The 54813-nt window shown below is 58.2% G+C and carries 49 protein-coding genes; 41 read left to right on the forward strand and 8 right to left on the reverse strand.

The genetic code is table 11. The annotated features are described in order from the left end of the window. Positions 1 to 172 precede the first annotated feature (172 nt). The 4 genes from VGL70_15870 to VGL70_15885 are packed head-to-tail and all read right to left on the reverse strand — an operon-like array spanning position 173 to position 3213. Positions 173 to 1087 carry an amidohydrolase family protein gene (locus tag VGL70_15870; GenBank protein HEY3305002.1) on the reverse strand — a complete coding sequence of 305 codons (915 nt, stop codon included), beginning with the start codon at positions 1085 to 1087 and terminating at the stop codon, positions 173 to 175. 23 nt (positions 1088 to 1110) lie between these two features. Beyond that, a complete protein-coding gene (locus tag VGL70_15875) occupies positions 1111 to 2103 on the reverse strand; it encodes an ABC transporter substrate-binding protein (GenBank protein HEY3305003.1) in 993 nt (330 codons plus the stop codon). Between the two features lies 1 nt (position 2104). Then, complete coding sequence (locus VGL70_15880) at positions 2105 to 2707, reverse strand: thiamine pyrophosphate-dependent enzyme (protein HEY3305004.1); 603 nt, start codon at positions 2705 to 2707, stop codon at positions 2105 to 2107. Then, positions 2683 to 3213, reverse strand: a complete 531-nt coding sequence (locus VGL70_15885; GenBank protein ID HEY3305005.1) for a hypothetical protein — start codon at positions 3211 to 3213, stop codon at positions 2683 to 2685. Before VGL70_15885 ends, VGL70_15880 begins: the two co-directional genes overlap by 25 nt. A 173-nt stretch (positions 3214 to 3386) precedes the next feature. On the opposite strand from VGL70_15885, the gene VGL70_15890 reads away from it, so the two are divergent. The 41 genes from VGL70_15890 (at position 3387) to VGL70_16090 (ending at position 50815) form a co-directional block, all read left to right on the forward strand. Next, a complete protein-coding gene (locus VGL70_15890; GenBank protein ID HEY3305006.1) occupies positions 3387 to 4094 on the forward strand; it encodes a GntR family transcriptional regulator in 708 nt (235 codons plus the stop codon). Further along, positions 4091 to 5077, forward strand: coding sequence for a hypothetical protein (locus tag VGL70_15895; protein HEY3305007.1), 987 nt, complete (start codon positions 4091 to 4093; stop codon positions 5075 to 5077). The genes VGL70_15890 and VGL70_15895 overlap by 4 nt, the downstream gene beginning before the upstream one ends. Further along, entirely contained in the window at positions 5074 to 5466 is a 393-nt protein-coding gene (locus VGL70_15900) for a VOC family protein (GenBank protein HEY3305008.1), read from the forward strand. The genes VGL70_15895 and VGL70_15900 overlap by 4 nt, the downstream gene beginning before the upstream one ends. Further along, complete coding sequence (locus tag VGL70_15905; GenBank protein HEY3305009.1) at positions 5467 to 6468, forward strand: hypothetical protein; 1002 nt, start codon at positions 5467 to 5469, stop codon at positions 6466 to 6468. It begins immediately after the preceding gene. A 31-nt stretch (positions 6469 to 6499) separates the two neighbouring features. Then, the gene (locus tag VGL70_15910) at positions 6500 to 7675 is read left to right on the forward strand and encodes an LLM class flavin-dependent oxidoreductase (GenBank protein HEY3305010.1); all 1176 of its coding nucleotides are present in this window, start codon (positions 6500 to 6502) and stop codon (positions 7673 to 7675) included. A 216-nt stretch (positions 7676 to 7891) separates the two neighbouring features. Further along, positions 7892 to 8968 (forward strand): cupin domain-containing protein, encoded by a 1077-nt coding sequence (locus tag VGL70_15915; protein HEY3305011.1) that lies wholly within the window; start codon positions 7892 to 7894, stop codon positions 8966 to 8968. Then, on the forward strand, positions 8965 to 9933 hold the full coding sequence (locus VGL70_15920; GenBank protein HEY3305012.1) for an ABC transporter substrate-binding protein: 969 nt from the start codon (positions 8965 to 8967) through the stop codon (positions 9931 to 9933). Before VGL70_15915 ends, VGL70_15920 begins: the two co-directional genes overlap by 4 nt. A 10-nt stretch (positions 9934 to 9943) precedes the next feature. Beyond that, positions 9944 to 10939, forward strand: a complete 996-nt coding sequence (locus VGL70_15925) for an ABC transporter substrate-binding protein (protein ID HEY3305013.1) — start codon at positions 9944 to 9946, stop codon at positions 10937 to 10939. A 144-nt stretch (positions 10940 to 11083) separates the two neighbouring features. Next, the gene (locus VGL70_15930) at positions 11084 to 12058 is read left to right on the forward strand and encodes an ABC transporter substrate-binding protein (GenBank protein HEY3305014.1); all 975 of its coding nucleotides are present in this window, start codon (positions 11084 to 11086) and stop codon (positions 12056 to 12058) included. Positions 12059 to 12192: 134 nt separating this feature from the next. Continuing rightward, positions 12193 to 13692, forward strand: coding sequence for a UbiD family decarboxylase (locus VGL70_15935; protein ID HEY3305015.1), 1500 nt, complete (start codon positions 12193 to 12195; stop codon positions 13690 to 13692). A gap of 304 nt (positions 13693 to 13996) precedes the next feature. Next, the gene (locus tag VGL70_15940; GenBank protein HEY3305016.1) at positions 13997 to 16252 is read left to right on the forward strand and encodes a xanthine dehydrogenase family protein molybdopterin-binding subunit; all 2256 of its coding nucleotides are present in this window, start codon (positions 13997 to 13999) and stop codon (positions 16250 to 16252) included. A 57-nt stretch (positions 16253 to 16309) separates the two neighbouring features. Continuing rightward, entirely contained in the window at positions 16310 to 17869 is a 1560-nt protein-coding gene (locus VGL70_15945; protein ID HEY3305017.1) for an ABC transporter substrate-binding protein, read from the forward strand. Between the two features lie 158 nt (positions 17870 to 18027). Then, positions 18028 to 18771 carry an iron-containing redox enzyme family protein gene (locus VGL70_15950; GenBank protein HEY3305018.1) on the forward strand — a complete coding sequence of 248 codons (744 nt, stop codon included), beginning with the start codon at positions 18028 to 18030 and terminating at the stop codon, positions 18769 to 18771. Positions 18772 to 19048: 277 nt separating this feature from the next. Then, entirely contained in the window at positions 19049 to 20482 is a 1434-nt protein-coding gene (locus tag VGL70_15955) for a UbiD family decarboxylase (GenBank protein HEY3305019.1), read from the forward strand. Between the two features lie 23 nt (positions 20483 to 20505). Then, positions 20506 to 21510, forward strand: a complete 1005-nt coding sequence (locus VGL70_15960) for an ABC transporter substrate-binding protein (protein ID HEY3305020.1) — start codon at positions 20506 to 20508, stop codon at positions 21508 to 21510. 16 nt (positions 21511 to 21526) lie between these two features. Beyond that, on the forward strand, positions 21527 to 22504 hold the full coding sequence (locus tag VGL70_15965) for a molybdopterin cofactor-binding domain-containing protein (protein HEY3305021.1): 978 nt from the start codon (positions 21527 to 21529) through the stop codon (positions 22502 to 22504). Positions 22505 to 22506: 2 nt separating this feature from the next. Continuing rightward, entirely contained in the window at positions 22507 to 23553 is a 1047-nt protein-coding gene (locus tag VGL70_15970) for a cupin domain-containing protein (protein ID HEY3305022.1), read from the forward strand. A gap of 114 nt (positions 23554 to 23667) precedes the next feature. Then, on the forward strand, positions 23668 to 24663 hold the full coding sequence (locus VGL70_15975; protein ID HEY3305023.1) for an ABC transporter substrate-binding protein: 996 nt from the start codon (positions 23668 to 23670) through the stop codon (positions 24661 to 24663). After that, on the forward strand, positions 24653 to 25666 hold the full coding sequence (locus VGL70_15980) for an ABC transporter substrate-binding protein (GenBank protein HEY3305024.1): 1014 nt from the start codon (positions 24653 to 24655) through the stop codon (positions 25664 to 25666). Before VGL70_15975 ends, VGL70_15980 begins: the two co-directional genes overlap by 11 nt. After that, positions 25663 to 26655, forward strand: a complete 993-nt coding sequence (locus VGL70_15985) for an ABC transporter substrate-binding protein (GenBank protein ID HEY3305025.1) — start codon at positions 25663 to 25665, stop codon at positions 26653 to 26655. Before VGL70_15980 ends, VGL70_15985 begins: the two co-directional genes overlap by 4 nt. An 88-nt stretch (positions 26656 to 26743) precedes the next feature. Then, positions 26744 to 28174: a UbiD family decarboxylase gene (locus VGL70_15990; GenBank protein ID HEY3305026.1), complete on the forward strand. Its 1431-nt coding sequence runs from the start codon at positions 26744 to 26746 to the stop codon at positions 28172 to 28174. A gap of 170 nt (positions 28175 to 28344) precedes the next feature. Next, the gene (locus VGL70_15995) at positions 28345 to 29901 is read left to right on the forward strand and encodes an ABC transporter substrate-binding protein (GenBank protein HEY3305027.1); all 1557 of its coding nucleotides are present in this window, start codon (positions 28345 to 28347) and stop codon (positions 29899 to 29901) included. 280 nt (positions 29902 to 30181) lie between these two features. Next, the gene (gene tnpA, locus VGL70_16000; protein HEY3305028.1) at positions 30182 to 30619 is read left to right on the forward strand and encodes an IS200/IS605 family transposase; all 438 of its coding nucleotides are present in this window, start codon (positions 30182 to 30184) and stop codon (positions 30617 to 30619) included. A 175-nt stretch (positions 30620 to 30794) separates the two neighbouring features. Then, positions 30795 to 31856: an asparagine synthase-related protein gene (locus VGL70_16005; GenBank protein HEY3305029.1), complete on the forward strand. Its 1062-nt coding sequence runs from the start codon at positions 30795 to 30797 to the stop codon at positions 31854 to 31856. A gap of 101 nt (positions 31857 to 31957) precedes the next feature. Then, complete coding sequence (locus tag VGL70_16010; GenBank protein ID HEY3305030.1) at positions 31958 to 33109, forward strand: glycosyltransferase family 4 protein; 1152 nt, start codon at positions 31958 to 31960, stop codon at positions 33107 to 33109. Further along, a complete protein-coding gene (locus VGL70_16015; protein HEY3305031.1) occupies positions 33106 to 34263 on the forward strand; it encodes a glycosyltransferase family 4 protein in 1158 nt (385 codons plus the stop codon). The genes VGL70_16010 and VGL70_16015 overlap by 4 nt, the downstream gene beginning before the upstream one ends. Before the next feature lie 52 nt (positions 34264 to 34315). Then, a complete protein-coding gene (locus VGL70_16020) occupies positions 34316 to 35005 on the forward strand; it encodes a glycosyltransferase family A protein (protein HEY3305032.1) in 690 nt (229 codons plus the stop codon). Between the two features lie 109 nt (positions 35006 to 35114). Further along, positions 35115 to 36002, forward strand: coding sequence for a radical SAM/SPASM domain-containing protein (locus VGL70_16025; GenBank protein HEY3305033.1), 888 nt, complete (start codon positions 35115 to 35117; stop codon positions 36000 to 36002). A 51-nt stretch (positions 36003 to 36053) separates the two neighbouring features. Further along, positions 36054 to 36548 (forward strand): glycosyltransferase family 4 protein, encoded by a 495-nt coding sequence (locus VGL70_16030; GenBank protein HEY3305034.1) that lies wholly within the window; start codon positions 36054 to 36056, stop codon positions 36546 to 36548. 77 nt (positions 36549 to 36625) lie between these two features. Continuing rightward, the gene (locus VGL70_16035; GenBank protein HEY3305035.1) at positions 36626 to 37753 is read left to right on the forward strand and encodes a glycosyltransferase family 4 protein; all 1128 of its coding nucleotides are present in this window, start codon (positions 36626 to 36628) and stop codon (positions 37751 to 37753) included. A gap of 34 nt (positions 37754 to 37787) precedes the next feature. Continuing rightward, positions 37788 to 38912 (forward strand): glycosyltransferase family 4 protein, encoded by a 1125-nt coding sequence (locus VGL70_16040; GenBank protein ID HEY3305036.1) that lies wholly within the window; start codon positions 37788 to 37790, stop codon positions 38910 to 38912. Between the two features lie 30 nt (positions 38913 to 38942). Further along, positions 38943 to 39632: a glycosyltransferase family A protein gene (locus tag VGL70_16045; GenBank protein ID HEY3305037.1), complete on the forward strand. Its 690-nt coding sequence runs from the start codon at positions 38943 to 38945 to the stop codon at positions 39630 to 39632. 125 nt (positions 39633 to 39757) lie between these two features. Further along, on the forward strand, positions 39758 to 40780 hold the full coding sequence (locus VGL70_16050; protein ID HEY3305038.1) for a hypothetical protein: 1023 nt from the start codon (positions 39758 to 39760) through the stop codon (positions 40778 to 40780). A 168-nt stretch (positions 40781 to 40948) separates the two neighbouring features. Next, the gene (locus VGL70_16055) at positions 40949 to 42205 is read left to right on the forward strand and encodes a hypothetical protein (protein HEY3305039.1); all 1257 of its coding nucleotides are present in this window, start codon (positions 40949 to 40951) and stop codon (positions 42203 to 42205) included. Positions 42206 to 42227: 22 nt separating this feature from the next. After that, positions 42228 to 43070, forward strand: coding sequence for a hypothetical protein (locus VGL70_16060; GenBank protein HEY3305040.1), 843 nt, complete (start codon positions 42228 to 42230; stop codon positions 43068 to 43070). Between the two features lie 930 nt (positions 43071 to 44000). After that, positions 44001 to 44819, forward strand: coding sequence for an SMP-30/gluconolactonase/LRE family protein (locus VGL70_16065; protein HEY3305041.1), 819 nt, complete (start codon positions 44001 to 44003; stop codon positions 44817 to 44819). A gap of 19 nt (positions 44820 to 44838) precedes the next feature. Continuing rightward, entirely contained in the window at positions 44839 to 46053 is a 1215-nt protein-coding gene (locus VGL70_16070; GenBank protein HEY3305042.1) for a nucleotidyltransferase family protein, read from the forward strand. Positions 46054 to 46070: 17 nt separating this feature from the next. After that, the gene (locus VGL70_16075; GenBank protein ID HEY3305043.1) at positions 46071 to 46457 is read left to right on the forward strand and encodes a hypothetical protein; all 387 of its coding nucleotides are present in this window, start codon (positions 46071 to 46073) and stop codon (positions 46455 to 46457) included. Continuing rightward, a complete protein-coding gene (locus tag VGL70_16080; GenBank protein HEY3305044.1) occupies positions 46454 to 47806 on the forward strand; it encodes a nucleotide sugar dehydrogenase in 1353 nt (450 codons plus the stop codon). Before VGL70_16075 ends, VGL70_16080 begins: the two co-directional genes overlap by 4 nt. Positions 47807 to 48120: 314 nt before the next feature. Next, entirely contained in the window at positions 48121 to 49206 is a 1086-nt protein-coding gene (locus VGL70_16085) for a PAS domain-containing protein (protein HEY3305045.1), read from the forward strand. Positions 49207 to 49249: 43 nt separating this feature from the next. Further along, a complete protein-coding gene (locus VGL70_16090) occupies positions 49250 to 50815 on the forward strand; it encodes a sigma-54 dependent transcriptional regulator (protein HEY3305046.1) in 1566 nt (521 codons plus the stop codon). 53 nt (positions 50816 to 50868) lie between these two features. Here VGL70_16090 and VGL70_16095 read toward each other — a convergent pair whose 3' ends face one another. From VGL70_16095 to VGL70_16110, 4 genes are all read right to left on the reverse strand, one after another. Continuing rightward, positions 50869 to 51855, reverse strand: coding sequence for an ABC transporter substrate-binding protein (locus tag VGL70_16095; GenBank protein HEY3305047.1), 987 nt, complete (start codon positions 51853 to 51855; stop codon positions 50869 to 50871). A 58-nt stretch (positions 51856 to 51913) separates the two neighbouring features. Further along, positions 51914 to 52969, reverse strand: coding sequence for a hypothetical protein (locus VGL70_16100; protein ID HEY3305048.1), 1056 nt, complete (start codon positions 52967 to 52969; stop codon positions 51914 to 51916). Positions 52970 to 53167: 198 nt separating this feature from the next. Then, complete coding sequence (locus VGL70_16105; GenBank protein ID HEY3305049.1) at positions 53168 to 53893, reverse strand: class II aldolase/adducin family protein; 726 nt, start codon at positions 53891 to 53893, stop codon at positions 53168 to 53170. Between the two features lie 17 nt (positions 53894 to 53910). After that, positions 53911 to 54813 (reverse strand): ABC transporter substrate-binding protein (locus VGL70_16110; GenBank protein ID HEY3305050.1); only part of this gene is annotated, 903 nt, incomplete at its 5' end.

The following is a 54813-nucleotide window of genomic DNA, read 5'->3' on the forward strand; positions in this document are numbered from 1 at the left end:
TCCCCCTCTTTCCCCCTTTGTCAAAGGGGGATGAAGGGGGATTCCTCGATTTCTTTGCGTTCTTGGCGTCTTGGCGCGAGCAAATCCCCGCCCTTTAACAGCTCTGGGCGACAGGTAAATTTGCGCAAACCGCGAAAACTATTAAGCATAGTATTACGAAGCACACGAAGTTTTACAATCTCAGAAGTCTTTTCGCGTTGCCGCTGTAGATCAACTCTTTCTGTGTTTGAGACAGCGCCGCCTCTTCCACTCCCGCCAGCGCGCGTTCGAGATAATCTCCTTCTTGTCCCCAGGGAAGATCGGTGCCGAATAAAATGCGCTCGGCGCCCACGGTATGGACCGCGCCGACGATGGCGCCGGAGTGTGAGGGGCCGGCGGTGTCGTAATAAAACGACTTGAGATATTCGGCCGGGCGCTTCAGCGCCGCGCCGTCGCGGTTGGCGCGGTCGATTCGCGCCATCAGCGTGTGAATCGGTCCGCCCATGTGGGAGACCATCAGTTTCAAATCTTTGAAGCGGTCGAGCATGCCGCTGCAAATCATCTTGCAGACGGAGACCGCGCTGTCCACCGGCCAGCCGATGTAGTGATCCAGACGGTAGTGCCGCCAAGCTTCGGGAAAGTCGTCGCGGTCGACGGGATGGATGAAAACCGGCAGTTTCAGGTCGTTTATTTTGGCGAATATTTCCTGGAATTCCATTCCATCCAAAGTGCGTCCGCCGACGTTCGACGGCACGGATACGCCGCGTAGATCGAGTCCGTTGACCGCGCGCTCCAGCTCGGCGATCGCTTCGTCCGGGCGATTCAAGGGAACGGTCGAGAAGGCTACAAACCGGTCGGGATTTTTTCGGCAGATGTTCGCCAGCCCGTCGTTGACGGCGCGCGCGCTGGCGGATGTCAGTTCCGGATTGGCGTAGAACTGTTTGCCGGAGGAGTAGGTCAGGAGCTGCTTGTCGATCTTTCCCCTGTCCATCGCTTCCAGCCGCGCTTTTTCATTCCACAGGCCTTGCTTGATAGCCTTGATGCCCGCGCTCGCGAGAACGTCGGCCGCTTCCGAAGGAATGGCGTGCGCGTGGCAGTCGATGATCACGTGGGCCAAGGAGCTTGCTCCCTTTACCTGTCGGAACGATACAGACCGTCGATGAAACCGCTGTCGTCGATCGCGCGCACGTAATGCGTGTCCCAAGTTTCCAACGGCGCCACGGAGTTCGCGTTGGGATCGTGCGCCACGTCGAGATCGTAAAGATTCCACACGGCCATCGGGTCGGGGTATGGCTTGGCCGAGAGCAGCCGGCTCCACTGCTCGTGCAGGTACTCGATTTCATCCTCCCCGTCGAGGCCGATCAATGGCGCGTATTCCCGCGCGAGAATCGCACAGCTCTTCTGTTTTTCGCTTTTAAAAAAATGGACCGCCTCGATCAGCGCCTTCAAGAACGCCAAGACCGCTTCCTCGTTGTCGCGGACGAAGTCCGTGCTGGCGCAGATCGTCGTGTTGTGAATCACCGGCAGCGAAGGGAGTTCGAGGGCGCCGAGGCCGCGCTTTTTCGCCTGGAGGTCGAACGGGATATCGACGTTGGCGGCGTCGACCTCGCCGCGGCGCACGCGCTCGATGCTGGAGGCGCCGACCGCGAGGCGCGAATCCGCGCCCTCGCCTTCCCGCGAGGAGAAAACGAACTCGACTTTGGCGACGTCCACGCCGGCGCGTTGCAAGGCATGGCGCAGGTTGCCGTAGACGCACGATGCGGGGCCGGTGAGGATTCTTTTTCCTTCGATCTGCCTGGGCTCGTGAATGTCCGGCCGCACGATGAGGCGGTCGTCCCAGTCGTTTTGCGTCTGCGCCAGGAAGACGAGCCGCTTGTCGCCGCGCGCGCGGTAGAGATAGGGCTCGTGGTGGAGGCCGCTGAGAAACTGGTATTCGCCCGAGAGGAGCAGCGCCGCGCGCTCGCGGATCGACCGGGTCTTTTTCCCGAGCTGCGGAACTTTCGCGATATCGACGTCGAGCTCGAAGCCGTGCTTCGCGGCGACGCCGGAGTCGCGAAACACGAAATGCAGCGGCATGTGGGAGATGGAGCTGCTGAGGAGCTTGATCTTCTCGCCGCGAGGCATGTCAATCCTTGGCCGGCGTGAAGCCGCCGCGGTAATCCGGATGAGCGCGGACCGCAGTGACGAAATTTTCCAGCATGGGGCGGCCGTGGATGAAACGGGAATCGACCTTCACCCGCTCCCGTCCCGGCGCGACTTTGACGACGAAGAAGGCCAGTTCCCGGGCGTCGAAAGCTTTTTTCACGATGCTTGCAAAGTCTTCCAGCGTCGTGATCGTCCCGGTTTTTTTGATGCCCGCGCCCTCGGCCATTTTTTCCAGATCGGCGGTTCGCGCGGTGGCGGTCGCTCCCATGTTGGCGTACGCCTGATTGTCGAAAACCAGCACGAGCAAGTTGGACGGATTCACGTCGGCCACGGTGACCAGAGTGCTCGTGTCGAGCAGCAAGCTGCCGTCGGAGTCGATGGCGATGACCTTACGGCGCGGAAAGGCGAGGCTCACTCCCAGAGCGAAGCCGAGGCAGGTGCCCAGGTTGAGGCTGTGAAAGTTCGCCCCGCCCGGCCGCAAGTGCGCCCATTCGCGCGCGTTGCCGCCGCGGCTCGTGATGGCGAGCATGTGCTCGTCCGTCCACGAGGCCAGAAGTTTCAAGCAGTCGAATCGTTTGACCATAGAACGTCTCCCGTCAAGAGCAGCACCAGCGGCGTGCCGAATCCCTGGCAGGCCGTGTGCCCGTCGACGATCCGCCGCTCCAGATCGCTTTTGTTCTCGATGATACGGTAGGGAATGCGCAGCGCGTTGAGCAGCGGCTCGCCGAGCTGCTGGAACATGAAGAGCTGCGCGCCCGATATGCCGCTCCGGTCGGCGATGTCGCCGCGATAAGACGCCAGAATCAAAACTGGTATGCCGTACAGCACGCCCATCTGCGCCAGCGACCAGGTGCCCACCATCAATCCGGCGATCCCCGTCACGAAGACGCAGCGCCTTCCTGATAGAGACGCGCCGGCACAGAGAGAAATCCCGTGCCCTTCGCCGACGACCGTGATGCTCGTGAAGTAAGGGTCTTGCCGTATCGCCTCGGTGAGCGGCGAGGTCGGCTCCTCGGGAAGCGTCACGACGAGATCGATCTTTTCTGTTTTGAGCGTCTTGATGATGATGTCGATTGCGTCTTGTTCCATCGGGTACTCCGCGAAACTATATATTCCCCTGCAAAATCTATTGTCAACGACCCTTCTAGTCTAGTTCAACCTTGATCGTCGGGCGCCGCCCGGTCGGTAAAAATTTATTGACAAGCTGAAAACTGTATAATACGTTGTCGACAGCATTGTAGACAATTAACGAACAAAGGCAAATGAAAAAAAACGGTCCGGCGGCGCGTCAAAAATTGAGCCTGGTGGAAAAGGTCGTGGAGCATCTCACGCGCGAGATCCTCTCGGACAGGCTGCGTCCGAACCAGCGCATCAGCGAGCCGGTGATTTCAAAACGGCTCGGGGTCAGCCGTTCGCCGGTGCGGGAGGCTCTGCGCATCCTCGAGCGCGACGGCCTCGTCAAGCAAAGCGACAACCGCGGCATGGTCGTCGCGGACGTGACGCCGGAAGAGGCCGATGAGCTCTATCTTATTCACGGCCATCTGATCGGCCTGGCGGTGCGGCTCGCCTGCCAGAGGATGAAGGGCGAGGCTCTGACCGGTATGCGCGACATGGTTCGAAAGCTGAGGCAGGCTGCGGACAAAGACGACCGTAGCGCGTTTCTCGACGCCAGGACGCAACTGGAGAGATTCGTCGGTGAGAGAAGTTTCTCGCCCCGGCTGGCGCACCTATTAGAGGTGATGGCCTATCCGAGCGCCCGTTATCGGGCGTTCCATGTGTCCGTGCCCGGATACATGGACGAAATAACCAGGTGCTACGAAGGAATCTACGAAGCATTTTCCAAGCGTGACGACACGGCAGCCGAGCAGTTAAGGCTCAAGATCATGGATCTGGGGCGCGAGCTTCTGCGGCGATATTTCATCGAGCCGTACGCGGGACTCAAAGGACAAGAGCGGAACGCGCGACTATGAGCCAGGCTGAAAAACCCATCCGAATCGCCATCGGCGACAATCTGTGGACGCGCGCGCTCGTCGACGGGAGCGTTCGCGTCGAGAAATTTCCGGTGGAATTTCACGCCAAGGTGACTCTTCCGGACCGGCTCCATGGCGTGCGCGAAGGTAAATGGGACGGCTCGGACGGCACCCTGACCGACTATTTACTGGAGAAAGATCAAGAAACGGGCGTCCCTAAAGTCGCTTTGCCGATTTTTATGCTCGGCGGTTTCCGCCATAGAACCCTATTGACGCGCCGCGACGGGATATCCGTTAAAGAACTGCGCGGCCGGAAAGTGCTGCTGCCGCGAGTCCTCACTCCCGGCGGCGTTTATGTGCGCGGATTTTTGGCCGACGAGTTCGGCATTCAGCGGGAAAATATCGACTGGCACACGATTCACGGGGCCGAAGAAGACGCCGAGTGGAAGTGGCTCAAGGGAAGATTGGGCAAGCCGGAAGGCTTCGAAGCGGTGGTCGCCGCCGCCGAAATGCTGGACCGCGGCGAGTTCGCCGCCCTGATTCATCCCGGCGGCCACGGCTTTTACTCCCTGTTCGGCGGCGACGGGATGATCGGCGGCACCTTGAAGCGCTTTCCGAATCTACACGAGCCGTTGGGCGACGCCAACGCGATCGCCGCCTGGTTCAAGAAAGCGCGCATCTATCCTGTCGTCCACGCGCTGCAGCTCAGGCGCGATTGTCTGGAAAAAAATCCCGGACTGGCCGGGGCACTCATCGATGCGTTCACGCGCGCCTGGACGGCGAGCGAGTCGCGCCTGGAGCCGAAGGAGCGAGCATTGATAGTTCGGGAACGGTCGCTGCTGGGATTCGATCCTTATCGCTATGAGCTGGGCGAGGTGCAGCGGCGGACGATCGAAAAGCTGATGGATTATCTCCAGGCCGACGGCCTGCTCGGCCGGCGCTTTACCGTAGTGGAACTTTTTCCGTTCTCGGGTAAATCATGACGGCAAAAACGGCGCCGCTTCTCTTCAACGCCCGGCGCCTGCTGGTGTATGTCGAGGATCTCGACCGGGCGATTGCTTATTACCGCGACGTGCTCGGCTTCAAGCCGCTCGGCGGCGTGGAGGGAACGAATTTCGAGTTCGCCACCTCCGGCCCGCCGCTGGTTCTGCACCGCGACGGCCAGGTCTCGGAAGCGCAGCGCGGCCGGGTCGGCTTCGTTCCGAGCTTTCAAGTCGCGGATGGAATTCACGAACTGATCGAGACCTACAGACGCCGCGGCGTGCGTATCGTCAACGATGTTCTCGAAGTCCCGCACGGCTGGATCGCGTTCGTCAGCGATCTCGAAGGCAATGTCTTGCAAATTTACCAGGCCAAAGGAGCGGCGAAGTAGATGGCGGGGCTGTGCATCCAGGTTCCCGAGTGCATTTGGTCCAAAGCTTTGTTCGACCGGACCGTCAAAGTCGACGGTTTCGAGGTCTCGTTCGAGAGCTCGCCTTTCGATCAGCGGACTTCGAGAAGGCTCCGCGGCGAAGTCGAAGAAAAATACGCCGGCGCCGAGCAAGTCCTCACGGATTACATCGTCCGCCTCGCGCGCGGCGTCGAGAAGGAATGGATCGCGCTTCCCATCTTCGTCACGCGCGGCATGGTGCACAGAAAATTCGTCATGCGCCGCGGGGCGGTGACGCCGAAAGATTTAAAGGGACGGACGATCGGCATGGGGCGAGTGTTGGGCGCGACCAGCGTCTACCTGCGCGGGCTTCTGGAAGACGAGTACGGCATCGGCCGCGGCGACGCGCGCTGGCTCGCCGCCGAGTCGATCACGAGCGACGGCGCGATGGGGCGGGAGTGGAAACATTTGCACGAGCGCGGCGGGATCAAGGCATCCGAAATGATCTCGAAACTCGGCGCGGGCGAGCTCGACGCGGTCATCTATCCCGGAGGAGCGGGCGGCCATTGGTTCAACTGGCTGGTCGAGAGCGGCGCGCGCCGGACTCCCGATCCTTACGGCGACCTGGAGCAGATGGTGGCGGCCCATTCCAATCTCTGTTTTCCCATCGGAGCGCCGGCGGCGCAGGTTCAGTGGTTTAAAAAAACGAAAATTTATCCCACGTACCACTGCCTCGCGATCAGAAAAAGTCTCGGCGAGCAGGGCCGCGGCCTGGGCGCCGCTCTGGTTCAGGCGTTCGATCGCGCCGCGAAAGCAGCGCCGCGCTATATGAATCCGGATGAGCGCAAGCTCTACGAGCGCGAACAAGAACTTTTGAATGTCGATCCCAACGCCTGCGGCCTCAACGACCTCAACAGTAGAACGGTTGATAAATGCATCGATATTCTTGAAGCGGACGGTTTGCTGCCGCGCCGCGTGACGACGCGGAAGATATTTCCAATATAGACAGCGTGACGATCAAGGGGAGGGAGAATCTATGAAGGTTTGGCTTTTCATGCGCGTGGGCTATCCCAAGCGCATCGCCGGTTCCTATCTGCTTGCGGGCAAGGACTACGACCGGCTTCTGGGCAAGGAGATTTACGACGAGGTGGTCGAGTTTCTGCGCGGCGTCGAGGACTACGGCTTCGACGGTATTTTTTTCCCGGAGCATCACAGCCGCGCGGCCAACGGCCTTTCGCCTTCGCCGAATATCTTCGTCGCCATGACGGCGGTTTTGACCAAAAAGATGAAGATCGGCCTCATGGGAAATTGTTTGCCGCTGCACCACCCGGTGCGCCTCGGCGAGGAGCTGGCGTTGCTCGACAACCTGACCAACGGCAGGCTCGTCATCGGCATGACGCGCGGTGGAGATTTCTGGGCGTTCCAGATTCCTTCCGCCGAATCGCGCGAGCGCTTCGAGGAAGGATGGGACATCATCCAGAGAGGCTGGCAGGCCGAGGAGCCGTTCGAACACCACGGCAAGTACTGGAACCTCGACTACGTCGCGTTTCTGCCGCGGCCCTTGCAGCAGCCGATTCCCGAAACCTGGATACCGTCGATCAGCGCGGAGAGCATCGAATGGGCGGCGAAAAACCGCATTTGCCTCGCGGCTTCGTGGTCGCCGACGAATCAAATCCGGGAGAGCTTCGAGTACTATCGCAAGTACGCGAAGGATAACTGCGGCTGGACGCCCGGACCGGAGCATTGCATCGTGTCGCGCGACGTTTACGTCGGCACGACCAACGCCAAGGCGCGCGAGGAGGCGGAGAAAGATCTTCTGGTCGGACCGGCCGAAGAATTCGGCGGCGCGCCGGCGAAATACAGCCGCAACGTGGCCGATAAATATTTTTCCGAGCGCGCCACGGAATACAAGAAAACCGAGCACGTCGGCGTGATGGAAATCAAAAACTGGCCGTACGAAAAATTGCAGGAAGAGGGAATTGCGCTCGTCGGCGATCCCGACTACGTGACGGAGCAGATTCTTTATCAGTGCAGGACGCTCGGCACCGACAAAATCATGATGCGGCCGGTTTTCGGCCGGCTGCGGCTCAGTCAGGTGAAGAAGAGTCTGGAGCTTATGTCGAGAGAAGTGCTGCCCAACCTGAAAAAGAAGTCGATCGAGTTTGCGACTCAGCCTTCGTCGTCGGCAGTCGTTGGAGGAGCCGCGAAGTGAAAGCACGCGAGTCCTCGCGGCGCGAAGACTCGCGCCGTGAAAGCCTCGCCTCCGGCGAAACGACTATGTTTCTGACCGGGGCGGCCGGCACCTGCTCTCCAAGCCCGCGCGATGGGTCAGTGCTTATTCCAACCGGAAGTGTCGGACGCGCGGGCTTTCCGAACAGGCACCGGCCGCCCCGGTCAGCACGAACCTCGCGCACAGAAGGTAATTATTATGAGTAAGACCGCGCCGGTTGTAAAAGCCACCGTCGACCCGACCGCCTTTTACGAAGAGGTGAAGAAGATGCACTTGCGGCCGCTGTGGCTGCAACAGGCCCACGGGCCGCACAAGCTTGCCGTGCCGCACCTGTGGAAATGGCCCGAGGTGCGCGCGCAGATGATGCACGCCGCCGAAGTCGTGAGCACGGAGAATGTCGAGCGGCGTGTGCTCGGCCTGATGAACCCGGGCCTGGAAAACAGCGGCCGCTTCGCGACGACGCCGAATCTGGTCGCGGCGATACAAATGATCCTGCCGGGCGAGACCGCGCTCGCGCACCATCATACGCCGGCGGCGCTCCGCATCATCATCGAAGGCGAAAGCTCCTACACCTGCACCGACGGCGAGCGCCTCTGGATGGAGCCGGGCGATCTCATTCTCACGCCCGCATGGAGCTATCACGATCACAAGAACGAAGGGAAGGGTCCGATGATCTGGCTCGACGGCCTCGACGTGCCGCTCGTCCAGGCGATGGACACTTTTTTCTTCGAGCTCTATCCGGGGAAAAGAACCCAGCCGGTCACGCAGGCCGACGAGGCGTCGATGAGCCGATTCGCCGCGCCCGGCATGCGGCCGGCGGCTTTCACCTGGCAAAAAAATTACTCGCCGCTGACGAAGTACCCGTGGAAGAAGATGGTCCAGGCGCTCGACGCGATGAAGGAGGCGGACGCGAGTCCGCACGACGATCTCCGCCTCGAGTATTTCAACCCGCACACCGGCGGGCCGGTGATGCCGACGATCGGCTGCTTCGCGCAGAAGCTCAGCGCCGGCGCGCACACCAAGCAACATCGTCACAGTTCGTCAGCGATCTATTATGTCTTTCGCGGCGCCGGCTATTCCGTTATCGAAGGCAAACGATTCGACTGGTCAGAGCGCGACATCTTCGTCGTTCCCGGCTGGCACTGGCACGAGCATGTGAACCTTTCCGTCCGCGAGCAGGCCATGCTTATCTCTTACACCGACGAACCGCTTTTAAAGACCCTCGGCATCCACCGCGAAGAATCTACGAACACGCCTGACGAGGAAAAAAGATGAGTCAAAAAAAGATTTTTCGGCAGACTCTATGGGCCGCTCTTTGTATTCTCGCACTCGCGATCGCTGCCAACGCGCAATTGACGCCGCTGAATTTTGTCTATACCGGCTCGGGCTCGCAGAGCGACGCGCTCAAGTTCGCCTACGAAGCGGGGTTCTTTAAAAAGCACGGTCTCAACATGACGATGCTCTACGTCACGAGCGGCGTGATCACGTCGCAGACGATGGCGTCGGGCAGCGCCCACGCGGCGACGACGACGGCGACGGACGCTCTACGGGCGATTGCCGCCGGCGCGCCGATGAAGATCATCATGGTCAACATCGATCAGTTCCAGCATCTTTTCGTCGCCCGGCCGGGAATCAACGGCCCCAAGGACATGAAGGGCAAGAAGATCGCGGTGAGCCGCTATGGCGCGTTTTCCGATATTCAGACCCGTTTCGTCGTGCGCCAGTGGGGCATGGATCCGGATAAGGATGTCCAGGTTTTGCAGATCGGCAACTCCGCGGCCAGGGCCGCGGCGCTGGCGAGCGGCGGCGTCGACGGCGCGATCGTCACGCCGGCTTTCGTGCCGTTCGCCAAGCAGGCCGGCTTGCAGGTGATCTTCGATCTCTCGACGATCAAGACGAAATTCGCGAGCCAGATCATGGTCGCGCACGACAGTTTGGTGAAAGAGCGTCCCGCGGTTTTGAAGAACGTCGTCAAGGGATTTCTCGACGCCATCCGGCAATTCAAGTCGAACCCGGCGATCGCGAAGCCTTACCTGAGAAAATACTACAAAGTTTCCGAAGCCGACATCGAGAGCATTTACGCCGAGACCAACCGGTTCCTCCGTTCCGACCCGACGCCCGACCTAGAAGGGCTGCAAAACGCCTGGGAGAGCATCCCGGAGCACAAAGGAAAAAGCGTCGATCTCAAAAAATTCATTGACCCTCGGTTTGTCGCCGAAGCTATCGGCGAAATGAAATGAAGGTGTCGCGATGTTGAAGAAGTTCCAAGTTAGAACTCTCGTTTTCAGTATCTTCATCACGCTCGGTGCCTCCGCTGCGAGCGCCGCCGAGCGTCCGCTGCGCGTGGCATACCCTGCGCCCGCCGGCGCCTTTCTGCCGCTGTGGACGGCGCAAGACGCCGGCATCTTCAAAAAGCACGGCTTGCCCGTGGAGCTCATCGCCGTCGGCTCGTCGACGCGGGGGGTGGCGGCGATGGTGTCCGGAGATATCGATGTCTTGGCCGGAGGCGGTTCGAGCGGGATCACGGCCCAGTTGCAGGGATACACGGACATGGCGCTGTTCGGCAACGTCATTCAGACTTTCCTGTTTTCCGTCATGACGCAGCCTTCGATCACCAACGTATCGCAGCTCCGCGGCAAGAAAATGGGCGTGACCCGCTTCGGCGGCACGCTTGATTTCGCCGCGCGTTATTATCTCAAGCGCAACGGCCTGGACCCCGGCAAGGATGTCTCGTTCGTCCAGATCGGCGCAATGCCGGACATCGCGGTCGCGGTGGCGACCGGCGCGATCGAATCGGGGGTGATCGGAGTCCCGCAGAATCTCCAGGCCAAGAAACTGGGCCTGCGCGAGCTGGCCGATCTTTCCGACAGCGGGGCGCGATACGCGCTGGCCGCTTTCCTGGCGAAGCGGAGCTTTCTTTCCGAAAAGCACGAGTTGATGGTGCGTTTCATGAAAACGCTCGTCGAGTCGATTCATTATCTGAAAACCCGCCCCAAGGAAGGCATGGAAATTTTGAAACGTTACACGCGGGTAGACGCTCCGGAGGTTCTCAAGCCGGCCTACGACATCCACATCAAGCTCTTCCCCAGAGTTCCGGAGATTTTTCCCGAAGACCTGAAATTGGTGTTGGAAGAAGTTGCCTTGACCAATCCCAAAGCCGCAGGCGCGAATCCGGCGAGTTTCATCGACGACCGCGCAGCCAAAGAAGTGGTCAAGTCGGGGTTCGCGGAACAGCTATACAAGTAAGAGATCACGATGCCTCGAAGTGGAAAATCCGCGTTCATGGTTCGACAAAGCTCACCACGAACGGGGTTGTGCCGGTTGAATCGCAGCTCCTCGACCGTTCGCCCTGAGCTTTTTCGAAGGGCGGACATCCGGCGTTTTCGCTTAGTGGTTTGGCTCGCCTGCGCGCTGATGGTTTTGTCCTGGAGCGCCTCCGTCTCCGCGGCGGAGACGACCCGCGTCGCGTACCCATCGGCGGCGGTCAACTTCGTTCCGCTTTGGGTTGCCAAGGAGGCAGGTTTTCTAAAAAAAGAAAATCTTCCAATCGAGCTCGTGTCGATCCGCTCCTCGCCGATCGCGATGACAGCGCTTTTGTCCGGCGAGCTCGACATGGTGGTCGGCGGAGCCAATCCGGCGATTGCGATGCAGTTGCAGGGATACAAGGACATCACGCTTTTCGGCGGGCTCATCAATACGTTTCTCTTTTCGATTTGCGCCCAGCCGGCGATCGGAGACGTTTCCCAGTTGAAGGGCAAGCGGCTGGGCGTGACGCGCTTCGGCGGCTCCAACGATTTCGCCGGTCGATATTATCTGCGCCAGCGCGGTCTCGATCCCAACAAAGACGTGACCTTGATTCAGGTCGGCTCGCAGGAGGACATCCTCCGCGCGCTGCTGTCGAAGAACCTCGATGCCGCCGTGTTGGGTTATCCGGCCGTCTTCATCGCGAAGAAGAACGGGCTGCGCGAGCTGGCGGACTTGACGCGCAGCGGACTTCGCTATCAGTTGAACGGTTTCGTCGCGAAGAAAAGCTTTCTCGCGGAACAGCACTCGCTCGTGACGCGCTTCTTCAAAGTGCTGGCCGAGTCGATCCATTTTCTCAAGACCCGGCCGAAGGAAGGGATGGAGATCATGCGGCGCTACGCGCGCATCGACGATCCGGAGATTCTCAAGGCGGCGTACGATCTTCACGTCGGCTTGTTTCCCAGGATGCCGGAGCTGCATCCGGAGGATCTCAAGCTGGTCATCGAAGAGATTGCGTTAACGAATCCCAAGGCGAAGGGCGCCGATCCGGCGGCGTTCATGGACGATCGGGTGGTGCGGGAGCTGGCGAAGTCGGGGTATGTCGAGCAATTGTATAAATGATAATTCGAGCGCGTCGCCGCCCTCAGGGCAAGCCTTTCCGGGCGACGGCGATAGTTTTCTGCCTTGAGGGCGCCTTCAAACGGCACAGAGGCTGGAAGCGGCAGGGTTCGGCCGTATTGTGAAAGGAGCAGGACATGGCCTTCGATTCACTACGTGAATTTTTGAGTTCACTGGAAAATTTGGACGAGCTGAAGCGCATCAAGGCCGAGGTCGATCCGGTGCACGAGCTGGGTGCGATCGCCTATCATTCGCTGCTTAGAAAAGGTCCGGCGCTGCTCTTTGAAAACATCAAAGGCCACCGCACGCCGCTCGTGACGAACGTGCTCTCGACGGATAAGAAAATGGCGGTCGCCTTCGGCATCGAAGGCGACCCCTCGACTCGGGCCGGGGCGCCCTCGCTCGGGACTTCGCCGGAGTGTCGAGGGGTCGTCCTGAGCGAGCGAAGCGAGTCGAAGGAGACGGGCGTCTCGAATTTGGACGAAAAGCTTCGCATGAAATCGATGTTCGAAAAATTTCTCTCAGGCTTCAAGAATCCGACCCAGCCGGTCGAGGTCAAGGGTGGCCCGTGCAAGGAAGAGATCCAAAAAGGCGACGCCGTCGATCTTTACAAATTTCCCACGCCGGTCTGGCACGAAAAGGACGTGGGGCCTTACCTCGGCACCTTTCACGGCTGCATCACCAAAGACCGCGCGACGGGCGATCAGAATATGGGCATGTATCGCCTGGTGATCCAGGACAAGAATACACTCTACATGTCCATGCACCGCGACGGGTTGGCGCACTACCGCCAGTACGAAGCGCACAACGAGCCGATGCCGATGGCGGTGGCGATCGGCATGGAGCCGCTGCTCTCGATCGCGTCGATGAACCCGATCAGCTCCGGGCTGGCGCGCCACGCCGAGCTGGCCTTCGTCGGCGGGCTGAGGGGAAAGGGCGTCGAGGTGACGAAGTGCGAGACGCTGGAACTGCTCGTGCCCGCGCAGTCGGAGATCATCCTCGAAGGCGAGGTGTTGCCGAAGACGCGCGTGACCGAAGGGCCGCACGGCGAATCGCACGGCTTCTACGGCGACGAAAAGCACGGCCTCGTTTTCAAAATCAAATGCGTCACGCACCGGAAGAATCCGATCCACCAGGGCCTCATCTGCAACTATATGGAAGACGGCGGCAAGCGCATTACGCGCTCGGCGGTCCTGTGGGGCAAGTTGAAAAGTCTCGGCACGCCGGGCGTCGTCGACGTGCGCTTCCCGGACCCGGGCTGCGGGCGCGAGATCTGCGTCGTCGCTGCCGACATCACGGAGCCCGGGCAGGTGATGCAGATCGTCGAGACGGTCTGGGGCGTCAACGCCATGGGCCCGAACTGGCTGATCGTCGTCGACGCCGACGCCGACCTCGACGACTGGAACAATATATGGTGGCGGATTTATTCCAGGAGCGAGCCGCACCGCGACGTATGGATCACGCCGCCGCGCCAGCACGGCGGCCACCAGCCGCTGGTGAAGCACGGCTTCACGTCGCGCATCGCGATCGACGCGACTTCGAAGTTCAAAGGCGTGGAGTTTCCCGAAGTGAACGACGTGAGCAAAGAGCTGACGCAGAAAGTGCTGCGGCGGTGGTCGGAGTTGGGATTGGAGTAGATCAAAAAGTATGGCTTTGTCGCATGTTCAAGCCGCCACCCGTTCTCCGAGCCCGCGCGATGGGGCGCTGCTTATTCCAACCGGCAGTGTCGGACGCGCGGGCTCTCCGAGCAGGCCACGGTCGCCACTGCGAGCCCGAGGGCGCGAGTCTTCGGCCGCGGCCGATGGGGTAGTGCCATGAGCCGAACCATTCTAGTCGGACGTCCGCGGCCTCTCCCTCGCGCCCCTCGCCCTCGCTTTCGGAGGGATGAGATGGCACTAGGCGAATGCGGCGAAGTGAAGCATAAATGCAGGAGTTGGAAAGTTGAAGGCATCCAAGGTCATCGGTAAATCCTTTCCCCGCGTCGAGGGGGCGGCGAAAGTCGGCGGCGGACTCTGCTACGCGGCGGACATTCTTCGGCCTGGATCTCTCTGGGGCAAGGTGTTGCGCAGCCCGCTGCCGCACGCGCGCATCCTTATTATAGACACGAGCCGTGCGCTGAGCCTCCCCGGCGTCAAGGCGGTCGTCACCGCCGCGGACATGAAGACGACGCTCGTCGGCGCGACCTTGAGAGACATGCCGGTGATGGCGCGCGACCGCGTGCGCTTCGTCGGCGAGGAGATCGCGGCGGTGGCGGCGGTCGACGCCGATACGGCCGAAGAGGCGGTGCAATTGATCGACGTCGAGTACGAAGAACTGCCCGCGGTGTTCGATCCGCTCGAGGCGATGAAGCCCGAGGCGCCCATCCTGCATCCCGATTACCCGACGTATAAGGGGCCGAAGACCATGGCGCTGGAGCTGAAGAACGTCCAGACGCTGGTGCGCGGCAGAAAAGGGGACATCGAGAAAGGCTTTGCCGAGTCGGATTATGTCTTCGAGAAAAGTTATCGCACGCAGCTCGTGCACCAGGGCTACCTCGAACCTTACGCCTGCACGGTCGAAGTCGATGGAGAAGGGCGTGTCGCCATTTGGGTCGCGAACCAAGCGTTCTTCAAATTGCGGCGCGTGCTGTCGGAATATTTGGAGCTTCCGCCGGAGGACATCACGATTTACCCCAGCAACATGGGCGGCTCGTTCGGCGCCAAGGATTTTCTTTTCTTGAATCCGGCGGCTTACTACCTCTCGAAAAAAACCGGCCGGCCGGTGCGCTTCGTGAAAAACTACAGCGAGGAGCTGGGAGCCACGACGCCGCGCCACTCGGCCGTGGTTTCTCTCCGCGTCGGCGTCAAGAATGACGGCCGGCTGTGGGCGTGGGAGGGGAAGACCTTCTACAACGGCGGCGCCTACGGCGCTTTCAAGCCCAATCCCGAAGGCTCGATGAGCGGCGCGTATATGGTCGCCGGCTCTTACAACATTCCCAACACGCGCCTCGAAGGTTATTGCGTTTACACTAATCAAGTCCCGTGCGGCTACTTCCGCGCGCCCGGAGAAACCCAGACTCTGTTCGCCGTCGAAAGCCATATGGATTTGATGGCGCAGTCGCTGGGAATGGACCCGATCGATTTTCGCCGCAAGAACGCGCTGAAAGAAGGCGATACGCGCGCGACCGGAGAGGCGCTGGAAGATCCGCACTGCCTCGAAGTGATCGATCGCGTGGCGAAGGTTTCCGGCTGGCGCAAAAAGCGATCCAAATTCGCGGCGGAAACCAAACTCGTCGGCCGCGGCATGGCGCTCGGCGACCGCCACGTGGGCCACGGCGAGTCGAGCTTCGAATTGCTTCTGGAGCGCGAGGGAACGCTCCGGCTCTTGAGCGGCGTCGGCGATCAGGGCGTCGGCGCCTATACGATGCATCGCCAGGTCGCGGCCGAGCTGCTCGGCGTCGATCCGGATGCGATCGCCATCGAAGTCAGGGACACCTCCAACGCGCCTTACGACCAGGGAATCAAAGGCGCGCGCGGAACCCACGTCGAAGGCCAGGCGGTCGCGCGCGCAACGAATTCCCTGATCGACAATCTGCGCGCTCTCGCGGCTTCTCACTGGGGCGCGCCGGCGGAAAAGATTTCCTGGGCCGGCGGCGCGGCGGTCGTGAAGGACAACGGGAAAAAGAAACGGCTGGGCTTGAAAGAATTGGCCGGTCTTTCGAAGCTTCCGCTCAAGGGGTTCGGCGAGTTCAAAGGACACAAGCCGCACGTCTATTCTTTTCAGGCGATCGTCGTCGACATCGAGGTGGACCGCGAAACCGGCGCGGTGGACTTGAAGCAACTTTATTTCGTCTACGACGTGGGCACGATCATCAACCCGCTGATTCATCAAGGACAGATCGACGGCGGCGTCGTTCAAGGCCTGGGCTACGCCCTGACCGAAGAGTTAAAGGTCGATGACGGCCGCGTGACGACGGTGACGCTCGGCGACTACAAGCTTCCCAACATCGCCGACAACGTGCCGCTCACGACCTCGCTCGTTCAAGCGAAGGTCGGTCCCGGCCCGTTCGGCGCGAAGGCGGTGGCGGAGGCGGGTGTCAGCATCGTCGCGCCGGCGGTGGCGAACGCGGTCTACAACGCGACCGGCGTGCGGATCACGGAGCTTCCAATCACCGCGGAAAAAATTCTCGACGGTTTAAGAGGTCATGCGAAAGTTTGAGAGAGTTGGTGCCGGAGTTTTGGCTGCGCGATTATGAAACGCAGCTCAGGGGGCTTTATGAACTGCTTGCGCATTGCGGCGTCGTTTTTGAGCGTCGTTCTTTCCGCCGGATTGTTGGAGGCGGCGGAATCCCCGAGATACGGGGGGCGTCTGGTTTTCGGCCTGACTCGCGACATCAGCGGCTTGAATCCTTTTGTTCGCACCCGCTCGACCAACAAATACGTGCGGCAGATCGCCTATGAAACGCTTCTCGACTACGACGCGAAGGGCCAGCTTGTCCCGGCCCTCGCCGACTCCTGGACGATCTCTCCCGACAGCAAGGTTTACACGATCAGGCTCAGGCGGGGGGTCAAATTCCACAACGGCGAGGATCTCACCGCGGAAGACGTGAAGTGGAGCGCCGACTACGCCAAGGATCCCAAGAACGCGGCGACCGGCGTCAACTTCCTGGAGAGAGTGCAGACGGTGAGCGTCAAGGACAAGTTCACCGTGGAGTTTCTCCTGAGGGAGCCGCAGGCGATCTTTCTTAACCTGTTGGCGTCGATGGAGGCTTCCTTCCCCGTTCTCCCCAAGGGGTCGGTGCCGGCGGCTCAGAGCAATCTGCCCGGTCCCCCTCCCGGGACCGGACCTTTTGAATTCAAAGAATACAAAACCGCAAGAGAAATAGTTTTTGTGCGCAACAAGAACTACTGGCAGAAAGGCGTTCCCTACCTGGACGAGCTGGTGCTCAAACCGGTGGAGGACGAGCAGGTTCGTTTTGCCTCGCTGCGCGCCGGCGACCTCGATATGATCGAGAGGACTCCCTACGCCTTTGTGAAGAAAATATTGAACCGAGAATTCCCGGAGATCAGGTTTACGGAAGCCAAATATGCCGGCTTTCGCCGCCTGATATTCAACGTTGTGAATCCTCCCTTTAACGATCTCAAGCTGCGCCTGGCCGTGCTTTACGCGCTGGACAAAAAAAATTATCTCGAAGGGGCCTTCTGGGGTCTTGGGGAACCGGCGAACCACGCGATTCCGACGGAGAACCCCTGGTACGTGAAGCTGCCGGAGGCCAAGCGGGATTTGGCGAAGGTCAAGACTCTTCTCAAGGAAGCAAAAGTCGGCGCCGACTTTGAAGTGGAAATTTTGGGACGCATCGGCGAAGAGTCGGAGACCCAAATCCTTCGCGAGCAACTGACCAGCGCGGGGATCAAAACCAGGGTTGCGCTTCTGGAGAGCGCGGCGCGCGAGAAGCGGACCCGCGCGGGTGATTTTATGGCGGTGCTAAGCGGGATGGACGTGCCCAACGATCCGGGGGACGATTATTCGGTGGAGTATGGCTGTAATCCCGAGGAAGTGGCGGCCAAACGACGCGGCCAGAACCAGGCGGGGTATTGCAATAAAGACTTTGACCGGCTGATGGCGGAGGCTTCGAAGATCCAGGATGCGAAAAAGCGTTACGAGCTTTACGCCAAAGCGCTCGGGATTCTCCATCAAGAAATTCCGGCCATCTCGCTCGCCTTCGTGCCGCGCTATTTCACCTATCGACAGAAGGTGCGGGGCTTCAATAGCGACGGAGGCGATCGCTTCAACACGGTCGCTGCCGGTTTTTCCCGGGTTTGGATAGAGCCTTGAGTCTATTGAAGGACGTACCGTTCACCCTTCGACGATGCTCAGGGCGAACGGAGCAGGAGTTGCCTTGTTGAAGATTTTCCGTTCGTGCTGAGCCTGTCGAAGCACGAGAAGCTCTTATAGCAGCTTTCTAGGAGGCTGCTGAACAAGGAGGGATCAAGATGCCCAAGCCGCCCGACGAATTCGTCGCAGAGCTTTTACGCGCGAGGCGACCGCGTCGCGAGGAACGGCCGACGCGAGCGCTGATCGTCCAGGGAAAGCTCGGCAAAGATCAAGTCAAGCTGTGGGTCAAGCAGATCCATTATTATCGCGTCAACGTGCCGCGCAAGGAGCTCTACATTTTGGCCAATTGCCCGATCAGAGAGATTCGAATGGAGCGCGTGAAGAAGTATCTCGAAGAGGAGGACGATCGCGTGATGGGCGGGAAAGTCGGGCCGCACGCCGAGCTGTGGGCGCAACTGGGCGAAGGCTTGGGAATCAGCCGCGCGGAGATGGAAGACTTCCGCGATCTCTCTCCGGAGTACCGGCTTCTGGTCGATTCCTGGGTGAATTACGCGCGCGACCATAGCTGGCTCGAAGGCTCGGCGATGAGCTTCGATGAAGACGGCGGCACGGGCCCCTCGGGCGAGGGCATGAACATGGCGCGGGCCCTGTCCAAATTCTACGGTGTCCCAGATTCGGCATTGGGTCATTTCACGCTCCATTCCGAGCTCGACATCGAGCACGGCGCGTCGACCCACGACCTGATCCGAAAATACGCCGTGACGGATGAGCAGCAGGAGGGCGTGCGCGCCGCGGTCCGCTTCAAAAGAGCCTTCCACACGATGGAAGACCTCTGCATGCGCATCGCTTGCCGGATCGATCCGCAGCTATACGCCGAGCTGGATGCTACGGCGAGAACTTAAAGCCTTCGTGGCCTTCGTTAATAATATGGGTTTGATCGCGCCAAGATGCCAAGAACGCAAAGAAATCGAGAAATCCCCCTTTCATCCCCCTTTGACAAAGGGGGAAAGAGGGGGATTTGAAGAACCTTGGCGTCCTTTGCGCCTTTGCGCGAGTCACTCCGATTTGGTTGCGGCGTAGCCGCGCTGGCCTCTTCGTGGTGATTAAATTTTTGACCACGAAGGACACGAAGCACACGAAGGAAGAGACGCAAAGCAAGAGGATCTCGGGAGCTTCAGCATGCCGTTCCAAAACCTGAGAGATTATCTCGAAAAAGTCGAAGAGTACGGCGATCTTCTGAAGATCGACGGAGCGGACCGCGACGAGGAGATCGGCGCTCTGGCGGAAATCGTCGCCGGCACGGCCAAGCACCCGATGGTGCTGTTCGACAACATCAAAGGATTCCCCGCCGGCTACCGCGTCTCGGCCAGCACGATGGGCGGCGTCGGCAGAATGGCGCTCGGACTCGGATTGGATCCGGCGCTCGGCAACGTCGATCTGGTCAAGGCGTGGAAAGAGAAGCTCAAGACGTTCAAGCGGGTCGAGCCGCGCGAAGTCGCCGATGGTCCGGTCAGGGAAAATGTTTTCTCCGGCGAAAAAATAGATCTCCTCAAGTTCCCCGCGCCGAAATGGCACGAGAAGGACGGCGGCTACTACATCGGCACCGGCTGCTGCGTGATCACGCGGGATCCGGACGACGGCTGGGTCAACATGGGCGTCTATCGCGTCGAGGTGCACGATAAAAAAACTCTCGGAATCTTTATCAACCACATCCAGCACGGGCGGCTCATCGTCGAGAAATATTGGGCGCGCGGCAAGAGCTGTCCGGTGGTTGTCTCTTTCGGACAAGACCCGGCGCTATACCTGGCCGCGGCGCAGCGCGAGCCCTGGGGCGTCGGCGAACTCGGCGTTGCCGGATGGCTTCGCGGCGAGCCGGTTGAAGTTCTGAAGGGCGAGAAAACGGGGCTGCCGATTCCGGCGCACGCGGAGATCGTCGTCGAAGGAGAAATCCTTCCGATCGAAAAAGAAGCCCGCCCCGAAGGACCCTTCGGCGAGCGCACCGGCTATTACGCGACGGGCACCAGAAATGAACCTGTCGTTCGTGCGTTAACGCTCATGCACCGAAACGATCCGATCATCCAGGGCGATCCGCCGTTGAAGCCGGTGCCCGGGATGGATCATTTCGGCATCCCGCTGCCCGCGGCGGGCGTGTGGTCGGTGTTGGAAGCGGCCGGCATCCAGGACGTGCGCGGCGTCTGGCTCCACGGCCCGTTCGCGACGGTGATCTCGCTAAAGCAGCGCTACGAAGGCCACGCGCGCCAGGCGGCGGCGATCGCGCTCGGCGCGCGCGCCACGGTTCACTTAGGAAGATTCGTCATTCTCGTCGATGACGACATCGATCCGTCGGATCTCGGCGACGTCTTCTGGGCGATCACGACGCGCTGCGATCCGGCGGAGCAGACGGAAGTCCTGAAAGGATTCCCGACGAGCGGCATCAATCCGCGCGTCGCGCCGACGGACCGCGAAGAGGGCCACTTCGTCTCTTCCAAGATGGTCATCGACGCGTGCCGGCCTTTTCGTTGGATCAAGGATTTTCCGGCAACCAATGTGATGAGCGCGGAGCTGAAAAAGAAAGTGGCGGAGAAGTGGAAGCGTCTGCTGGAGCGGATCTGAGGTGAAGTAACGGGGGCAAGACGATGCGGAAATTATTTTTGATCCTTCTCTCGGCGTTCGCGTTTGCGGCCGCGCCGAAAATTCTTCCGGCGGCCGAACGGAGCTTGCGCGTCTCTTTCTCGGCGCCCGCGACCGTCTACCTTCCACTCTGGGCGGCCGCCGACGCCGGCTTTTTTAAAAAACAGGGGCTCGACGTGGAGATCGTCCACGTCGGCTCGTCGCCCATCGCCGTGTCCGCGCTCATCACCACCGACGAGACTCAGGTCCTGTCCGGGGGCGGCACCGTGGCGCCGACCGCCTATCTCCAGGGAGAGCGGGGGCTGCAGATCTTCGCGCGCATGAACAACCGGTTTGTCTTCTCGCTCTTCTCCCATCCGTCGATTACGACCTTGGAGGGGCTCAAGGGAAAAAAACTCGGCATCACGAGATTCGGCGGCAGCCTCGATTTTGCGACGCGCTATTTTCTCAGACAACAGGGAATCGACGCCCGCAAGGACCTGAATCTGATCCAGCTCGGCCGCGTGCCGGATATCGCCACCGCGCTGGTCGCCGGCTCCGTCGAGGCCGGCACGGTCTCGTTCCCGCATCACCTGATTCTAAAAAAGCTCGGCTACCGCGAGCTTGCCGATTTGAGCCAGATGGACACGCCGTACGCCACGACCGCCTTCGTCGGCCGGCGGCGTTTTCTGGCGGAAAACGAACCCCAGATGGAGCGGTTCGTCAAAGCGCTGATCGAGTCGATTCATTATTTGAGGTCGCACCGGACCGAGGCGCTCAAGATTATTTCGCGCTACACGCGCCTCTCCGACATGGAGCTTCTCGGCCAGGATTTCGATTTCCACATGCAAAAGATCTGGCCCAGGGTGCCGCAGATCCAGCCGGAGGATCTGAAGCTGGCCCTGGAGGAGCTCGGCGAAAGAAATCCGAAGGCGCGCGAGATAAGCCCGGCCGATTTGATCTACGGCCAGATCGTGAAAAACGTCATCGCATCCGGCTTTGCGGACAAACTTTACAAACAAAGCCCGTAAGGACGATTCCAGGCTGATGAATTCTTCGACGGTCGGACGGCCGGTCGCGCGCGTCGACGGCCCCGCCAAGGTGAGCGGCGCGTGCGTTTACGCGGCCGACGTTCCGGGCGCGGGAACGCTGTGGGGAAAATTTTATCGCAGCCCGCTGCCGCACGCGCGCATCCTGAACGTCGATACGGCAAAGGCCAAGAAAGTTCCCGGCGTCAAAGCGGTGATCGCGGCGGGCGACGTGTCGCCGCGGCGCGAAGGCTACACCTTGCAGGACAAGCCGATCTTCGCGCGGGAAAAAGTTTTATATTGCGGCGAAAAGGTCGCGGGCGTCGCGGCCGTCGATAAAGAAGCGGCGGAAGAAGATTTTATCGCGTGTCTCAAAGCACAGGCCGCGGCGTACTGGAGAGTCGCCGCCGGCCAAGTCGAGTGGCAAGCGGGTAAGGCGTGGTTGGTGAACGGCCGAAAAGCCAAAAATCTCGGCCTCGACGATCTGGCCCGCATGATCGAGGCGCCGCTCAAAGGCTACGGCCATTACAAGGCCGAGAAAAAACCTTCGGTCTATTCCTTTCAGGCGATCGCCGCAGACGTCGAAGTCGACCTCGAAACCGGCGCCGTCCGCGTCGCGAAGCTCTATTTTACTTACGACGTGACCAAAGTCATCAATCCGGTCATTCACCAGAGACAGATCGACGGCGCGATCGTCCAGGGAGTGGGCTATTCGTTGATGGAGGAAATGGCCGTGGACGAAGGGCGGGTGCTCACTCTGAGCCTAGGCGATTACAAGATACCCAACATCAAAGACGTTCCGCCGCTGCTTACCTCGTTGGTGCGCGCCAAAGAAGGCCCCGGACTTTACGGCGTGAAAGCGGTGGCGGAAGCGGGAATCAGCATCGTCGCGCCGGCAATCGCGAATGCGATTTACAACGCGACGGGCGTGAGAATCATGGACCTGCCGGTCACGGCGGAAAAAATCCTCGCCGGTCTGGCGCACCCTTCGAGGTAAATATGGCGGTCCTTAAACCCGAAGAGCACGAGCGGATGGTGATGGAGTCGGTCCGCTTCGCCAAGGAAGAGGCGAAGCGGCGGCAACAGACGCCGGTGCAGATCAAAGCCGAGGAAATCCGCACGCAGTTTGAAACGAATTCCCATCTCTATCTCGTCGATCCGCGCCTGGGCTTCAATCACCGGACGTTTCGCTTCTGGATCAACCGCATTCCCGCGGGCGAGGAAGAGGGCATGGGGTGGAAGACGCTGGGGCATCGCCATACGGTCGAGGCGGTGCTCCACGTGCTGCGGGGCAACGGCCACAGCATCGTCGACGGCGCGCGCTACGACTGGGAGCCGGGGGATTTCATCAGCGTGCCGATGTTCTCCTGGCACCGGCACGTCAACACCGGCGACAAGGACTTTATATATCTGGCGGCGACCACCGGCCCGCTGTCTTTGTCTCTCGGCCTCGCGGTGTACGAGGACGAGCGCTATCCGGACTACTGGGTTTTCGGCCACAAAAGCGAGAGCGCGATGAAGTCGCTGATCCCCGGCGCGGACGACAGCACGCGCGTCCGGCTCGCCGAGGAGTCGGCGCGCGAGCCGCTGAGCTCGACGGACGCCCATTACCGGCAGCATTTGTTGTTTTCCGGCGGCGAGGAAAAACGCCGCCGCCAGAGCCGCGTGTTGGTGAAAGGCGCCGGGATCGATTTTGAAAAGACGGCGATGGGCCGTCTTCGCTATGTCATCGACCCGCGCACCGGCTTTCTCATGCGAGTCCTTGGCACCCTCGTGGCTGAGATTTCGCCCGGCAAACGCTCGGGCGCGCACCGGCATATGTACGAAGAGGTGAATTATATTTTGTCCGGGCGCGGCTACAGCATGATCGAAGACCGGAGATACGATTGGGCTGAAGGCGACGTTCTCTGCATTCCGGTCTTCGCGTGGCACCAGCACTTCAACATGGGCGAGGATCCGGCGCGGCTGCTGGTCCATCACAGCCGCCCGCTGATGGAAAACCTCGGCTTCATGCATGTGGAACAAGGAGAAACGAGCGATGAGTGAAGAAATGTGTTTCCGGCGAAATTCAAAACCCCCTCTTAAATCTCCCCCTTGCTAAGGGGGAGAAAAAGAGGGGGTACGGAATGACGGGGTTATATTGGAGGCGTCACTGAATTTATGAACAAACGATGTTTTTTTTTCCTCTGCCTGATCTTTTTTCTCCTTCCGTCGGCGATTTCCTTTGCGCAGCGCAAGACGCTGCGCATCTCCTATCCCGCGCCGGTCACCGTCTATCTCCCTCTCTGGGTCGCCAAAGACGCGGGCTTCTTCGCCAAGAACGGCCTCGACGTCGAGCTGGTTCACGTCGGTTCCTCGCCGCTGTCGCTGTCGGCTTTTTTCGCCGGCGAGATCGACATCCTCGGCGGCGGCGGCGCGGCCGGACCGAACGCGTATCTGCGCGGGCAGCGCGACCTGGTTTTTTTCGCCGCGATGAACAACAAGTTCGTCTTTACCATTTACGGCCATCCGTCGATTGCGAGCCTGCAAGGCGTGCGCGGCAAGCGGGTCGGCGTGACGCGCTTCGGCGGGACCATGGACTTCGCGACGCGCCATTTCCTCAAGCAGACGGGTTTCGATCCGGGCCGGGACGTGACGTTGATTCAGGTCGGCCGGGTGCAGGATATCCTGTCGGCGCTGACGGCCGGATCGATCGACGCGGGCACGATGGCGTTTCCCTACGACATCAAGGCCAAGGAACTCGGTTATCGAGAGCTGGCCGATCTCACGCAGAGCGGCGCGCGCTACGCCTCGTCGTCGATGCTGGCGCGCAGGCAGTTTCTGGCACAGAACAAGGCGCAGATGGAAGGAGTGGTTCGCGCCCTGATCGAAGCCCTTCACTTGATCCGGACGCGCCGCGACGACGGAATAAAAATTCTCGCCCGCTACACCCGGCTGGACGACGCGAAAGTTTTGGGTCAGACCTTCGATTTTCACAACCGGGTCATCTGGCCGCGCGTGCCGGAAATTCAACCGGAAGATCTCAAGCTGGTTCTAGAGGAGCTGGCGGAGAGCAACCCCAAGGCCCGCGAAATCGATCCCGCCGATCTGATTTACGGATCCATCGTCAAGGACGTGGTCGCAAGCGGGTTCGTCGAGAAGCTCTATGCGAAATGAAATTTTCAAGCGGGCGCGAATCGGTTTTTTAATATTATTTGCCTGGATCGGTCTTGCGCCGATTCCCGCGCGGGCTGCCGCGCCGTCTTCTCTCCGCGTCTCGTATCCCGCGCCGACGGCGTCGCAGCTGCCGCTGTGGGTGGCGAAAGAGAGAAATTTTTTCGACAAGCACGGCGCCGCCGTCGAGCTGGTCTACGTCGGCTCGTCGTCCATCGCCATCGCCGCGCTCTTCAGCGGCAATCTGGACGTCGTCGCCGGCGGTGGGGTCGGCGGCATCGCCTCGTACCTCCAGGGCTATCGCGACCTCGCGCTCTTCGCCAGCTTGAACAACCGGCTGAACTTCTTCGTCTACGCGCATCCTTCCATCACCGAGCCGTCGGGTCTCCGCGGCAAAAAATTAGGCGTCAGCCGCTTCGGCGGCGTCGGCGATTTCGCCGCGAGGTTTTTCTTGAAGCGCGCGGGTCTCGACCCGCGCAAGGACCTGGCCATGATCCAGGTGGGCAGCCAATCGGAATTGACGCCGGCGCTGGCGCGCGGCGCCATCGACGCGGGCACCGTGGCGGTGCCGCAGAACTTCGTCGCCAAGAAGATGGGCTATCGCGAGCTGGCCGACCTGACGCAGAGCGGCGCGCGCTACGCGTCGAACGCTTTTTTGGCCAAGAAGAGTTTTCTCGTCGACAACCGGGCGCGCATGGAAGCCTTCCTTCGCGCCGTCATCGAAGCGATCCACTTCGTCAAGACGCGCCGCGCCGAAGCTCTGAGCATCCTGGCGCGCTACACGAGGACGAGCGACGCCGAAGCGCTCGGTCAGACTTACGACGAATACGTGCACAAAGTCTGGCCCCAGGTTCCCGGCATCGAGCCGGAAGATCTCAAGGCGGTGTTCGAGCAGATGGGCGAGACCAATCCCAAAGCGCTGGAGGTCAATCCCGCCGAGTTAATTTATGCGCCGTTGATGGAAAACGTGGTGAAGTCGGGTTTCGTGAAGGAGCTTTATAAATGACGGTTCGGCTCATCGCTGCGATTATCTGCGTGTGGATCGCTTGGGTATCGGATCGAGCGATTGCCGCGACTTCGCTCCGCGTCGCGTATCCGGCGCCGACGGCTTCGTTCTTGCCGCTGTGGACGGCCCAAGACGCCGGATTCTTCAAAAAGCACGATCTCGCGGTCGAAGTGATCCAGGTCGGATCGTCCACGCGCGGCATGGCCGCTCTCCTCGCCGGCCAGATCGACGTTCTCGCCGGCGGCGGCACCGGCGGCATTATCGCCCAGCTTCAGGGCTTCAACGACCTCGCGATCTTCGGGACCAATGTTCATACCTGGGTGTTTTCGGTTTACTCCGCGGCGTCCATCAATAACATCGCGCAGCTCCGCGGCAAGAAGTTGGGCGTGACCCGGTTCGGCGGGACTTTGGACTTCGCCGCGCGCTATTTTCTGAAAAGCCAGGGGCTGGAAGCGGGCAAAGACGTGGTTCTCATTCAGATCGGCACTTCGGCGGACATCCTCACGGCGCTGGCCAACGGCGTGGTCGAGTCGGGAATGATGTCGGTGCCGTATCTGTTCATCGCCAGGCGGCTGGGACTGCGCGAGCTGGTCGATCTGTCGCAGAGCGGCATCCGCTATGCGCAGGCGGCGCTGGTCGCGAAGCGAAGTTTTCTGCGCGACAAACGCGACGTGATGCAAAGATTCATCAAGTCGCAGATCGAGGCGACGCATTTTCTCAAGACGCGCCCGGCGGATGGGATGAAAATATTGGGCCGCTACACCCGCACCGACGACGGGGACATCCTCAAGCAGGCGTACCATTATCACGTCGACCGGTTGCTCTCGCCCGTTCCGGAAATTCGCCCGGACGACGTGAGACTTCTACTGGAAGAAGCCGCGCTCACGAATCCCAAAGCCAGGGGCGCGAATCCGCAGGATTTCATCGACGAAGCCCCGGTGCGCGACGTGGTGCGCTCGGGCTTCGTCGAGCAGTTGTATAAGAAGTAGCGTTCGTGGTGACAAAATTTTCGACCACGAAGAGCACGAAGGTCACGAAGGAAGAGGGGCAAAGACAGAGACATCCCTAGGGGGATCCATGGAAGACTTGAGAAGCTGGATGAAAGAGGCCGACGCGCTCGGCCAGTTGAAGAGGATCAACGGCGCGGATACCGATCTGGAAATCGGCGTCATCACGGAAATCAACGGCCAGCGGCGCGGGCCGGCGCTTCTGTTCGACGAGATTCCCGGTTTTCCCAAAGGCTATCGCATCCTCACGGGCTCGACGCTCAACGCCAAGCGGCTCGCGCTGACGCTCGGCTTCCGCGACGTAGATACCGACCATCAGCTCGTTTCGCGCCTGGAGGGAAAGATGAGCGAGTACGAGCGGAGGGCGGCGGATTTTCCGACGCAAGACGTTTCGGACGCCCCGCTCTTACGCCATCGCTATCGCGACGGACAAGTGAACCTGCTCCAGTTTCCCGCGCCCAAGTGGCACGAGCACGACGGCGGCAAATATCTCGGCACGGGCTGCGTCGTCGTCACGAAAGATCCCGACAGCGGCCGGATCAACTTCGGGTCCTATCGATTGATGCTGCAGGACAAGAAAACCGTCACGCTCCACATCTCTCCCGCGCACCACGGCGCGATCAACGTGAAAAAATATCACGAGCGGGGCGAGGCGGCGCCGGTCGCGGTCTCGCTCGGGCACCATCCGCTCTACCTGATGATTTCGGGCATGGGCATCTCTTATGGAATATCGGAGTACAACTATCTCGGCGCGGTGATGGGAAAATCCGCTCCCGTGATTCGCGGCGAGGTGACGGGCCTTCCCCTTCCCGCGGGCAGCGAGCTCGCCTTCGAGGGTTTCTCGCCGCCCGGCGAGCTGCGCGAAGAAGGGCCGTTCGGGGAATATACAGGCTACTACGCCTCGGGACGGGGCAAAGAGCCGGTCATCGACATCAAGGCGCTTTACCACAGAGACGATCCGATCAACCTCGGCTCGCCGCCGGGGCTGCCGCCGCACGATTACTCGTACGCGAGCTGCTTGATCAAGTCGGTCAACGTCAAAGAATCGCTCGTCCGGGACGGCATCGCCGACATCAGGGGCGTGTGGTATCACGAAGCGGCGGGCGTTAATTTTTTCGCCGTGGTATCGATTCGCCAGCGCTATCCCGGCCACGCGCGCCAGGCGGGCCACGTCGCGGCGCAATGCCAGGCAGCGGGCAATCATCTGGGACGCTACGTCGTCGTCGTCGACGACGACATCGATCCGGCGAACATCAACGAGGTCCTCTGGGCGATCGGCACGCGATCGAATCCGGAGAAGGACATCGACGTCATCCCCAACACCTACACGAGCCCGCTCGATCCGATCTACTCCAAAGGCGCGAAGGTCGCCTTCGGCGCGCGCGCGGTGATCGATGCCTGCAAGCCGTACGATTGGATTCGCGAATTTCCCAAGACCGCGTCGTCGAGCGCGGAGTTGAAACAAAAGGTACTGGCCAAATGGCAGAAAATTCTCGAGTAGAGCCGGCGAATCCGGGCTTCGTGTGCTTCGTGTCAGCCTGAGGCTGATCAGCCTCTCTTTTTGGCCGATCCTTCGTGGTCAGAAAGTTTGTCACCACGAAGAGCACGACCCTTCGAGAGTCTCAGGGTCGTGGTGAGCAAGGTCGAACCACGAAGGTCACGAAGGATGTTATGAAACGCCTGGCAACCGCAATCCTGTGCTTTGCGATGCTCTCGTTGCCGGAGCTAGCCGGAGGCGCGGAGAAGCCGATCCACGGAGGCCGGCTGGTTTTCGGCATTCGAAACGACATCACCTCGCTCAATCCTTTTATCCGCACGAGCTCCACCAATTACTATGTGCGCGGTCTGGCGTACGAGGCGCTGCTCGATTTCGATAAGACGGGAAAATTGGTCCCGTCCCTGGCGCAGTCCTGGAGCGTCTCTCCCGACGGGAAAAGCTACATCTTCAAGCTCCGGCCGGGAGTAAGATTCCACAACGGAAAAGAGCTGACCGCCGAGGACGTGAAGTGGTCGGCGGATTACGCCCTCGACGCCAAGAACACGGCCTCGGGCTTCACGATCCTGAAAAATCTGCAGAGCGTAAACGTCAAAGACGGGCTCACGGTTGAGTTCGTTCTCAAGCAGCCGATGGGAGCGTTTCTCAATCTGCTGGCAATGGTCAGATCTTTTCCGGTCGTGCCGAAGGATTCCGTGCCGGAAGGAAGCGCGAAAGTGCTGACGCCGCCGCCGGGCACGGGCCCGTTCATCTTCAAGGAATACAAGCCGTCGCGGGAAATGATCTTTGCGCGCAACAAAACCTACTGGCAAAAAGGGCTCCCCTACCTGGACGAGCTGGTGCTCAAGCCGGTGACGGACGACCAGGTCCGTTTCATCTCGGTGCGGAGCGGCGATCTGGATATCATCGAGAGAACTCCCTACGCCGCGGTCCGAAAGCTGCTTGCGGGAGGATCTCCCGATCTCAAGATTACCGAGGTGAAATACGCCGGCTATCGCCGGATGCTTTTCAACGTCGCCGATCCGCCGTTCAATAATCTCAAGCTGCGCCAGGCGGTGCGCTACGCGCTCGACAAAAAGAAGTATATCGAAGGCGCGTTCTGGGGCTTCGGCGAGCCGGTCGATCAGGTTTTTCCCAAGGAGAGTCCCTGGCGGGTCAAGCTTCCCGAGATCAAAACGGATCCGGCCCGAGCGAAGACGCTGCTAAAAGACGCGGGCATCAGCCCCGATCTGGAAGTCGAGCTGACGGGCCTCAAGTCGGAGGAAGAAGAACTCCAGGTGATCCAGCAGCAATTGACGGCCGCCGGCTTCAAGGCCAAAGTGTTGGTGCTGGAGCGGGGCGCGCGGGGATCGCGCGAAGGCCGCGGCGATTTCATGATGGTGCTCTCCGGCAGCGATATACCGAACGATCCGGAAGAAGAATACCCGAGCGAGTTCGGCTGCGCCGAGGAAGAGGTCAAGTCCAAGAACCGGACCGAAAACACCTCCGGCTATTGCAACCCGGAAGTCGACCGGCTGATGGAGGAAGCGTCGAAGATCACCGATCAGAAAAAACGTTATGACCTTTTCGCCCGGGTCACCCGCATCCTGCACGAGGAAATACCCGGCATTCCGTTAGCCTTTGTGCCGCGCTTTTTCACTTACCATAAAAAAGTCAGAGGATTCGAGACCGATTTCGACGGCCGCTTCAATATGACCACGGCCGGTTTTTCCCGTGTGTGGATAGAACGGTAGGCGCGGCGAGCATGATGACGACGCGGCGAGGTGTATCTAAAGTTCGTGGAATAATTGCTGCATCGTTCGGGCGAAAAATCTCCCCTTCCCCTCTTTTTCAAAGAGGGATTAACGGAGTAATGGAGAAAAATTCCCCCTTTGAAAAAGGGGGATCAAGGGGGATTTAGAGTGAGTCAGCCGTCGTCATATATTGCAATTCTTAAGCGAACTTTAATGTCTCCTTCTGGGAATGGGAGAAAATCCCTCGCCTTTAGGCGAAGCCTTGAGGTAAAACATCCGTGTGCAGATATACCGGACGACCAGTCATACGAAATACGATCTCAAGTATCACTTGGTTTGGATTACCAAGTACCGCCGGGCGGTGCTGAGTGGGGTGGTGGGGGCGCGGGTGCGCGAACTCATTCGGGAGATTTGTAGGGCGAATGATATCGAGATACTGAAAGGGCATGTGGGGAAAGACCATGTCCATTTGTTTGTGTCGGTGCCGCCGTATCTGTCGGTGAGTAAAGTGATGCAGTATCTCAAAGGGAAGACCAGTCACAAGTTGCTGATGGAGTTCGCGCATCTGCGCCGGCAATTTTGGGGGCGACACCTTTGGGCGCGGGGGTATTTTGCAGCAAGCAGCGGAAACGTAACGGACGAGGTCATTGCGCAATACATAGCGACACAAGGGCAGGAACCTTCCGAGGCCGACGAGGATTTCAAGATTGAAGAGTAGTTTCATCGGGTCTTCAGCCGTCTTTAGACGGAAAGGAACCCACCGCCTTTAGGCGGTGGTCATCAGTTTCGAGTTGAAGGCACATCGTTCGCAAAGTCTCCAGGAGAATGCCGGCCGTCTCGCGGCGCTATTCTCCGAATCCTGCGTTTCGCGAACCGCGCCGGGTCTGGCGAATGTGGTTTCCTTGAGCGGGGGCCTGGACTCCAGGGCGGTGGCGGCATGCTACCAAAGACAAAGCCTGCCCGCTTGCGCCGCCACGTTCATCGATCACGCGGAAAGCTTCGCGGCGGACGCGCGGATAGCCGAGCAAGTCGCAAAGCTGCTCGATATGGAATGGCGGCTATTCCGGCTGGCGGCTCCACGAAGGCGAGACGTGTTAAAGCTTCTCAGACTGAAGAACGGGATGAATTCGCTGGGGATGTCCTTTCTGGTGCCTTATTTAGACGAGGTGCGAAGAGCCTACGGCCCGAAAATGATTTTTGTCACCGGCGATTCCGGCGACAAGGCGCTTCGCGATCTGACTCCTGCGGCAAAAGTTCAGGATTTGAATTCGACCGTGGATTACCTGATCGCGCAGTATGCGAAATTTCCGCTGGAGACGGTGGCCGCGCTCACGGGAGTGAAGGCATCGGAAATCATCGGTGAAATACGGGACCAACTCTCGGCCTATCCCGAAGCAGATTGGCGCCAGCGATACGTGCATTTCGTCATTTGTGAAAGAGCGCTCAGGTGGCAATCGGAGGGCGAGGATAGAAATCGATGTTACTTCTGGAGCGCGACGCCGTTTTCCGGCGCTCGGGTCTTCAACTATGCCATGGGCTGTCCGGATGAACAGAAAGCGCGGTTTGGCTTGTACCGGGAATTTTTACAAGCGCTTTCGCCTGCCGCCGCCGCCGTCGAGTATGCCGGAATGGGAGGATCCGTCGCGTCGGACAAATTCAGAGTCGCCGCTAAAGCGCTGGCGCTCCTGGCAGAGCGTATGGAGCTTCGCCGCACCGTGGAAAAAGCGGCCGGTCCGACGGATGGATATAGCGGAGACTCGATGATCGTAAGGTGTATGCGCCGGCAGATGGCGACCGCCGATCTCATTTTCGACTACCTCTCGCCGACGCGCATGAAGAGTATCGTCGAGGCGAGCGCCGAACAGTCCAAAGAAGGTTTCCAAAATCTGTTTACGATCACTTCCATCATGGAAGACATGGCTACGGGGGGCAGCAGCCTGGAGCGCCCCAATTAGCCATCGGTTCACAGGTATCGCGTGAACCGATGGATGCCGCGGGGCTGTTTGAAAGCTGATCATCGCCGCCAGCCGACACAGACGTTTTTTCGACGAATAACATGCGTGTCTTATTTTGGTCCGGCACCTTCTGGCCTAACATTGGCGGCGTCGAGGTTCTTGCTGCAAAGTTACTGCCGGCCTTAAGAGAACGCGGGTATGAATACCTCGTAGTTGTCCCTAGAAATGATCCGAAGTTATCGGAGGAAGCAGATTACAAAGGTATTCCAATCTGTCGAGTTTCATTTCGGAACGATTTAACGGATAAAAGCATCGAACATTTCGTTGCCGTAAGGGAGAAGATCTCCGCGCTCAAACGATCTTTTGCGCCGGACCTGATTCATATCAATGCGGTGGGCGTAGACAACTTTTTTCACCTTTCAACGAAGAATACACACCCGGCTCCATTGCTGGTCACGCTGCACGGAGAATGGCAGCTTCAGGCTGATGCTGTTGTACGAGATCTTCTGCGAGCCGCCGACTGGGTGGCCGGCTGTTCGGCCGCGATTCTTACTGAAGGGCAAAAACTGGCGCCTGAGATTGCTCCTCGCTCATCGATTATCTACAACGGCATGGACGCACCATCCGTATTGCCGACGCCTCTATCGTTCGACACCCCGCGGCTTTTGTGCTTGGGTCGTCTTGTTCCTGAAAAAGGAATGGATCTGGCGTTGGCTGCATTTGCCACGCTAGTCCCTCGTTTTCCGCGAGCGCGACTCATCGTTGCCGGGGACGGGGCCGCCAGGAGCGGTTTGGAGCACCAAGCCGCCGACCTGCATATCAGCCATGCAGTCGACTTTGCTGGCTGGGTTGCTCCCGATCAAGTGCCGGCTATGATCAATAATTCCACGATCGTCTTAATGCCGTCACGATACGAAACATTCGGCCTGGTGGCACTGGAGGCTGCCTTGATGACCCGTCCGGTTATCGCAGCGCGCGTCGGGGGACTTCCGGAAATAGTGGCGCACCAACAGACTGGACTGCTTATAGAAAGAGAAGATAGCCGAGGTCTGGCCGGGGCCATTTCTTTTTTGCTTGAGAATCCTGAAGCGGCCGTGCAGATGGGCCTGGCGGCCCGGCGCCGGGTGCAAACCGTGTTCAGTTGGGAGCGCCACGTAGATGCTTACGACGCGCTGTACCAAAAACTTATCAGCAAAGTGACGCCGGCGGTTAGAAGCCCATCGTCGTATCAACGGCGGCGGCAAGACGGTTGAGACAAAACAAAGCGCCTATGCGAGTACTCTTCTGGTCGGCACCGTTTTGGCCTCAGATCGGAGGCGTCGAAATTTTTGCCGCAAATCTGCTTCCGGCTTTACGGGAGCGCGGCTACGAATTTGCCGTTGTTGCCGCGCGGGACCTTACCGACCTTCCCGAAGAAGACAGGTTCGGAGGGATTCCCGTATATCGTTTCCCATTTTCGACCGCTTTAACGAACAACGACCTCGATCAAATAATAGCGATACGGCGGCAGATCACCAAGCTTAAACGCTCTTTCGCTCCGAACCTGGTCCATGTGAATTCTTTCAGTCCCGGCGTCCTTTTTCACCTGGACACTGCGAGTGGATGTCCCGTGCCTTTGCTGTTCACGTTGCACGGAGACACGTACAAGCAAGCCGTCGAGCGTAACTCTCTGCTGGACAAGACTCTCCGAAAAGCCGCCTTAGTCACCGCCTGCTCGGCGGCGGCCATGGAACGCAGCCGGCAGGCTGCGGGAGAGCTCGTCTTTCGCTCATCGGTCATCTACAACGGGATAGAGGTGCCGCCTCTTGCCCCTGAGCCTCTGACATTCAATCCCCCACGATTGCTCTGCTTGGGACGCCTCGCGCCCGAAAAAAGGTTCCACCTGGCCTTGAGCGCCCTATCTCTCCTTAGCAAACGCTACCCTAACGTGCGTCTGGTCATTGCCGGCGATGGGCCGACGCGGACAGAGCTGGAACGTCAGACGGTCGAGTTGGGCCTCACGAATGTCGTTGAGTTTACCGGCTGGATTGCTCCCGAAAAAGTACCGGCGCTGATCAATACCGCTACGGCGGTTGTCATGCCGTCGAGGAAGGAAGGACTGCCTCTGGTGGCCCTAGAAGCAGCCCTCATGGCCCGCCCGATTGTGGCGACGTGGGTGGGGGGAATGCCGGAAGTTGTCGTGCATCAGCAAACGGGATTGCTTGTCGAGCCGGAAAACAGCGCTGAACTAGCCGAGGCGATCGTCTGTCTGCTTGACCGGCCTGAAATCGCTACGCGAATGGGGCAGTCCGGCCGTCAGCGAACGCAAGAGGTATTCAGTTGGAAGCGGTGCGTGGATTCTTACGATGCCGTCTATCGACAACTGATCACAAACGCATCCCATAATTACCTGTCCTCCGCGGAATAATTGCTCCATTTGAGGACTCGCCTGATCAGCGTGTGAAAAGGTTGCTATGTCCATGAAGCTCTCTTTGATCAGCTGCATTGTTCCCGTATTCAACGGCGAACGCTATCTGCGGGAGACCTTGGACAGCATTTTGGCGCAGACCTATCGGCCGCTGGAAGTCATCGTCGTCGATGATGGCTCGACCGACGGCACGGCAGCGGTCGTTACACAGTATGGTGCGCGGGTTCGCTACTTATCCCAACCCAATTCAGGGCCGGCGACGGCCCGCAATCTAGGGCTGGTCGCAGCGCTGGGAGAGTTTACGGCTTTTCTCGATGCGGATGACCTCTGGCATCCTGAGAAGATTGCACGACAAATAACGCGGTTCCATAAACGGCCTGAAATTGAGCTGTGCTTCACCGGTTTTAAGAATTTTTGGATGCCAGAGCTTGCGGAAGAAGAAAGCCGTTATCAGGGGCATCCTCTGGCGGGTCCACAGTCAGCTTGGAGCATCTGTACGCTACTGGCACGGCGCGTCGCCTTCGAAAAATTCGGCAATTTTCACGATGGCGCACGGGAATTCGAGAACATGACTTGGTTTTTGCGCGCGGTGGAACAAGGTGCCGTTATCGATGTGTTGTCCGATTTGCTGATGTACCGGCGCCTTCACCCGAACAATATATCGCGCCAGTACGGCATGAACGGTTTTTTTCCTGTTCTGAAGGCATGGCGGGATTATCAACGTAAACGGTCAGACGGATGACAAGCCTCGTTCTCTATCTTCGTCTTCGAGCAGGTCGCCAGATGTCAGGTTTTTGGCTAAAGCGCTGCATGAATACCTACGAAGGACTTTAGCAACAAGAGGATGGCTTATGGCGGGCCGGTCTCCCGAGACTTCGAAGATCAGGATTCCTCTGTTCGAGCGGATGCAGATCGAGTCGCAATCGAACTGCAATCGCTCATGCTGGTTCTGCCCTCGCACTTACGACCGGACCGGAAAGTACCTCGACGAAAAAGGTAATGCGATCTTAAATCAGATGCCCACCGAAAAGATCCTCGATCTATTGAATCAGGCGCAGGCAATGGGTTTTACGGGGCGCGTGGGATTTTACCATTATTCAGAGCCCTTGCTCGACAAGCGCAACATCCTGCTCGCGCAAGAGGCGAGGAAACGAGGCATGAAACCCTACCTGCACACCAACGGCGACGTGCTGAAACACGATGACGCATTGTGCGAGAAGGTTAAGCGTGCCTATGGGCTCATTGTAGTGGGGCTGTACGACTATAAGACTAACGAAGAGTTGGACCAAGCCAAAGAGTACTGGCAGAAAAGACTGGCTGGTTCCAACCTCAAGTTCAGCCCCATTGGTCTATCGGGCGGGCGTACGGCGTACAGCATGGGTGTTCCCAAGGCTCTGGTGCCCTCCGATTCACGCATGGCTGTTCCGGACATTACATTTACGAATGCGCCCTGTCACCGCCCCCTTATCCGCATGATCGTCCAGTATGACGGCGAAATGTGTAACTGCTGTGAGGATACGCACGGGGCATTTAAGCTTGGCAATGTGTATCAAAATTCTCTGGAAGAACTGTGGTTCTCCGATCAGCACGCGGAGCTGGTCAAGGACCTTATCGAGGGCCGGCGGGAAAAATATGATTTGTGCGGAAACTGCCCACTGGCGCCGACCGGTCCGGCGTCCAATGGCAAGAAAATTGACATCCTACCCCGACGATCCACCTTAGGAACGACTGTCCAATAGTCCTTCTCACCGATTGCCGTGAATGCCTAACGAGAGCAAGCGAATCCTTTTTTGGTCGGAAACGTTTTCGGTAGCGTTGAAAACCTGGCGGCCAGGTTGTTGCCGGCGTTGCGGGATCGTGGTCATGAATTCATCGTGGTGACATGGGGGACGCCGGATCTTCCCTCAGAGGAGCTCTACGGAGATATCCCGGTTCATCGTTTTCCATTCTTTCCGGGCTTTCAGCCGGGCACCATCAACCCGTTAACGGAAGCAGCTGCAAAAGTAAGGAAGCTGAAGCAGGAATTTCGCCCCGATCTCGTCCACGTCAACTCGTACGGATGCAGTGTCTTATTTCATCTCATGACGGCGAATGCCCATCCCGCGCCGACGTTGGTCACTCTGCACCAAGCTCTGCCCAATGAACCCGTCGGGCCTGAAACCTTGCTCGGGAAGGTTTTACGCTACGCCGATTGTCTCTGCTTCAGCAGCCAGAAATTGCCAGGCAAATGGGCCGGGCTGCCCGCCGGCGGGCACAGGACGTTTTTAGCTGGCAGCGGCACGTGAACGCATATGACGAGTTATACCGCCAATTGACGGCGGACGGGCATGACCGCACCGATAGAATCACACGCTAGTTCGCTATGCGAGTTCTATTCTGGTCCGAGCAGTTTTGGCCCAACATCGGCGGCGTCGAAGTCTGGAGCGCAAAGCTGCTTTGCGCCCTGCGCGAGCATGGCCATGACTTTATCGTGGTGACATCGCAAGATGCTTCCGCTTTAGCTCAGGAGGACCGATATCAAGGAATTCCCGTTCGTCGGTTTCCTTTTTGGACAGCGTTGACGAGCCGCGACGCGCGCCGACTGATCGAGATCAAACGGGAGGTGGCCCGGCTCAAACAAAGATTCCAACCGGATCTGGTCCACCTGAATCTTTCAGGCGCAAGCGTCTACTTCCACGTCCAAACAGCCGATACCTACCGCACGCCGTTGCTTGTGTCACTGCATCAGCCCTTAGAGCATCAATCCGGCGGCAGTGATTCCATAGTCGGACGCGTACTGCGCTCGGCCGACTGGACAACCGCCGGCTCGACCATGGTGCTCACGACGGCGTTGCGTCTCGTGCCCGAGATTTCGTCACGCTCTTCGGTGAACTATTTTGGTTTCGACACGCCGGATCTCTCGCCGGAATCCTTGCCATTCGAAGCGCCGCGGTTGCTGTGCCTCGGGCGCCATGTCTACGACAAGGGGTTTGATCTCGCATTGACCGCGTTTAGCACCATCGCGCGTCGCTTCTCTCACGCGCGGTTGATTATGGCCAGTGACGGACCTGCCAGGCCCGCGCTGGAACAGCAGGCTGCCGAGTTGGGCATCGCCCATCTTGTCGACTTTATCGGATGGGTGGAATTCGACAAAATCCCGGCGCTTTTAAATTCGGCCACGATGGTTTTGATGCCGTCGCGTGGAATAGAAGGCTTCGGTTTGGTGGCGATGGAAGCAGCTGTCATGGGCCGCCCCGTTGTCGCAACCAGGAATGGCGGGCTTTCGGAAGTAGTTGTAGACGGGCAAACCGGATTGATTGTGGAGAGCGAGAACAGCGCCGAGCTCGCCCGCGCGATAGAGTATCTCATCGATCATCCGGACATAACGGCAATGATGGGCCGGGCGGCGCGCAGCCGCGCGCAGGCGCTGTTCGGCTGGGAGCGCCACGTCAAAGCTTTTGACGATTTATACCGGCAGCTCCACAATGGCTTTCCTCACGCGAGTTTCTGAATAAGCGACGATTCAAGGCAGTCGAGACGCCGTCATGAGAATTTTGTGCTGGTCGGATCTGTTTTGGCCGTATATCGGCGGCGGGGAAATTTTTGCCGCGAAGCTTCTGATGGCTTTGCGCGAACGGCATGAATTCATCGTCGTGACGCGCCAGGATACCGCGGATCTCCCGCCCGAGGACAGTTATCAAGGGATTCCGGTCTATCGTTTCCCGTTTTGCACCGCATTGGCGGGCCGTGACATGATCCAGATGCTGGCGGCAAAGCGGCGGATAACCGAGCTCAAGCGGACCTTCGCGCCGGACTTGGTTCACGTACAAAATTTCGGCCCCAGCGTTCTATTCCTCCGCGAGACGGCCGATGTGAGCCCGACTCCTTTATTGTTGACCCTGACGACCGAAATCTTGCCGGATACAGGCACCGGTCCCGACACACTCATGGGACGCACTCTGCGTTCTGCGGATTGGATCAATTGCGTGTCGTCCGCGACGCTCGCGCAAGTGCGTCAACGGGTGCCTCGGACCATTTCCCGCTCATCCGTGATTTTCAACAGCGTGGAGGTTCCCCCGATTTTGCCGCAACCCCTTCCTGCCGAGATGCCGCGGCTGCTGTGCTTAGGACGCCTCCACGCCGAAAAAGGATTCGATATGGCGTTGTCAGCCTTGGCGCGGATCGTCGAGCGCTTTCCCCGTCTCAGATTGACCATCGCCGGCGACGGACCTGAGCTGTCAACGTTGCAACGGCAGGCTTCCAACTTGAATCTTACCGGCGTCGTCGATTTTATGGGTTGGGTATCGCCTGAGAAAATCCCTGCTCTGATGAACACCGCAACGCTGGTCGTCATGCCGTCTCGATCGGAGGGACTTCCACTGGTAGCGTTAGAGGCGGCGCTGATGGCCCGTCCGATCGTGGGGACTCGGATCCCGGGTTTGGCAGAAATCGTGATGCACCGTCAGAATGGATTACTGGTCGAGCTCGAAGACAGCGCGGGGCTGGCCGAAGCTATCACATTTTTGCTGACACACCCGCAGGTGGCTGTACAAATGGGTCAATCGATCCGGAGCCGGGTGCAGGAAATGTTCAGTTGGATTCGTTGCGTAGACGCTTACGATGCGATTTACCGGAAGTTGGGCCATGACGCGTCTTGTGCTCAAGCGTAGTGAACTAAATCGGCCAGAAAAGAAGCTGGAATGGACCGACTCTTGATCAGTTGCATCGTGCCTGTCTTCAACGGCGAGCGCTATTTGGCCGAGGCGTTGAATAGCATTACAGCGCAGACGTATCAACCGGTCGAGATCATCGTGGCGGATGACGGCTCGAGCGACAATTCCGCGGACGTCGCGCGCGCTTACCGAGCGCCCGTGACTTACTTACGGCAACCGAATTCAGGCCCGGCGGCGGCGCGGAATCTCGGATTGACCGCGGCGAAAGGAGACTTCATCGCCTTTTTGGATGCGGACGATCTCTGGCATCACGAGAAGTTGGAGCGCCAGATGGCGCGTTTTCGAGCCCGCCCCGAGCTCGAGTACTGTGTCACACACGTGCAGAACTTTCGCACACCCAAAGACGGCGCGACGGCGAATGGATTGGAAACCTACTACGTCGGACGGCCGCTGCCGGGCTACGTCACGCAGAGCCTCCTGGTCCGGCGCAGTTTCTTCGATCGAATCGGTCCATTCAATACTGCCCTGACTCATGGGGATGACACCGACTGGTATTTAAGAGCCAAAGAGAGCGGCGCCGAGATGGAGCTGTTACCCGACGCCCTGGTCTATCGCCGCATTCATGACGCGAATCTGAGCCAGGTTCAGGCCGCTCAGAGCCGAGAAGAGTATCTGCATATTCTGAAAGGCGCTCTGGATCGCCGCCGGCTGCGCTAGAAGCTAGACCACCATAGCCTACGCACATCAAAACGCTCATGCATGAAGTCGATTTTTCAAGATTCGGAACCACATGGGACTCGGAGAATCCGCAAGGCTTCGACGGCGCGACGGCCTTCAAGAACATGCGTGCGGAGTTTGACGAGGCGGCGGCCAAGACGCCGCATCAGGTACGCGAATCGTTCTTCGTGTTCGGAGGACGAAGCGTCCGGGTCCGCGTCGTCGGGCATGACCTTGCCGAGCACTTTGTCCGCCCATTTTCTCATCTGCAAGCGAACGGACGTTGTGCGCAGCCGCCGCAATTGACGATCGATCTTTCGGACGATGAAAAAAATCGCGACCGCATGGTGGCGGCGACTGAGAACGACCTAGGTTGGACTGAGTCGACCGTGCAATCGAGCGATGATCGTTTCATCGGGCAACGGTTGCCGCACACTTTTTCCTGCCTGGACCGCGAAGCGAATCATATCGTTGCGACGATCGCGTGGCACGATCGCATCTTCATCTACGAGCGGGCGAAGCCTCTGGCGCGCCTCTTACTCAAGTGGCACAACGATCAGGACGTCCAGGTGATCCATACGGGCTTGGTCGCCCGCGACGGCAAAGGGGTGCTCTTCGCGGGAAAGAGCGGCTCCGGGAAGTCAACGTCGTCTTTGGCCTGCGTGTCTGCCGGTTTCGGATACTTGAGCGAAGACTATGTCGGTCTGGAAAGCCGGCCGGACGGCTCCTTTGTCGGTCACAGCCTCTATAATTCGGTCTTCCTGGAGACCGAGCACCTGGGCCGTTTTAGCGAATTGCGCCCTCACGCCATCAAAGGCAGGCCGCCGCATGAATTGAAATCGGTGATGATTCTCTCTCAGGTGTTTCCGGAACGGCTCAAACGGTTCGTCCCGATACGCGCCCTGGCGCTGCTCCGTGTGACCGACATTCCAAAATCGAGATTTCGACCTGCTTCAAAGGCTGAAGCCTTGCTGGCGCTCGGGCCGAGTTCCCTATTACAGATACCCAACCGAGGATTGGGAGTCCCGGGGTTCAATAAGTTAGCGCAACTCGTCGAGCGAGTTCCCTGCTTTTGGCTGGAGGTAGGAAGCGATTTGCGAGCCACACCGAATTGCGTCGAGGAGCTTCTGGCACAAGTGAGTCCTTGAACAAGTTAAACAGCAACAATGCCGGTAACCCAAAGACGCTTTCCTTACCCTTACAAAGCCTTGTTGGCGGTTTGCTCGGATATCGACTCGATGCATCCCTGGCAATTTGTGAGAGTCCATAAATTTCTAAATACCCTAACGAGAGCCATTCCCCATTACGGGAATGGTGTGGGACTGGACGTCGGCGACAGTTTTTATTTCAAGAATATGTCGAATAAAGGCCTCAGCGTTTACGATGCCTGTTATCGATATAAAAACGAAGACCTGTGGGCGGATGAATTCGTTGGGGAGGTGGCTCGAGTGCTAGACCCCGCTCACGCTCGAGACCCCGTCACGGGAAGGCTGGTGTTTGAAGACGGTCCGAAGTTCATAGAGAAATACATCAGAGCCGGGTGGATTGATGTTGTCCATGGCGGCGACGGGAATTGGGGCGAGCATGCTTTCATGCGAGGCGCCACGGACTGGTGCAGGAGAGATGGACAACATTATATGGAATGGTTGGCAGAGAGAGGACTGAAGATCGACACCTTTACCAATCACTCCGAGGTCACCTCCGATTTTGGCGTGCCGAGCCAAGCATCCACGGCGGAAAAGCCGAGGTCGATGGGCGACCTCCCTTCTTCGCCCGCTTACTGGGCCGATTGCGCGCGGCAATCGGGCATAAAGTTCTATTCGTCATATCTACCTACGGAATCAGCTGCCTGGCGCAGTACATTCGGTCAAGACACAGTGCTCGTGCCTGTCACGTTTAGGGATGGCGGTAAGTTCTGGCATTTCAGCAGATACAGCAGCGGCAAGCCTTATGCAGATACCGTAAGTTCTATCCTTAATGCTGCCAATCTTGATTCCCTTATAATCGGGAACAAATTCGAAGTGGCCTATACTCACTTTGGATACCTAAGCCCTCGCGGTAAGCGCGGCGGTTGGCGCGCTTATTTGAGCAGCATGGTAAATTTGCCGGGAAGAATTCACAGGAGGATCTCGCCAGCAGCAAAAAACCGATGGCTCGCTCGCGCCCGCCCACTTGGTACTCATTCGAGACTTGGGGCGAGCAGTATCCGTTCTTTCAGACTGCTGAAGGGTTATCAGGATGAGGGGGAAATCCTTGTGGCCAAAACCTCGAGGTTGCTGCGCTACAACCTCGCATTGGACCATTTGGTTTTTAGTGAAGCACAAATTGACGGCCGAACAATTATAGATATCACCGTGATCCAAGACCCACAGTTCGGCGACTTTACTCCGACGCTAAATGATTTGAAGGGCGTCACTTTTTATGTTTCTGATAGCTCCAAGGCCGAGATACGAATTCATGACACGTTAGTCCATGAAAATGAAATTCAACGAAACCCCGCTGACGAGACCGGACAGCAAAGCATAGGCATCAAGTGGTTTCAGCCCGACTTTACGGACTATACAATTTCCTAAACCAGCCGGAAAAATCGATATCATGCATACCTATGCGCAAACCAACGTTCAACTCTTCAATCAACTCCGGTCTGAAGGATATTCGAAGGAAGACCGCGATCGCGTGCTCCACGTCTATGAGTTTGGAATGCGGTTATTTACCGGGATCTTCCTGCCTACCGGACGGCCATTCTTTGATCATCTCGTCGGCACGGCGAGCGTTCTCGCTTCTCTTCATGTCCCGGTCAATGTGGTCGCAGCGAGTCTGATCCATGCCGCCTATCGTCATGGGGATTTCGGAGGCGTACGAAAGGGCATTTCGGAGAAAAAGCGCAGACAAGTTAGGCGCGCTGTTGGGGAAGCGGTTGAAGAGTACGTGGCCAGATATGAGCGCCTCTTATGGGAACCGCAATCCATTCCAGTGATTCACGGGACTCTTGATGGGCTAAGCCCGGTGGATCGCGACGTTCTTCTGATGCGCCTGGCCAATGAGCTGGAGCATGAACTCGATTTGGGCGGGTTATATTTTGCCCGCAGTGAAAAGGAGCAAGGAAGGCATCAGCGCGACATTGAGCGCCATGGCCCCATCCTGATGGAGATGTCGGACAGATTGGGCGTTTCTTCGTTGTCCGCCGAGATGGAACGGGTGTTCAAAGCTATCACGACAGCGCAGCTCCCTGTTACGCCTTTGATTCAAGGCAAAAAAGTTACGTATTCCATTGCCCCGCAATCCTACTGCGAGCGGCTCTCAGTGACGTTTTGTCGGACCCTTTTGTCCGGCAGTCGATGGGGTGCCGGGATTGTGGACAGGGCGAGGTCGAAGTGCTGCAGATCGTATCAATACATACGCCAGCGATTTCGACCCATTTTTTCCCCGCACGCATGAGGCGGTCTTTTACTACCCGCACCTATGCAGCCGTACGCTCAGACAAACGCGCAGCTATACAATCAGGTTCGCGGCGCCGGCTATTCGGTCGCCGACCTCAGTTTGATCCGGGACGCTTACGAACTCGCGATCGTGCTTTTTACCGGTCGATTTCAACCGTCGGGGAAATCTTTTATCGCGCATGCCGTAGGGACCGCGAGTATCCTCGCGTCACTTAAATTACCCGCGCCAGTCGTAGCGGCGGGTCTGCTTCACAACGTCTTTGAAAATGGCGATTTTGGGGATGGCCGTCGCGGCATCACCAGAGGGCGGCACGATAAAATTGCGGGGACTCTAGGATCGGAGGTCGCGGAATACCTTGCCAGATTTCCGTCGCTGTTCTGGAATTCGAGGACGGGTCGGCTCGCACGCAATGATCTCAATGGGCTAACCACAGTCGATCGCCATGTTCTTCTAATATTGATATCGGAGCATCTGGAGCATCTCCTAGATCTCGACATTCTTTTCTATGACGAATCCGTGCGCCGGACCTATTTGAGTAACAGCGCTATTGGGGCGGAAGTCGCAGACAAAATGGGCTTCACCGCCTTGGCAGCAGAGTTAAAGAATACCATTCGAGAGATGAAATTCAGTGAGCGTCCTGTAGAGCCCGCGCGGGCGCTTAAAAATTCCTCGTTCGTGCTCACCTCCGAGTCGTACCGCAAGCGTTTTTCTATAGCGCTATCTCAGCGGATATCGGTCTCGCATAATCTACGTCAGCGAAGTTTAAACGGACTGAATCTTCTGTACGCTAAATCACCAGACCTGCTGAAATCGATTTACCAAGCGCAAAAGAAGCGTATGACCGCATGGAAAACGATGCGACAGTCGCTTTCAAGTTGCCTGGATACAAAGTCGGAGGCATTTATAGGCCTCTTTCCTGAGAGCGCAGTGCTTGAACGTGTCGCAACCGGCTTTCAGTTTACCGAGGGTCCCGTTTGGATCGAAGAGGGAAAGAGCTTGCTCTTCAGCGACATTCCGGCAAACCGTATCGTGAGACTAAAATCCGGTCGCCGGATCGAGACATTTCGCGAGCCGAGCGGCAATTCCAACGGTTTGACGCGGGATAAAAAAGGCCGGCTGATCGCGTGCGAGCATGGCAACCGGCGGGTGACGCGGACCGAAGAAGACGGTTCGATCGAAATATTGGCGGACCGATTCGAGGGGAAAAAGCTCAACCGACCCAACGACCTGGTCGTCAAGTCGGACGGCGCGATCTATTTCAGCGATCCGGCCTACGGCATCACGCCCGAGCAGCGGGAGCAGACGATCGAAGGGGTGTACCGCCTGTCGCCCGACGGCAAGGAGCTTACACTCATAGCCGGCGATTTTTCCCGGCCCAACGGCCTGGCCTTTTCGCCCGATGAAAAAAAACTCTACATCGATGATTCGGAGCGCCGCCACGTCCGGGTATTTGACGTCCGGAACGACGGCTCGCTCGCCGGCGGCTCTATTTTTCACAACATGAACGTGAGCACCCCGGGCGCGCCCGATGGCATGAAGGTGGACGTGGAGGGCCGGATTTTTTGCACCGGAGCCGGCGGCGTCTGGGTCTTGGATGCCGCGGGAAAACACTTGGGGACTATTCTGACTCCCGAGAAGCCGTCGAATTGCGGCTGGGGGGACGACGACTGGCGCAGCCTTTATATCACGGCAGTCACGTCAGTTTACAAGATACGCGTCAACGCTCCGGGGATTAAACTCCCATGAACCCCCCTGAAGCCATTGCATGAGCCGGCTCTCTTTACAATACCCGTTCTCCGACGCTCTGTCGGTTATTCTGCCGACGCGAGAGGAAACTCTGTTACTGCGCGCCTGTCTGCTTTCCGCCGACTCTGCGCGAGAGGCATGGCGCGAATGGAGAAGATATACGTCGGAAATACCGAACGGTTACATCGGCAAGAATAAGGCGGTAAAAAATTTGCGCCCGCTCGTCTTCGACGCCTTGCGGCGCCATGGACTTGAACTAGACAAAGAAAGTCAGACTTTTCTCCGCTCGGCGTATCTGAAAGAAGAACTCCGCAGCAAGATCTTTCTGCGGATCTGCCGCGACGTTCTTCAATCGCTCGCGAAAGAAAACATTCCGAACATCGTGCTCAAGGGCACGGCTTTGGCGGAAACGGTCTATAAAAATCCGGTGCTCCGTCACTCTCACGACATAGAGATTTGGGTAGGAGACCGAGATTTAACCAAGGCCGCGAGCCTGTTGCCCGCTCTTGGTTTCGTCGGGTTCGAAGACAAAATTTCCCAGGTGACGCTGGTGCACGAGTCCGAGCTGCCCGTCGTCCTGCATAGCCGTTTATTTTCGATCCCTTATCACGGCGCGTCGGCAGCCGAAATGTGGTCGCGCCGCCTGAACTGCCGAATCGCCGGCGTCTCGTCCAACGTTCTGGCCCCCACGGATAGCCTGCTTCATGTGTGCGGCCATGCCTTTTATTCCGGGAGCCGACAATCGCTGCGCTGGGCGAGCGATGCATGGCTGCTTATCGACCGATATCGCGACCTGGAGTGGGACCTGCTGTTTGATTGCGCGCGGCAGAGCCGTCTCGTCTTACCTTTATCCGTTACGCTGTCCTACTTGGCGGAAAATCTCAATGCCCCGGTCCCTCCGACTTTCTTGACTCGGTTGTCGGCGGCGGCTGTAACAACCAACACGGTCGAACGGGAATTTGCCTTCTCTGCCACGCGGTCGGCGCCCCGTGGGAGTTTGCGAAAGCTATTCCGAGACGCACAGGGCTGGCGCGGACGAGTCTCCGTCCTGAAATGGATGGTTTGTCCCTCACCGAGCTATCTACGTTGGGCGGAGGCGCCGCGCTACCCGTGGCTCTTGCCCTTTCACTACGTCCGTCGCCCGGTCGGATATATCAGCCGGCGCATTGGCTCTTTTTTGATAGAATCGCTTCAACGGGTCGGGTTTAAGAGACGCCGGGTTTTCAACGCATAACACGCCATGGCGATGGATTGCAGTCGCGGGATTTTACTTACATCGACAACGTTGTGCAGGCAAACTTACAGGCTGCCCACAGCAAGTTAGGCTCCGGAGGGGTATTTAACGTGGGAGAGGGAAAGTCGCACACTCTTCTCGAACTCGTTGATCTTCTAGAGGAGATTATCGGAACGAAGCTGAAGTTACTTCATACGGCAGAAAGAGCCGGCGATATACGGTATACTCAGGCAGAGAGATATCTGAATCACAACGTTGCCTCGGCTATCGGCCACAGGTTTCTTTTGAAGAAGGTTTGGCAAGGACAGTGGAATATTTTGGCAAGCAAATTGCTTGTAATTCCAGCGCGCCACATTGAGTTCTTAGGCTCTCAAAACAACTACAAAAAGAGGAGAAAAGGATGAAAGCTCAACAAGACTATCAATATCCACCCGTATTGCAGGAGTACAGAATCGGGAGAGAATTGGCCAAAAAAATCCATGATCGCACCGCGAGGGTAGGCGTAATCGGGTTGGGATACGTAGGGCTTCCCCTCGGGGTTGAGATGGCTAAACAGGGGTTTCACGTTACGGGCATCGACATTGACAGGCAAAAAGTCGATTCCGTCAACGCGGGAATCTCGCATGTCTTAGATGTGCCGAATGAGACACTTCTCTCTTTGGTGGCACAGGGGAATATCAAGGCTACTCAGTCTCTGGCGTCTGTGGAGAACTTCGATACAGTGAGTGTGTGCGTCCCGACGCCGCTCAGAAAGACCAAAGAGCCGGACTTATCGTACGTCATTGCGGCGGCCGAGGCGATCCGCAACCATCTGCAGCAAGGTCAGCTTGTCGTCTTTGAGAGCACAACTTACCCGGGAACAACGAGGGAAGTGGTGCTCCCAATTTTGGAGAAAACCGGTTTGCGTGTAGGGAGCGATTTCTTTCTCGCTTTTTCTCCGGAGCGCGTGGATCCAGGAAATGCGAAGTATACAACGCGCAATATTCCGAAAGTCATTGGGGGTATGACTCCAGCTTGCATCGAGCTTGCCGCGATGTTCTATAGCCAATTTATCGAAAACATCGTTCGGGTGTCCTCACCCGAATGCGCGGAGATGGTAAAGCTGCTTGAGAACACCTTTCGCAGCGTCAATATCGCGCTCGCCAACGAGATGGCCCTTCTGTGTCATAAGTTAAAGGTCGATGTTTGGGAAGTGATTGATGCAGCCAAGACGAAGCCCTTCGGTTTTATGCCCTTCTATCCGGGTCCCGGACTTGGAGGCCATTGTATTCCCATTGACCCTTACTATCTGACATGGAAAGCGCGTCTCAACGGATGCGAACCGCGACTTATCGAATTGGCCGCGCAAATCAATGATCAGATGCCAACCTTCACGATCGCTCGGATAGCCGAGGTTCTGAATGACCGGCAAAAGAGCTTGAAGGGTTCGAAAATCCTTGGTCTGGGAGTGGCCTACAAACGCGATACGAGCGACGTCCGCGAATCACCGGCCATCGAAGTTCTGCACGGGCTGCGTGAAAAGGGAGCCCAGGTTCAATACTCAGACCCGTACGTTTCTTCGCTCGAGCTTCACGGAGGGAACCTACAATCTGTGGGCCTCAAGCCGGCGACGCTACGATCTATGGATTGCGTGGTTTTGTTGACCGATCATTCGATTTTTGATTATGAAATGATCGCGGCTCATAGTCCCGTGGTGGTGGATACCAGGAACGCTCTTAAGAATTTTCCCGGCTCTAGAGTCATCTCGCTCTAGCCGTTTAGTCGATTTATAAACAGTGCCAGCCCTTCGGCCCAACAGCATATCAACAGGAATGTAAACAGGGGAGCGGATTCCCCGCAAGCGTCTTGCGTACGGCTGTTGTTGTGCCCCAAAAAATTTCCTCTCAGATCCTTGGTATAAAAACGTACTCCATTGTATTAGAAAGAAAAATTTGGCGTAAAAAAGCCCGATTGAGAGCTCCTAGCCTAGCTTTAGGGCATTTTTACCCGTTTGGGCTTGACAGGGAGGTGGTGACTAGCGTATAGACAACAGTTCTGCGGACCTTAGCCGATAAGAGATTTGTGACTGTGCAGTCCCGGCATCACAACGTTTCGCTGGCTTCGAAGAACGATTCTCTGGCGAGAAACGCTCTCGATTTGATTCCATGCGCCGTCGTGATTTGGAACAAGGACCGCTCTGTTTCGGTTCTCAACCAGGCGGCCCACGAGCTGCTCGGATTTGAAGCTCCTGACCTGCAGCATGATCCTTCCCTCTGGATCAACCGAATTCATTCCCAGGATCGAGATCTCTTCCGCGCCGCGTGGAAGAAACTGTTAGCCGGAGAAAGGAGAACATCCTGCGACTACCGGTTTTCTCCTGCTCATGGCGAGAAAGACATCTGGATCAGGGATGTCTCGGTTTCCCACCAGAGTTCCTCCGGTGAAGTGGACAGCGTGACCAGCGCGTACATGAATGTGTCCGACTTGCGAAGCTATCGTCCCCGAAGTCAAGAAGAGAGACGCTTGGCCAATGCCAGCGAGATCATCGACAGCATGGTTCACGGCATCAAAAACGATCTGCAGATCATCAATTCCGGTCTTGACTTGATGTGGTTGACCGGCAACAGGCTTTCGGAGTGCCAACCCCTTTTCGAGGGAGTTGAGCGAATCAATCGGTCAATACATGAACTGCGCGAGTTTTTTGCCCCGGCCGAGCCGCAACTCTCTGGAGCAAACCCGAAGGTCATTCTGGAAGAATTCGTTCGGGAAATAGGAAGGAAGTTGAGCCGGCAGAAGATACATCTACGGGTCCGGTGCCGCGGTCCGATGCCTTTAGTTCGGCTCGATTGGAACAAATTTCGTAGAGTGCTGGGGCAGGTCATAGAATTTTCACGCCTTCTCCTCCCGCAAGGCGGGAACTTGGAAATCAAATCCGAGCTTCAAGAGTTGGCCGGCAAAAAGCAGGTCGAGTTACAGATCAGTTGCGCCTCGGCCACGTCGCTGGCGGTCGACGAAGATGATGTGTTCAGACCCTTTCTTAAAATTAACGGTTGTCAGGCCGGCTTCGGTATAGCCTTGGCCCGCCAGATTCTCTGCCTCCAAAACGGAGATATTTCCTTCCAAAAACAAAATTCCAAGCGCGGGCTATTTACTATTTCTCTGGAGGCGCACTAGGCGATCTCTCGTGCGCGCTCCAATGAACTGACGGAGAATATGAATGTCGTCGCTTGAAAATAAGGCCAAAAAGTCCGCAGATCGGCAATCGCGCCCTGCCTCGGAACGGATAAAGACCAGTCGCGTCGAGAAAGAAAAAACGGCCTTGCCTGATTTGAAACCTACTATCTTAGTAGTAGACGATGAGGTGCTGGTCTGCCAGCAGCTTGAGCGGTTATACGAACACGCCGGCTACCATGTCGTAGTCTGCTCTTCTGTTGAACAAGCTCTGAAATGTCTGGAAGCGGAAGATATCGATCTGGTAGTCACGGATATTCGACTTCCGGGTCTCAGCGGTATTGAACTGACCAGACGAATGCACGAGACCTATCCCGATGTCCCGGTGATCGTCATCACGGGTTATGGTGATATCGAGACCGCCGTCGAGGTGCTGAAGCTCGGGGCGAGCGACTACATCGTCAAGCCTTTCAGCGGCGCGACGATTCAGGAATCGACTCGTGTGATTCTGGAAAAGGCGCAGATCTTTACGGAAATTCGTCATCTCCGGCGCATTCTCAAGGACCAATGCGAGTTTGGCGGGATGCTCAGCAAGACGCCCGAGATGCACCGGGTGTTTGAAATCATCCGCATGGTCTCCGACACCGACATGACGGTGCTCGTCGAGGGAGAAACCGGAACCGGAAAGGAGCTGGTTGCCAGCGCCATCCACTACCAGAGCCGGCGCCGCGAAGGACCTCTGATCACCATCAACTGTGCGGGCGTTCCGGAGACGTTGCTAGAGAGTGAATTGTTCGGCTATGAGCGCGGCGCTTTCACGGGCGCAGATCAGTCAAGGCCCGGAAAAATCGAGCTGGCCCACGGCGGAACTCTGTTCCTGGACGAGATCGAAAGCATCTCGCTTTCCATGCAGGCCAAGCTTTTGCGCGTCCTCGAGGACCAAAAAGTTCAGCGCTTGGGCAGCAGCCGCAAAATCCAGGTCGACATGCGCGTTATTGCGGCCACGAATGTTCCGCTTAAAGAGCTCGTCACCGGCGGACAGATGCGCACCGACTTTTACTACCGGATCAACGTGATTCCCATCCATCTCATTCCTCTGCGCGACCGACGGGAGGACATCGAGCTTTTGGTGCATGATTTTCTTCACCATCACCCGCTTGCCGTCAGCAAAAGCATCACCGGCATCTCGCAACATTCTTTAACGCGGCTGATGCAATATACTTGGCCGGGAAACATTAGAGAACTGCAAAACGTGCTCGAGCGAGCGATCGTGATGACAAGCCGGCGCGTCATCGAGAACATCGAGTTGCCCGACTCAACCCCGCTTCCCGCGAGGGAGGAAAGGGCGGTATCGGTTGATCTTTCGCTGCGCGACTGGCTGAGGGAACAGGAAAAACAATACCTGGCGCGGCAGCTTAAGGTTTTCGGCGGGAGAATCGGTCCGACGGCCAGGAACAGCGGAGTGGATGTAAAGACGCTGTACCGTAAGATGCGAGAGTACGGCCTCGATAAGAAAGACTTTCAGATCAAGGCTGCGACGAAAACTCTGTCCACAAACCAATCTGTAGCCGAGTGGAAAGATGGTTCGTCGGTTGCACCGACTGATTCCTAAGGTTCGCTCGCGTTGGTCTGCTTTTTTTGGATTTCCGGCATGACTCTCTGCCTCTACCTAGCCAGTCCCAATTCCTTCCTTGCTTTTTCCACAAAGCTGTAGTCTACAACCTGAGCCGCGCTGACCGGCCGGGAGACCTTTGCGCTCTCCCGTGCGAGGTCGACAAGCACTTGCACGGACTCGGGCTTGACCGACGCGTCTTTGGTTAGGACGCGATTGACTTGCCGCGCCATTTCGCCGGCCATCTTGCGATCGTTAACCTTCCACTGCTTCATCAAAATATTTGTGACCGCTTCCTGGTTGGCTTTATTCCACACGAATTGTAGACCGCGCAGCGTCGCCCGCACCATGCGATAAACCTCGTCCGCGTTCTCCCGAATTCTTTTTTCCGAAGTCCCGAAACCGTTCTGGGGAAATTCCACCACATCCCCGGCAAAGATCAGCTCGTTGTAGCCTTTTTCCAGGGCTATGATGTTTTCCGGGACGGACAAAAACGACGCGTCAACCACGTTGGATTCCAGTACCGCGAATCGGCTTGCTGCGGAGCCGCCCATGGGGAGCAATGAAACGTCTCGTCCAGGCTCGAGGCCGTAGTGTCTCAGCACTTTTTCGGCGATGAGAGTGGCTGAACCTCCCGGAGAGCTGCCGGCTACTTTTTTTCCTCTTAGCTGTTTCGGATCTTTGATTTCCTTTTTGCTGATGAGAAACAGCAGGGGCTTAGAGACCGTGAAGAGCAGGACTTTCATCGGTTGCCCGTGCACGGCGGCGCCGATCGTGCCGGTGACCGCGCCGTTGTAGTCGAGATCGCCGTTCAGCACCGCGGTGCTGGCCAGATTCGCCGGCATAAAAATGATCTCGAGGTCGAGGCCTTCGTCACGGAAAAAGCCTCTATGCTGTGCCGTATAGATCGCCAGGAAAGAGACATTAGTCGAGGAACTTCCCATGCGGACTTTTTTCAGCGTCTGCGCCCCGGCTTCGGCTGAGAAACAAAAGACCGCCGCCAAAAAACCCGCAAACCAAAGCTTCAGACCGCCTTTCATTGACGCCTCCTTCGCTTCTTGAACCGACTCCTCGCTTCGCCTCGTTCCTTTCCTCATCTCAATCCGCCGCCGCCCACAACACCCGGTCCGCCGGTAGTTGGATCGGCACGTCCTGCCAGCTTTCCCCGCGATCCCGACTCACGATAATTTTTCCCGCCCCTCCCCTGCCGGAGGCATGCCCGCGTGCCACCGCGCCGAGGCCGGCGAATAGAGAGTTGGCATCGTACGGATGGTGCACCAGCGCCCATACCATGGGGTCTAGATTCTCCGGCAACCCATCTCCCGCGCGCCGCCAGGACTTTGCGCCGTCCGCGCTCTTGAAGAGCGCGGCGCGGGCGCCCCGTCCTTCTCGTCTCCAGACGCCGGGCGATCCTTCGGCGGTTGCCACCAGCATCTCCGGGTTCCCTCCCGGCCGCGCCGGCGGCAGGAAAAGAAAATCGTGGAAGTAATCTCGGGTGAGCCCGTTCTCGGCGCGCACCCAGCCGTTGGCGGGCTCATCGCTGGTGAAGAAGCCGCGCGCGCTCGCGACGTAATAGCGGTCGAAACGGCCCGGCAGATTCGCGATCACGTGAATGTCGAGATAATCGATCCCTCCGCTGACGCCTTCCCAGGTTTCGCCGCGGTCGAAGCTGCGCACGATGCCGCCGTGCTCGATACAGAGATAGAGCGTCCGCGCATCGTCCGGATGGACGAAAATGTTGCGCACGTGTCCCTGGTGCGGCGGCTGCGGAAACCACCAGTGTTTTTTCACCGGCTCCGGAAGCGCTTGCAGCGACGCCGACTCGTTCCAGTTGTCGCCGCGGTCCTCGCTGCGGTAGAGCGCCACCGGCTCGACGCCGGTGTAGATCACATCGTCGGAAGTGGAATCGACGGCGACCGAGCGGATGTCGCCGTCTAAAATTTTATTCCAGGTCCGGCCGCCGTCCGCGGTGCGGTAAAGCCCGTCGTGGGTGACGCCGACGTAAACGCGCTCCGGTTGATCGTGACAGCCATGGATCGAATCGATGATGCCGTTCTCGAAGCCGTGGCTCACTTCTTCCCAGCCGCCGTTGTTAGATCGCCAGACGATCAAGCCGTGCTGTGTGCCGGCGTAAAGGCGCACTTTGTCGCTCATAAACTCATCTCCTAATCGTTTAACTGTGAGTCCTCACGGCGCAAGTCTTCGGCCGCGGCCACTCCCTTCGGGATCTCAAATTGCAAATCTCAAATCTCATAATCTGAGATCTGAAATGTGCGATTTGAAATTCCGAGCATAGCGAGGACTTGGCCCTCTTCCTCGCGCCCCTCGGCTTCGTAGTGAACATCGCCCGGTTTATGGGAAAAGCTCGCTCTTTCCCGTCGCCGGCTGGCGGTCCCAGCGCTTTTCCAATTGCGTAAAATAATCCCAAGCGCGCTGCGCCCGCCGCTCAAGGGCGATCTCCGCGCCGAAGGCGCGGCATTCGTTCGGATTGATAATGCCCAAGCTCCCCAGGCAGGATGCCTGGAAGCTCTTTTTGCAATCGTCCTCCAAAACCAGCGCGGCGAAAAGGACCTCTTCAAGATTTTTTCCGACCACGACAATCCCGTGCCCGCGCATCAGGAGCGCGCGGTTTTTGCCGATGACTTTGACCATACGCTGTCCGCGCGCCGGCGTCGTCACAAGATGCGCTTCGCGGTAGAGCGGCACGCCCTCACTGAAGATCGCCCCTTGCAGAGTGACGGGCTGGAATTTGCGTTTGGCGATGGCAAAGAGCGTCGCATAGGGAGTATGAAGGTGAGCGACCGCCAGAGCGTTCTCGCGCCCGGCGTGCAGAGCGGTGTGGATCGGCCATTCCACGGGAGGGCGGCCGGCGCCGAGCGGGCGGCCTCCGAGATCCGTCTCCACCATCTCCTCGCCGCGGAAGTTGGCCTTGTCCGAGCCCATCGCCGGGGTCAGCAGAACTTTTTTGGCCGCGGGATCGTACACGCTCACGTGGCCGAAGAGGCCGAGCATTCCCTGCATCGCGAAGATGCGTCCCACCTTTGCAAGTTTTTCTCTTGATTCGCTTTCGGAACTCATCCTCTCGTCTCCTCTTACTATCTAATGATGCGCTTGCTTTCGAATTCTTTCTTGACCTCTTCGACGAATTTTAGGTTCAGCACCTTCTCGGGAGCCACCGGCTCCTTGAGGTTCATCGGGAGCCTGACGTCATACTCCAACATGTTTTTGATTCCCTCCGGCGAAGGCATGCCCGGCACTCCTTCAGGGAGCGCCTTGACGTAGCGCGCGACTCCGTCGAGCAACATCGCCGGCGTGATGTTTCCGAGCTGGAGTTTTTTGACGGCGATCTGGCTGGACTCTTCCGGCCGCTCGCGTAAAAATACCAGCCCGCGGATCATCGCCCTGAGCCAGCGTTTGATCTGGGCCGGATTTTCCGCGATTTTTTTGTCCATCGTGGCGAATCCCTGAAACGGAAATGGAAAAAGGTCGCCCAGATATGCCAGGGTCTTGAGCCCTTCCTTCTCCGCGACGCTCGCTCCTCCCGGATCCATGGTCGCCGCCTGAACCGCGCCGGTCTTGACAGCCAGAATTCGCGCCGTCGTGCTGGTGCCCATCGTGATTCGAGTGATGTCTGCCGGAGTAAGCCCCGCGCGCTCGACGAACAGAGTGGTGAGCCTGTCCTGAGTATCGCCGATGCTGCCGACGGCGATTTTCTTGCCCTTGAGATCCGCCGCCTTCATCACGCTCGAATCCGTTATCAAATACCAGGTGACTTTCTCCGTCTGAAACATGATCACTTTGAGCGTCGCGCCTATGACCGCGGCGCGCATCCCGCTCCCGCCCGCGCCGCTGTAATTGACGTCGCCGCTGAGCAGCGCGGCCGTGGCCCTGGGGCCGGAAATGATGATGGTTTCGTTGTCGAGCCCCTCCTCACGGAAAAATCCTTTCGCGTCGGCAACGTAAACGGAAAGGTAGTTCAAAGTTCCCTGCGGGATGGC

The sequence above is a fragment of the Candidatus Binatia bacterium genome, assembly GCA_036504975.1.
Classification (GTDB): Bacteria; Desulfobacterota; Binatia; order UBA9968; family UBA9968; genus JAJPJQ01.

Coding starts and splice junctions, on each gene's coding strand:
- VGL70_15875 (HEY3305003.1), bottom strand. CDS start 2,103: ATGCCTCGCGGCGAGAAGATCAAGCTCCTCAGCAGCTCCATCTCCCAC.
- VGL70_15880 (HEY3305004.1), bottom strand. CDS start 2,707: ATGGTCAAACGATTCGACTGCTTGAAACTTCTGGCCTCGTGGACGGAC.
- VGL70_15885 (HEY3305005.1), bottom strand. CDS start 3,213: ATGGAACAAGACGCAATCGACATCATCATCAAGACGCTCAAAACAGAA.
- VGL70_15890 (HEY3305006.1), top strand. CDS start 3,387: ATGAAAAAAAACGGTCCGGCGGCGCGTCAAAAATTGAGCCTGGTGGAA.
- VGL70_15895 (HEY3305007.1), top strand. CDS start 4,091: ATGAGCCAGGCTGAAAAACCCATCCGAATCGCCATCGGCGACAATCTG.
- VGL70_15900 (HEY3305008.1), top strand. CDS start 5,074: ATGACGGCAAAAACGGCGCCGCTTCTCTTCAACGCCCGGCGCCTGCTG.
- VGL70_15905 (HEY3305009.1), top strand. CDS start 5,467: ATGGCGGGGCTGTGCATCCAGGTTCCCGAGTGCATTTGGTCCAAAGCT.
- VGL70_15910 (HEY3305010.1), top strand. CDS start 6,500: ATGAAGGTTTGGCTTTTCATGCGCGTGGGCTATCCCAAGCGCATCGCC.
- VGL70_15915 (HEY3305011.1), top strand. CDS start 7,892: ATGAGTAAGACCGCGCCGGTTGTAAAAGCCACCGTCGACCCGACCGCC.
- VGL70_15920 (HEY3305012.1), top strand. CDS start 8,965: ATGAGTCAAAAAAAGATTTTTCGGCAGACTCTATGGGCCGCTCTTTGT.
- VGL70_15925 (HEY3305013.1), top strand. CDS start 9,944: ATGTTGAAGAAGTTCCAAGTTAGAACTCTCGTTTTCAGTATCTTCATC.
- VGL70_15935 (HEY3305015.1), top strand. CDS start 12,193: ATGGCCTTCGATTCACTACGTGAATTTTTGAGTTCACTGGAAAATTTG.
- VGL70_15945 (HEY3305017.1), top strand. CDS start 16,310: ATGAACTGCTTGCGCATTGCGGCGTCGTTTTTGAGCGTCGTTCTTTCC.
- VGL70_15950 (HEY3305018.1), top strand. CDS start 18,028: ATGCCCAAGCCGCCCGACGAATTCGTCGCAGAGCTTTTACGCGCGAGG.
- VGL70_15955 (HEY3305019.1), top strand. CDS start 19,049: ATGCCGTTCCAAAACCTGAGAGATTATCTCGAAAAAGTCGAAGAGTAC.
- VGL70_15960 (HEY3305020.1), top strand. CDS start 20,506: ATGCGGAAATTATTTTTGATCCTTCTCTCGGCGTTCGCGTTTGCGGCC.
- VGL70_15965 (HEY3305021.1), top strand. CDS start 21,527: ATGAATTCTTCGACGGTCGGACGGCCGGTCGCGCGCGTCGACGGCCCC.
- VGL70_15970 (HEY3305022.1), top strand. CDS start 22,507: ATGGCGGTCCTTAAACCCGAAGAGCACGAGCGGATGGTGATGGAGTCG.
- VGL70_15975 (HEY3305023.1), top strand. CDS start 23,668: ATGAACAAACGATGTTTTTTTTTCCTCTGCCTGATCTTTTTTCTCCTT.
- VGL70_15980 (HEY3305024.1), top strand. CDS start 24,653: ATGCGAAATGAAATTTTCAAGCGGGCGCGAATCGGTTTTTTAATATTA.
- VGL70_15985 (HEY3305025.1), top strand. CDS start 25,663: ATGACGGTTCGGCTCATCGCTGCGATTATCTGCGTGTGGATCGCTTGG.
- VGL70_15990 (HEY3305026.1), top strand. CDS start 26,744: ATGGAAGACTTGAGAAGCTGGATGAAAGAGGCCGACGCGCTCGGCCAG.
- VGL70_15995 (HEY3305027.1), top strand. CDS start 28,345: ATGAAACGCCTGGCAACCGCAATCCTGTGCTTTGCGATGCTCTCGTTG.
- VGL70_16010 (HEY3305030.1), top strand. CDS start 31,958: ATGCGTGTCTTATTTTGGTCCGGCACCTTCTGGCCTAACATTGGCGGC.
- VGL70_16020 (HEY3305032.1), top strand. CDS start 34,316: ATGAAGCTCTCTTTGATCAGCTGCATTGTTCCCGTATTCAACGGCGAA.
- VGL70_16025 (HEY3305033.1), top strand. CDS start 35,115: ATGGCGGGCCGGTCTCCCGAGACTTCGAAGATCAGGATTCCTCTGTTC.
- VGL70_16035 (HEY3305035.1), top strand. CDS start 36,626: ATGCGAGTTCTATTCTGGTCCGAGCAGTTTTGGCCCAACATCGGCGGC.
- VGL70_16040 (HEY3305036.1), top strand. CDS start 37,788: ATGAGAATTTTGTGCTGGTCGGATCTGTTTTGGCCGTATATCGGCGGC.
- VGL70_16045 (HEY3305037.1), top strand. CDS start 38,943: ATGGACCGACTCTTGATCAGTTGCATCGTGCCTGTCTTCAACGGCGAG.
- VGL70_16050 (HEY3305038.1), top strand. CDS start 39,758: ATGCGTGCGGAGTTTGACGAGGCGGCGGCCAAGACGCCGCATCAGGTA.
- VGL70_16060 (HEY3305040.1), top strand. CDS start 42,228: ATGCATACCTATGCGCAAACCAACGTTCAACTCTTCAATCAACTCCGG.
- VGL70_16070 (HEY3305042.1), top strand. CDS start 44,839: ATGAGCCGGCTCTCTTTACAATACCCGTTCTCCGACGCTCTGTCGGTT.
- VGL70_16080 (HEY3305044.1), top strand. CDS start 46,454: ATGAAAGCTCAACAAGACTATCAATATCCACCCGTATTGCAGGAGTAC.
- VGL70_16090 (HEY3305046.1), top strand. CDS start 49,250: ATGTCGTCGCTTGAAAATAAGGCCAAAAAGTCCGCAGATCGGCAATCG.
- VGL70_16095 (HEY3305047.1), bottom strand. CDS start 51,855: ATGAAAGGCGGTCTGAAGCTTTGGTTTGCGGGTTTTTTGGCGGCGGTC.
- VGL70_16100 (HEY3305048.1), bottom strand. CDS start 52,969: ATGAGCGACAAAGTGCGCCTTTACGCCGGCACACAGCACGGCTTGATC.
- VGL70_16105 (HEY3305049.1), bottom strand. CDS start 53,893: ATGAGTTCCGAAAGCGAATCAAGAGAAAAACTTGCAAAGGTGGGACGC.